The organism is Phenylobacterium sp., assembly GCF_022402485.1.
GTDB lineage: Bacteria > Pseudomonadota > Alphaproteobacteria > Caulobacterales > Caulobacteraceae > Phenylobacterium.
This window is the reverse complement of sequence record NZ_JAKRSA010000001.1, coordinates 1-54773: the sequence shown is the minus strand read 5'-3', so window position 1 is coordinate 54773 and position 54773 is coordinate 1. Positions and strand designations below refer to the sequence as shown.

Sequence of the window (54773 nt, the reverse complement as noted above, 5' to 3'; positions counted from 1 at the left end):
AGGTCGGCCTGGGTCATAGGCATGGGTAATCGCTCTCTACTGACGATCTTTATCGGTCCAAAATCATTAACGGTGTTCTAGCATCTCGGCCCGAGAGGATGCCATTTAACGGCCGATCATAGTGCTCCTGGGCTCGACGGTCTGATTCGGCGCAGGACCCCCCGAGCCTAAAGCCGTGGCAGATCTGGGTGTGAACGCTCGCCCTGTCATACGGCTGGTCGGCTCTCTGTTATGGCTTAGGGTCTGCAATGTGTGGACGCAGGTCATGTCCCTGTGACACAGCGCGATTAGGGCGATCCTCCCCTGACAACACAAGCCCGTCTGAACCAGAATAGGGACCAGAGATGAGCGACTTTGAGCGGGACTATCCCGACCACACTCAGGCCCCCGGCTACCAGCACGGCGACGAAGTCCCCTCCAACCGCTCGGCAAACCGCAACTTCTATCAGGTGATGGAGGCCCGGGTGGCGCGCCGGCAGTTCCTGATAGGCGGTCTGGCGACGCTGGCCACAGGCCTGATCGGCGGTTCGCTGGCGCCCAAGCCTGCCATGGCCAAGGCGGCAACCTCCTCGCTATTGGGCTTCAAGGCCGTTCCAGTCAGCTATCAGGACAAGGTGGTGGTGCCCGAGGGCTATAGCTTCCAGATTCTGGGCCCCACCGGCACACCGATCTCCGGTGACATGCCGGTGTCGCGTCCAGGTGCCAACACAGGTGCCGAACAGGAGCACCAGATCGGCCAGCATCACGACGGGATGCACTTCTTCCCGATCGAGGGGTCGTCCAACGACGGCCTGATCGTGGTCAATCACGAGTACATCGAGCCGCGCCTACTTCACGCCGAGAAGCCCGGCTACAAGGGCCAGCCCATCGGGACCCACAGCGTTGTCTATGATGCCGAGGGTCGGCGAGACGATGACGAGGTGCGCATGGAGATCGCCGCCCATGGGGTATCGATCTATCGCACCACCCGACAGGCCGACGGAACATGGGCCGTGGTTGCAGATCCCCGCAACAGACGCGTCACCTCGGGCACTTTGGTTGAGCTCAGCGGTCCGGTGCGCGGCACCCCCCATGTGCGCACCCGCTTCAGCCCCGACGGCACGCAGGTGCGTGGTACGCTGAACAACTGTTCCCATGGGGTGACCCCCTGGAACACCTATCTGGCTGCCGAGGAAAACTGGGCCAGCTATTTCTCCAACACCGACAAGATCGACCAGAAGCCTGACCTGCCGCGGGAGCATGCCCGCTATGGGGTTTCGACCAGTCCGCGCGGGGGTCGCTTTGGCTGGCATCTGGCCAAATCCGGTGCGGACGAGTTCGTGCGTTTCGATGCTTCGGCAAAGGGGGCCTCACCCCTGGAAGACTATCGCAATGAGCCCAATGCCATGGGCTGGATGACCGAGATTGACCCGTTCAACCCCGACGCCGCGCCGATCAAGCGCACTCACCTGGGCCGCTTTGCCCATGAGGGCGTTGTGTTCGCCCCTGCGACGGCGGGCGGGCCCGTGGTCTGCTATTCCGGCGACGACTCCCGGTTTGAGTACATCTACAAGTTCGTGTCGGCGGGCGACTTTTCGCCAGGCCAGACCGATGGCGCGATCCTCGACCAGGGGACGCTCTATGTGGCGAAGTTCAACGACGACGGGACGGGGCAGTGGCTGGCCCTGGCACCGGGGCAGAACGGTCTGACGCCGGACAAAGGCTTTGCGGACCTGGCCGATATTCTCGTGAACACCCGCCTCGCAGCAGACCACGTGGGCGCCACCAAGATGGACCGTCCGGAGTGGGGCGCGGTGGATCCCCGCACCGGCGCGGTTTACTTCACCCTGACCAACAACTCCCGCCGCCGACCCGATCAGGTGGACGCCGCCAATCCCCGGGCCGCCAACAATTTCGGCCAGATTGTCCGTTGGACCTATGAAGGTGGGGATCACACAGCCACCCGCTTTGCCTGGGACCTGTTCCTGCTGGCCGGAGACGCAGGCAATTCCAAACTCGCCGATGGCGGAGCGCTGAACGAAGACAACATCTTCGCCTGCCCCGACGGCCTGTGGTTCGACGCCCAGTCCAGGCTCTGGATCCAGTCCGACATGGGCGACGTCGGCCCCGACTACGACGGCCCGCTTAAGCCGTTTGGGATGAACATGCTGCTGGCCGCTGACCCCACCACGGGAGAGGTCCGACGCTTCATGACCGGCCCCTGGGGGCAGGAGTGCACCGGCGTGGTGACTACGCCGGATGGCAAGACCATGTTCGTGAACTTCCAGCATCCTGGGGCCCAGGGCACCGGTGCCCAGTTCGCTGCGGGCGAGTTCGGCTCGGGCTTCCCCGATTACAATGGATCTGTGCCCCGCTCAGCCACGGTGGTGATTACCAAGGATGACGGTGGCGTGATCGGGACCTAGGGCCACGCTCGGCCCCGGGCGCTGTCTTGCCCGGGGCCGAGATGGGCTCAATCGGTGATGGCCGAGTAGATCAGGGCCTTGAGCTGGCCACGGAAGTTGAACGTCCCCGACGGCATCAACTGGGTCATGAAGACCAGGGTCAGGTCCTCCTTGGGATCGACCCAGAAAATGGTCGAGGCCGCGCCACCCCAATAGTAGTCGCCGACGCCCAGGGAGCCGGTTTCCACCTGGCCCATGGTCGAGGCGAAGCCCAGGCCAAAGCCCACACCCTCATTGGCCGTCTCGGAGAAGGCACCGATGGCCAGTTGGGTCAGGTCCTTGCCGCCGGGCAGATGGTTCATGTGCATCATTTCCAGGGTGCGGGGACCCAGGATCCGGTGGCCGTCGATCTCGCCGCCACGGCGCAGCATTTCAGTGAAGCGTCCATAGTCGGCCACCGTGCCGGTCAGGCCCCCGCCACCGGATTTGAAGCCGGGTTCACGGACAAACTGGCTTTCGCCGCCGGGATCATCGATCAGCTTCAGCTTCTTGTCAGGGCCGCGCTGATAGTTGGCGGTAAAGCGACCCACCTTGTCCGGGGTGACGTGGAAGGCGGTATCCACCATGCCCAGGGGCTCGAAGATCTCTTCCTTCAGATATTGGTCGAAGGGCTTGCCGGAGATGATTTCCACCAGGGCACCGCAGATGTCGGTGGAGAGCGAGTACATCCAGCGCGTCCCCGGCTGATAGAGCAGGGGCACCTGGCCGAGCTTGTCCATGAACTCCTGCATGGAGTCGGCCCCGCCGACCGAACGGACCTTGAGGGCGCGGTAAATCTTGTCCACGGGATGCTGCAGGCCAACCCCGGGCAGGCCGCCGCCATAGGTGAAGCCGCCGGTGTGGGTGAGCACGTCGCGGAACGAGACCGGCCGGTGCGGCGCCTCGGTGACCAGATCATCGCCTTCGCCGGAAACCCAGACCTTGTGGTTGCGCCAGGAGGGCACGAACCGGCTGATAGGATCATTGAGCTGGAAATAGCCCTTTTCATAGAGGGTCATGAGCGCCACCGAGGTGATCGGCTTGGTCATGGAATAGATGCGGAAGATGGCGTCATCGACCATCGGCTTGGCGCGCTCCACATCCATGGAGCCGAAGGCCTTTTCGTAGGCAATGTGGCCGTGGCGGGCGACCTGGATCTGACAGCCGGCGATCTTCTGGGGGTCGATGTAATTGCGTTGCAGGTGGTCGGCGATGCGCTCCAGACGTCTGGCGTCCAGGCCCGTCCATTGTGATTGGGCGTCCATGTGAAAAATCCTCCCGAAAATCGCGGTGTTCTAATTGGCGCCATCATGGGCTGTAGATGCCCTGCGGCCAAGACGTTCATGCTCTAAGCTGTCGGTGAAAACAGGAGAGAGACACCCATGGGCAATCTGGCGGAACTGGCGGCGGTGGTGGGCGAGCAGCTCAAGGCCAGTGGGCAAAAGGTGGCTGTGGCGGAGAGCTCGTCTGGCGGGTTGATCTCGGCGGCCCTGCTCGCCGTGCCTGGGGCCTCGGCCTACTATCTCGGCGGCGCGGTGGTCTACACAGGCAAGGCCCGCATGAGCCTGCTGGAAATCCCTCGGGAGGCGGTGGCCGGCATGCGCTCAGCCTCTGAGCCCTATGCCTTGCTTTTGGCGCGGACCGTGCGCGAACGGTTCGGGGCCGACTGGGGTCTTTCGGAGACCGGCGCGGCAGGGCCTACCGGCAACGGCTATGGCGATCCGGCGGGCCACACCTGCATTGCGGTGTCTGGGCCTGTGGAGTTGGTGATCACCGTGAGGACCGGATCGGACGACCGGGCCGCCAACATGGACGCCTTCGCCGCTGCGGCGCTGGACCTGCTGCGCCGGGCGACCGAGGCCTGAGCGCCTCAGGCCTTGCGGGCGGCGATGTGTCGATCAACGACGCTCTCCAGCACGGTGAGCGGCATAGCGCCCGACAGAAGGGTGGCGTCGTGGAAGGCCGGCAGGGTGAACCGGTCGCCCAGGGCACCTTGCGCCTTTGCACGCAGGCGCAGCCAGGTGAGCTTGCCGACCATGTAGCTGCAGGCTTGGCCTGGCCAAACGCTGTAGCGCTCGATCTCGGTGGCCGCTGAACTTGTGGGGCTGCCGTCAATGCTGGTCATGGTCTCGATGGCCTGCTCACGGCTCCAGCGCTTGGCGTGGATCCCGGTGTCGACCACCAGACGGGCGGCCCGGAACAGGGAGGCCTGGATCTGGCCAAGCTCGCCCAGGGGGTCGTTCTCGTACATGCCCATCTCCAGGGCGAGCTGCTCGGAATAGAGCGCCCAGCCTTCGCTATAGGGCGAGAAGCCGGCGACCCGGCGCAGCATCGGAATGTCGGCCTCCTGCTGCAGGGAACGCTGCAGATGATGGCCGGGCATGGCCTCGTGATAGGTGAGGGTCTTAAGGGTCCAGCTGGGGTTTTCGGCGGAATCCCGCAGATTGATCCAGTAGATGCCCGGCCGTGAGCCATCCAGGGCAGGCCGATTATAGTAGCCCCCCGGCGCGCCGGCCTCGATGAACTTGGGCACCCGACGGACCTCGACAGCGGCCTTCGGCAGAGCTCCAAAGACCTCAGGCAATCGCGGTGCGATTTCCGCCATCTGGGCGTTGAGGTCAGCAATCAGTTGTTCTTTGGCTTCGTCGGTGTCGGCATAGAGGTAGCGAGGGTCCTTGAAGAGCGCCTGGATGCGGTCCCCCACCGAACCTTGAGTCAGACCCTGACCTTCAAGGATCACCTCAGCCCGGGCCGACAGGGCCTTGGCCTGTTCCCAGCCCAGCTCGTGGATCTCTTCGGGGGTAAGCGTCGTGGTGGTCGAGCTTTTCAGGGCGTCACGGTAATAGGCCTCGCCATCGGGCAGCCGCCAGCAGCCGGCGTCATGGACCGCCCGGGGCTGTAGGGACTGGATCCAGGCGATCTGGCGCTCCAGGGCAGGCAGGACCTTTTCCAGATAGATGGCGCTCGCCTGGGCGGCATAGTCGCCCTCTATCCCTCGGGCCGCAGCGCGGCTGGCCACCGACGTCACCAGGGGCGAGGTGGCGGGATCTCCCCTCAAACCCGCCATCTGGGTCAGGGCCCGCTCCAGGGCAAAGTCCGGGGGGATTACCCCAAGCTCGGCGTCCTGACGGCTGCGCTCGGTCTCCTGGTCCATGACGTCGGCGAACTGTGACAGGCGCGAGAGATAGGCCTCAGCGTCAGCCTTGGTCTCAATGCCATGCTGGGTCCCCAGGAAGTCAGGGATCGAGCGATATGCACCGTTCAGCTGCGAGATCACATAGGGATCGCCGGCACCCGTATCCCCATAGGCGTAGCGGCTGTTGGCCTCTGCGTCGGCACCGAGGGTGAACAGAACGGCCTCGTAGTGCGGGACTTCCGAGGGGCTCAGGGTCGAGGGGGCGAGGGCCTGAAGACGGGCCAGATTGGCGGCGTTTCGGGCCTTTCTGGCGGCAATATCGGCAATGGATGCACCATTTAGCTGCCCCTTTGCCGCCAGGCGCGCGCCCTGGTGCAGGCCAAGGCGGGTGACGCTCTCGGGCGAATGATCAAGCATCTCGCTGAACATCTGGTCGAACAGGGCGCGAAGGCCCTGGTCCTGGAGGCTCAGCCCCTGGGCGCGGGCCCCACTGGCCAGGGCGGCGGTGGCCACGGCGGAAAGCAGAAAGGATCGACGGTCCATGGCGACATGCCCCCAATTTCAGACGAGGCCCCTGTCTTTCCGCAGAACGCAGCCCATGACCAGCCCCGTCGGCATCTCGGTCGGCTCTGACGGAAAAAGGGGCGTGCTAGCGTCGCTTGCCCAGTTCAGCGGCGATGTCCTTGGTCATCCGGCCCACCTTTCGGTGAGCCGCCGTGATCTGGTCGCGGGTGACGCCCCAGCGCTTCATCCAGTATTCGACGGCCTTGCGCTCGGTGAGGTCGAGGCGATCTTTGTCGATGAAGCCGCGCTTGTCCTTCAGGCCTGCCATGCCGCCGACTCCCTGCTACGCACACGCTGCCATTGGTCTTAGCGGTTGAGCGAGGCCAGGGCTATCGGCGGCCGGACTTGGGGCCAGTCTCAGCGAAGGGGCTGTTCGTAACGGCGCACACGCACTGGTACGGGCTGAGGTTCAGCCATCCACAAAAGCGCCAGGGCCCGGACCGCGAGGTCCTGAGCCTCTTTCACAGCGCCTTCGCGCTTGAGCAGGCGGGCCTGCCGGGCGGCCATCTCGGCCAGGGAAACCAAGGTCGACGAACGCATCACGATCCAACCCTTCTCTGCTGTGTTCCCTTGTTGTACGGGCCAGCCGCGGGTCTGGACGCAGTCTCGCTTCAGATCATCGCCGCCAACAGGCTCGTGATCACGGCCAGAGTGAGCCCGACCCGAAGTCTGCCATACCAGCGGGGGGCCTCTTCCCGGCGAACGGTCCAAAGGTCGTAGAGCATCAGAGCCAGGAAGGCCGCCGCCAGGGCCAGCAAGGCCAGGTCGCTGGCCACCAGGAAGGTGGCCCAGGCAAACAGCGCCGGCAGAACGCTCACCGCCAGGGCTCGGGCTGAGGGGCCGTGGAGACGAGCCGAAGCCAGGCCCCACTGGGCCCCGCCCATGAAAGACAGGATCACGGCCCCATAGAGCTGCAGCACCCGGACGGCCTGCTCTGGCGCCAGGAGCCCCGCACCATTCAGGAGGATCAGTCCGGCAAGGCCAGCAAAGGGGATGACGCCTGCCACGCCCAAAGCCAGGGCCGGAAACGGGATTTTTGTATCTGGGATCATGGCTCAACCGAACGACGGCGGTCATCCCACCGCCGCACCAGCCCCTGCAGTCGTGGCCGCAGGCGAAGAAAGCCCCTGTAGAAAAGCTCCAGCGCCGCCAGCAGGGGCGGCCAGGCTGCGACCCGACCCAAGGGGCGCAGGGCTGGCAGGCTGCGCCATAGGGCTGCAAAGGCGGCTGCCCCTGATTGGGTGGCACCGTCGGGCGTGCTCACATGAAAGCGCTCAAGCATGACCTGACGGGGCAGGGGGGTGTCCTGGGCGGTCTCCAGATCCACAAAGCAGACCTGCTGGTCGGGATCGAGGCGGCGCATGAGCGCGATCTCCCGGGCGCAAAGGGGGCAGCCGCCGTCATACCAGACGGTTAGACCCGGCCCTTCCTCTGTCGGCGCGCTGGGCGCCGTCACGGTTGGGGCGCTTCGGGCGGGATCGTCGCGGGCTCAGCGGGCCGGGCGGCGCTGGCCTCGGGCACATAGAGGCCGGTGATGAACCGGGCACCGAAGCCCTCCGCCCGGAAACGTGCGCCAAACTCCCGGCAAGGATCAGTCTCTGCCGTGATCGTTCGGGCGGTGTGATCCTCCGGGGTCATGGCGGCGGCGGCGGCGTCGGCGAAGGGCTCGACAAACTGCAGGGCGTCACCGATCCGGCTGAGGGAAGGGTTGTCGGTTCCAATGGCGGTGGCGGTCCGGCGCCAGACCACCGCGGCCACCTGCTGGCCGGCTGAATCCAGCAACTCGGCTTCTGCGCCCAGTCCCCCCAGGGTGCCCGGCACCCGGACGCCGATCGGGCCTGGGATAAAGAATGCGGCCGCCGCAGAGGCCGCCGATCCGACCCGGCCGGTGGGAATGACCTCGGTGACAGCAGCGCGCACCCGGTGGGCACCGGCAGACGCCGGGGCGGCGGTGATCTCGAAACGCTCCGAGAGTTCAAAGCAAAGCTGGGCGTCGACCTCACGCAGGACCGCGGTCTGTTCAACGGGGGTCATCCAGGCGGTCGCCTCGGCCCGGGGGGAAAAGACCGTGGGTTCGATCTGCACGCTCTGCACCTTGGCCAAAGCGACGAGGTCTGTCCGATCGAGGGCACCGGCCCGCACCATATCGGTGCGGGGGACCAATCCTTCATAGGAGGTCAGGAATTGCCCCTGCTGAGGCGTTCCAGCGCAAGCGGCCAGGGCAAGCAGGACGAGCGGCGCGGCAAGGCGGGGGAGGCTATGGGGCATGACAACCTTTAACGGGGGAGCCCGGGTCTGGCTCCGCCTAACCCATGTACGCCGGCATCCACCCTTCGTATGCATCGCGAAGTTGCGAAAGCGGCAGCTGAAACAGATCTGTCGCCGCCAGCACGTCGCCGCCCGCTTCACCGATGAGTCGGGCGGAAATGCCCGCCGCACGCGCAGCGGCCAGGATCGGTTCTGGGTCGGTGACAGCCAGCAGATAGCGGGCTTGATCCTCGCCAAACAGCTCAGCGTGGGCGGGGAGTTCGCCAGCCAGGCTCAGAGTCACGCCGACGCCGGAGGCCAGCGCCATCTCCGCGGCCGCGGCGATAAGCCCGCCATCAGACAGGTCGTGGACAACGGCGATCTGCTCGCCCTTGATCAGGTCGCGGACAAAATCACCTACCTTGCGTTCCTGGGCGAGGTCCACGGGCGGCGGTGCCCCGTCTTCACGACCCAGGATTTCGCGCAGATACATGCTGGCCCCCAGGGCCCCATGGGTGTCGCCCAGGAGGACGAGGGCGTCGCCCGGCTTCAGGCTGGAGAAATCGGCCCGACGCTCATAATTGGCGATCAGCCCGACGGCACCCACCGTTGGGGTAGGCGGAATGGCCTGGCCATTGGTCTCGTTGTAGAGCGAGACATTGCCGCTCACGACGGGGAAGTCGAGCTCACGGCAGGCCAGCGCCATGCCCTCAATCGCTCGGACGATCTGACCCATGATCTCCGGGCGCTCAGGATTGCCGAAGTTCAGGTTGTCGGTGATGGCGATGGGGTCGGCCCCCACGGCGGTGAGATTGCGCCAGGCCTCGGCGACAGCCTGTTTTCCCCCTTCGAAGGGATCGTTCAGCACATAGCGGGGGGTGCAGTCGGAGGTGACCGCCAGGGCCTTCTTGGTCCCATGCACCCGCACGATGCCGGCGTCGGCGCCGGTGGCGGAGTCTTCCATGGTGTCGGCCATGACGTGACGGTCGTACTGTTCCCAGATCCAGCGCTTGGAGGCCATGTCCGGGCTGCCCATCAGCTGGTTGACGGCGGCGGCATAGTCCGACGGTTCGGCCACGTCGGCAGCGGTAAGGGTGGGCTGCAGGGCCGGCGCGACCCAGGGGCGATCATAGAGGGGCGCGTCGTCGGACAGGGGACCGAGCGGCAGGTCGCAGACCACCTGGCCCTGGTGTCTCAGCACAATGCGGCCCGTATCGGTGGTCTGGCCGATGGTGGCGGCGTCCAGGCCCCATTTTTCAAAGATGCGCTGGCCGTCGGCCTCGCGGCCGGGCTTGAGGATGGCCAGCATCCGCTCCTGGCTCTCCGAGAGCATCATTTCGTAGGCGCTCATGCCCTCCTCGCGCTGAGGGACCGCGTCCAGGTTGAGCTCGATGCCCACCCCGCCCTTGCCGGCCATCTCGACGGAGGACGAGGTGAGGCCCGCCGCGCCCATGTCCTGGATGGCGGCCACCGCGCCCGAGGCCATGAGCTCCAGGGTCGCCTCGATCAGCAACTTCTCGGCGAAGGGGTCGCCGACCTGGACGGTGGGGCGCTTTTCGTCCGAGGCATCGTCGAACTCTGCCGAGGCCATGGTCGCGCCATGGATGCCGTCACGGCCGGTCTTGGAGCCGAAATAGACCACCGGCAGGCCAGGGCCAGGGGCGGCGGAGTAGAAGATCTTGTCGGCGTCGGCCAGACCGACGCACATGGCGTTGACCAGGATGTTGCCGTCATAGCCCCGATGGAAATTGGTTTCGCCCGCCACGGTGGGGACGCCGACGCAATTGCCGTAGCCGCCGATGCCGGCGACCACGCCGGAGACCAGTCGCTTGGTCTTGGGGTGGCTGGGGTCTCCAAATCTCAGGGCGTTCAGCAGCGCGATCGGGCGTGCGCCCATGGTGAAGACATCGCGCATGATGCCGCCGACCCCGGTCGCAGCCCCTTGGTAAGGCTCGATGTAAGAGGGGTGGTTGTGGCTCTCCATCTTGAAGACGCAGGCCTGGCCATCGCCGATGTCCACCACCCCGGCATTCTCGCCCGGGCCCTGAATCACCCGGGGCCCCTTGGTTGGGAATTTGCCCAGATGTTTGCGGCTGGATTTGTAGGAGCAGTGCTCGCTCCACATGACCGAGAAGACGCCCAGTTCCACGAGGTTCGGCTCGCGGTTCAGACGCTTGAGGATCAGGTCATATTCCTCGGCCTTGAGGCCGAACTCAGCGGCCGTATCGGCCAGGGATTTCGCAGGCGCAGCGGTCATGGCCGCCTTCTAGCGAGGTTCGCTGCGCAGGGCGATAGGCTGATGCAGCCCTGGCCTCAAACTGAAAGCGCCGCAGAGGCCAAGCTCTGCGGCGCTCAATGGCAGGTACAAGCTTCAAAAGAGTCAGTTCAGTACGACGGCCGCGACCCTTCCTGGTGCCTTTGCCTCGTTGCGACGGCCCAGTTCAGCCACGATGACCAGGCCGGCCAGTATGCCGTTCAGCAGGGTCATGATGATCGGCACATCGTCTGGCCGTTGGGCGTCTAGGATCTGCTCGGCGCTGAGGCCCGTCTGGAGCCCTGAGACCAGCACATCATAGGTGGGGATGGCTGCGCCAAGCCACGGCGTCGCGTGCAGAACCAGGTAGAACAGCGATAGGCCCGCAGCAATGTAGGCGCCCACCAGGCGGGTTCTGCCGATCAGCAAGAGGGCAACGGCGACCAAGGCCACAGCACCGGCCCCCCAACGCACATAGGTTTCCATAAAGGCATGCCCCGTGAGGAGGGCGCTCCACCTGAAGACCTGGTGAACCTCCTGGCCCGAAAACAATTTGGGATAGGCCCAGACCCACGCGATCAGAACCGCCAGCATGAGGGCGCTGGTGACACTCCACATTTTGCTCAACATCTGCGTCTCCCTTCTCCGCCTCTCGTGGCGGCTATGGGTGAGACATGGGGCGGTCCGCGGGGCTTTCACCGAGGCGCGTGGCGATGGTTGCTATGAGCCTGCCTTATCGCATCCCGCCGCATTGGCCATCAGAAACTCATGAGCGCCATAACGGTTTGGAATGACGGTTTGGCTTGCATGGGGCCGACCCCTCCGGCCAGATCAGGACGCGGGCCGGGCCCCTCTGGCGACCATAGGGGTCGCGATGTCGGACCGCAGCGGGCGCGTCCGGCTGCGAGAAGGGTCTGAAGGTCACTCTCCCCCCCAATCGACGGACTGGAGTCTCAGGACCGGGCGCGCCCTCTACCAATGAGGAGCCCAGGAGTGGACCGGATACGTCTGTATCGATTGAGGAATGAGCACCGCAGGCTTGATAACGCCATCCGTCAGGAAGAATGCCTCGAGACACCTGACACGATGCGCCTCCAGGACCTCAAGCGTCGAAGATTGGCCCTGAAAGGTCAGATGTTCCTGGCGGAAGCCGGCCTGTCGCCTGTCAGGTTCTGAGGCATTCGGCAGAGAAGACGGACGCGTCTTTCCACTGCAATCTTGTGATCTGGCGGCCTGGGTAATGGTCCAACCGCCAGATTACAAAGAAAAAATTTTGAGTTAGGATGGGTGATCATGTCAGAGCGCGCGCGGTTCGAGACCTTGGACCTGGACCTCGTCCGCACCTTCGTCGCTATTGCTGAAACTCAGAACTTTACCCGGGCCGGTGAACGCTTGGGTCTGACCCAATCGGCCGTCAGTCTGCAATTGCGACGACTGGAAGGTCGATTAGGGGCGACTCTGTTTACCCGCGATCCCCGTCGGGTGGTCCTGACCGCGGACGGTGAGGGGCTGTTGCCGCAGGCGCGCCGACTGCTGCGGCTCAATGATGAGATCATCGCCGGCCTACGGGGTGATGATCTGGCTGGCGAGGTTCGTCTGGGGGCCCCGGAGGACTTCGCTACGCTCTACCTGCCAGAGATCCTTGGTGCGTTTGTCCGAGCCCATCCTCAGGTGGCGATGACCGTCACCTGCGACCTCACCCTTCGGCTCCTGGAGGGGCTGCGCGATGGGGCGTTCGACATGGTGCTGGTCAAGCGCGAGCCCCTGGGGCCTGATATGGGCGTGCGGGTCTGGCGTGAGCCCCTGGTCTGGGTTGCCGCAGATGCAGCGGTCATGACGTCGGGGGGACGTATTCCCCTGGTCCTGGCTCCGTCGCCCTGTGTCTACCGTAAGCGTGCAATCGCCGCTTTGGAGGCCACCGGTCTCGCCTGGCGTGCGGCCTATACCAGTCCCTCTCTGGCGGGTCAGCAGGCGGCCTTGCGTGCCGGCCTCGGCGCGACGGTGCTGCCCCGGGACATGGCACCGCCAGATCTTGTGATTCTGGGAGAGGAGAGCGGTCTGCCGCCTCTGGCGGACGCTGAGATTGCCTTGATGCGACCCCGCGGTGCCATACCTGCGGCCGCAGAGCAGCTGGCAGAGCATGTTCTACAGGCCATGGACCGGCGGACTCAGGCGCGGGTTTGACCCGCAACAGTTGAAACATGCCTCAACAGATCGCCTGTCAGGCGAACCTGTCTGCACCCCTTGAATGGGCCGGTTAACCTTCAGGATAACTATGGTTAACGAACCTTGTCAGGTGCGGCATTCCGTCCTAACAAGATTTCGTCAGCGTAGGGGCTGATGGCCGTTCGCCAGCCCTTAAATGATCAAATTGGGGGATGGTTCTTTTATGCTTAAAGCAGCGTCATTGGCGGTTTTCGCCGTTCTGGCTACAGCGGGCGCGGCCAGCGCCCAGTATCACCCGACTGCGGCTCAACCCAGCTACCAGAACTGCGGTCCGTCTCATCCGGGTCATCCGGGGCACGCCAACTGCTACTGCCCGCAGGAGCATGTGTTCTATACCCCGGGCGTGCCGTGGAATGTCCGCCATACAGGCGGTCCAGCCGTCCGTATCCACTCTCAGCCTGTCTATGTGCCTTCGGGCCGGATCGATATTCAGGGACCGCCGATCTATGTGGAGGCGCCGCCGATCCGTGTGGCCCCGGCTCAAATCTATCTGCACGCCCCCGATGTCCGGGTGAAGCCGTCCCAGGTGACGGTCGAGCCGCCGCAGGTGCACATTGCGCCTTGCCCCGATGGCCGGGTTTGCGGACCGGTTGCTCGTCCCTGATCTCACTGGTCCCTGACCTCAATCGCGCCTGAAGCGTTCAGGTTCGACCGGCAAATGGAAACCGCCACTCCTCAGGGGTGGCGGTTTTTTCATGGGCTGGTTTCAAGGGGTCCGCGTCGAGGGTGCTGACGCTATACCCCGCCGGGGGAGCCTCAGTTCTGAGGGGCGCAAAAGGCGCGGATCTCTTTGGCGAGATCGAGGTCTCCCCCTTCCAGGGCCGTCTTTATCGCCTCGGGACACTGATCCTTGGCCACCAGGCCGGCCACCTCCAAGCGCAGGGCCTCCCGCGCCAAGGCGCGCGCCTGCAGGGCCTTGGCCTGACGACGATCATCAGGGGTGCAGAGGGAGAGCCAGTGCGCGTCGGCGCAACGGCTGATCAGTCGGGCCTGACGCAGAGCCTCTTCATCTGGAGCTGCCTGGGGCAGGTCGGAGACGGGAGCAGGGGCAGGAGCGGAGACGGGAGGCAGCACCGGAGCCGGTAAAGGCACTGCGAGCTCTGGGCGATAGATGGCGTCAGGAACCCGGTAGCGGCAGACCCAGCCGTCCGCCTCGAACACACAGGACTGCAAAGTGGCCTGGCTCTCCTGCGCCAATAGCGCGAGGGCGAATGCGGAGGCGATCAGAACCAATTCCAGACCCCATGACTGCGGTCAGGTACGATTACACCAATGATCCCGCCACCCCAAGACAGGGTCCTGAGGCAGCGGGAGTCAGCCTACTCAAAAATCGGTCCAGGTGTCCGCCGCCGGCGCTGCGGCCACCTTGCGCAGGGTGGCACCCTCGCGGACCACCGTCATGCGCGCCGGGGTCCGGCTGGCGGTCGGCTGCGCCGCGGTTCGGTTGATCTGGAAGCCGGTGATCAGCTGAGCCAGCTCGGCCGATTGATCCGACAGCGTGCGGCTGGCTGCGGTGGATTCCTCCACCATGGCCGCGTTCTGCTGGGTCATCTGATCCATATGGCTGACGGCCGTATTGACCTGGGCCAGGCCTGCGGCCTGTTCCTGCGCACTGGCGGCGATCTCGGTCACCAGGTCGGTGATCTGGCTGACCTGACCGGCGATCCGACGCAGGGCCTCGCCAGTCTTGCCCACCAGGTCGACGCCAGCGCCCACTTGCTGCGCCGAGTTGGAGATCAGCGACTTGATCTCCTTGGCCGCGTCGGCTGAGCGTTGGGCCAGGGCGCGCACCTCTGAGGCGACCACGGCAAAGCCTCGACCGGCTTCGCCGGCGCGGGCGGCCTCGACACCGGCGTTGAGGGCCAGAAGGTTGGTCTGGAAGGCGATCTCGTCGATGACGCCGATAATCTGGCTGATCTGGCTGGCTGAAGCCTCGATCTGACCCATGGCGGCGACGGCGTCGGCCACGATCTCGCTGGAGGTATGGGCATCGGCACGGGCGGAATTGACCACCCCATGGGCCTGTCGGGCACCATCGGCGGTCTTGCTGACGGTGACGGTGATCTCTTCGAGAGCGGCTGCGGTCTCTTCCAGGCTTGCGGCCTGCTGCTCGGTGCGCCGGGACAGCTCGTCAGCCCCATGGCTGACCTCCTGGGCACTGCTCCGCAGGCTGCTGGTCGAGGTTGCGAAGGTGGCGATCGTGTCGTGAAGCCTGGACACCGCCGTGTTGAAGTTCGCCCGAAGGGCTTCGTAGGCAGGGGGGAAGGGGGCGTCGAGGGTGAAGTTGAGCTTGCCCGCGGACAGATTTTCCAATCCGTTGGCCAGGGTCTGAACCACCATGGCCTGGGCCTGGGCGGCCTCCAGACGCTCGGCCTCACTGGCCTCACGCTCAGCGGCGGCGGCCAGTTCACTGGCGGCCTCGGCCTCGGTCATCTCAGCCACTCTCAGCCCATTCTGCCGGAAGACTTCGACCGTACGGGCCATGGCGCCAATTTCGTCGCCCCGCTCGGTCTCAGACACCTCGGTGCGATAGTTGCCACCCGCCAGGACCGACATGACCCGGGCCAGACGGTTTACCGGGTGGGTGATGGAGCGGGTGGTCAGCCAGGAGGCCAAGATCGCCAGGAGTGTGGCCCCGAGCAGGGAGGACAGGGCCAGGGTCTGGAAGCCGCTGGCGGCCTTTTCCACTTGGCCGCCCACAGCCTGGTTGCGCGCTTCCTGCAGGTCGATGAACACGTTGATGGTCTTCAGCCACTCGCCGAACAGGGGGCCCACCTCGCTGTTGAGCAGGGCGCGAGCGGCATCGGTCTGTCCCTGGGCCTCGAGGTCGATCACCTGGGCCACCAGGGGGTTGGTCTGAGCCTGAATGGCGGCGATATCGGCGATGATCTTCTGCTCCTCAGCGGGGGCATTGGCGATCATCTTCGCCATCAGTTCCTCGTTGCGCGCATAGTCGGCCGCAAGCTTGTCGATCAGGTTCAGCTGGCCTTGAACTTGAGCGGGATCCTCCAGCATCACCACATCGCGAATGGCGATGGCTCGGTCATGTACGCTGCCGCGGAAATTGATCGCGTAGCGCTGCTTGACGCTGTTGACCTGATTGATCTCAGCCAGGTTGTCCTTGACCTGGTTGACCTGGGCGATTGAGCCCACGGTCAGACCGGTCATGAGCACAAGCAGAAATAGAAACCCGATGACAATTCGCGTTGAAATATTGAAGCGATGCAAGGACCCAACTCCAGACTGAAAGCCAATCTACTCTGGGGCTGGCTTTGGCAGGCGCGGGTAAATCAGGTGTTTATTTTTTGGGCATCACGCGCCTAAAATGAGGTCACCTCGGTTTGGGTTACTTGATTTGGGTGGGCCGGCCGTCAGTGAAGCCTCGATGGCTAAGCCGTGCGGTGTGGCGGGGCGTAGAGCGAAGCCGGGGGCCATTTCGCAGGCCTGAGGCTCAATCCGCCGTATCTCGAAAGTAGGGCTCGACCTCACCCTGCAGCTTTACGGTGACCGGGTTGCCCTTGCGATCAAGGGTCTTGCCGACAGCCAGTCGGACCCAGCCTTCGCTGACGCAATACTCGTCGACATTGGTCTTCTCGACGCCCTTGAACCGGATCCCTACGCCCCGCGCCAGAACCGCCTCATCATAGTGAGGGCTGTCCGGATTGGTGGCCAGGCGGTCTGGGGGTGTCTCAGCGGTCATGGTCGGCGGCTCCAGTGTGGCCTTGGTTCATAGGCCAGAATGCTCAGCTGAACCAAGCCCCGACCTATGCGTCGGTGTCGGGGCGGACGTTCAACCGTGAGTCCCGTTGCCGCGTCGCGCGCGGACAGGCGCTGAACCTGTGGGTTCCAGGGGTCCGGAAGGGGGGGTGCGACAATCTCTCCGGGGGCTGCGACAATCCGCCATCAATCCCAGAAGACAGCGTCTACCGTGAAAACTTTCGCGCTCAGACCGTCAGTAGGTTAATGGATAGGCCCCAAGTCAAGGTCTCCAATATTGATGTGTAGGGCGATTCAGGATAGGCCTATACCGGCATTAATTAAAACAACATTGTGTAGAAGGCCAAAATTCGTATGAATTGTTACGCTCATGTTACACAAATAGTGATGTTGAATACATAGCAGTATAGTATAAAACATCGCATACCGACGTTCTATTCGCGATATCCATGAGGTCGGTTAAGGTTCTGTTTGCATCTCTGAGACCGATATCCCGCCATTCAGCCCGCAAAAAGGCGGGTGAGGGGATCACTCATGTTCACACGATACGCCAAGTCAGCGTCTGCTGTTTTGTGCGCTACCGCCCTGGCCCTTCCGGCCGTGGCCCACGCCGATGCTGCCAAGAACCTCCAGGTTGCTGGACGGGCTCTGACCTTTCTGGAGGGCGGCCCAACCGGTGCTACCCGCATGGGCGTGGTCTTCGACCCGTCCAAGCCGGCCTCGGTAGCTGAAAAGAACGCCGTCATGGCCGCCATCGGGTCGGGCTATGATGCCGGCGCCATCAAACTGGTGGGCACAGCCGTGGAAGCCGGCGCAGTGGGCGGCTCCAACGCCCAGGTCTTCTTCGTCACCAGTGGTGTGAACTACGCCGCGGTCGGCGCAGCGGCCCGGGGCAAGAAGATCATCACCATTTCCTCTGACGCAGCCTGCGCCACCTCAGGTGCCTGCGTCATGGCTGTGGCGACCCAGCCCAAGGTCGAAATCATCGTCAATCGTGCGACGGCCTCGGCCGTGGGCGCTGCCTTCAAGGCCGCCTTTCGCATGATGATCAAAGAAGTCTGAGCCGGCGCGACGCCAGGAGCCATCACCCATGTTTAAGTCCTTCCTGTTTGCCGGCGCCGCTGCCGGCCTCGCCCTGACAGCCCTTCCCGCCAGCGCCCAGTCCATCGACTACGGCTCCCTGGAGCTGCTGTTCAATGAACCGGTGACCACCAGCGCCACCGGCTCTCCCCAGCGCTCAAGCCAGGCGCCCGTGGATATGGACATCATCTCGGCCGACGAAATCCGTCGTTCGGGCGCCACGGATCTGCCCACCATCCTGTCGCGGGTGGCCGGCGTCGATGTCCAGGCCTGGAGTGCTGGCCATACCGACGTGGGAGTCCGCGGCTACAACCAGGCCCGCTCAGCCCGCCTGCTGGTGCTGGTCAACGGCCGTCAGGCCTATCTCGACCACTATGGCTATACCGCCTGGACGACCCTGCCGGTGCGTCTGGAGGAAATCCGCCAGATCGAAGTGGTCAAGGGCCCCAATTCCGCGCTGTTCGGCTTCAACGCCGTGGCCGGGGTGGTGAACATCATCACCTACAATCCGAAGTTCGACGACGAGAGTTTCGCCACCGTCCGAGCCGGAACCGGAGACTACCAGGAGTTGGCCCTCGGCCAGACCCTGAAGCTCGGCGAGCGCCTGTCGGCCCGTTTGACGGCGGGCTCCTCGAAAGAAGATGAGTGGGACAATAACACCGGTTCCCTCGACCGCCTGTTCCTGGATCCCGAGCGTCTGACCGCCAATGTCGACGCTGTCGCGCAGCTGTCTGACAAGGTGGAGCTCCGGGTGGAGGGTGGCTATGCCAGCACCATCCAGACCGACATCATCTCTACCTACGCCTATGCGCCGGCCAAGTACCTGAACCACTCGGTGAAGGGTACGCTGAGCTGGGACTCGCAGTTTGGTCTGATCCAGGCCTCGGCCTATCAGAATGACCTGACGGTGAAGACCGAGATCGCGGCGGTGCCCACCCGCTACGAGAACACCATTCAGGTTTTCAGCCTGCAAAACCTGTTCAAGGTCGGTGCCCAGCACACCTTCCGGGTCGGTGTGGAACAGCGCAACAATGAGATGCCTACCGCGCCCATGCCTGGCGGCATCATCAGCTATGACGTGATGTCGGTGTCGGGGATGTGGAACTGGCAGGTGAGCGACACGCTTTCCCTCACGGCCGCCGCCCGACATGACGCCCTGGATCTTCAGCGCCAGGGTCGCTTCCCCGTCGGCCTGCCGCCGGTGACCAACGCCCTTTGGGATCGCAGCCTGAAGGAAACCACCTACAACCTCGGTGCCGTGTGGAGCGCCACACCCTCAGACACCTTCCGGGCCACCTATGCCCGGGGCGTGCAGCTGCCCACCCTTGTGGACCTCGGCGGTCTGCAGCTGGTGGCGGTTACCCCGACCTTCCGCGGCGCGTTTACGGGCAATCCGACCCTGGATCCCACCGTGGTGACCAACTTCGGTCTCGGTTATTCCCGCGATATGCCGCAGATCGGCGGCAAGGTCGGGATTAAGCTCTTCGCCCAGAAAAGCGAGGACGTGAAGGGTCAGCCCAATGGGGTTCAGGCCGACTCCCCGGCCACCCCGATCAGTCTGCCGGTCTACAGCTTCGTCAATATTGGTGAGTCTGAGATGCGGGGCTTTGAGCTGACCGCCGAAGGTCAGGTCGCTGACGGCTTCCATTGGAGCGCCAACTACGTCTTCACCGACATCGAGGACAGCGCTGATCGTGGCTACAATACCGCCATCCGCTATGCCGCCTTCTCCGAGACCACCCCGGAACACCGGGCCAATGTGAACATTGGCTGGGCCAATGAGCTGTGGTCGGTGGACACCTTCGCCCGCTTCGAAGGCGACAAGTCGCTTTACTACAACGCCGCTCTGCAGCCCGTGGAAGGTCACATGACCTTCGCCGGCCGGATCGCCCGCGAGCTGCCCAACGGCATGACGTTGGCGGTCAGCGGTCAGAACCTGCTGGACGACGCCCAACGTCAGACCAGCGGCCTGGCCGCCGAGCGCCGGGTCTTCATGACCCTCAGCAAGGACTGGTAGTCCCAACCGGCCCCACGCCACCCCTCCCCCCTGGGGTGGGGCCGCCCCAGGGGGTCGCGCCAGGAGTACGGCGCGGCCCCTTGATTTTTGTCGACGGCTGCGCCCCCGCCCCGGGCGGCGGGTTCATGGAGATCAGAAATGAGATCGCTTCGCTTTGCTGACCTGTCACTCGTGGTGAAGATGGCCCTGGCGCCATTGTTCGCCGTGCTGATGCTGGCCTTGGTCACGGGTGGTGCCTTCTTCAGCCAGCAGCAGCAGTCTCAGGCCCTGGACCGTATCGTCGAGGAGGATATGCAGACCGGGCTTGAGCTGGCGGCCGTGTCGCGCCGGGTCGCTGTGGCCCACTTGACGATCTACCAGCTACTGACCCGGCAGGCGGGCGCGGCCGACCCGTTTGCCGCCCCGGACTCTACGGCGGAGCTCACCGCCCTCATGGGCGAGGTGGACGCCATTAAGTCCGACCTGGAGGCCTTGAAACCTCGCCTTCCGGCCGCAGAACAGGCCCGTGTCACCGATCTGGCCCAGGACCTCACGGACTATCGGGGGGGCGTTGAGGTGGTGGTGTCGATGATGGCGGTGGACTTCGGCACAGCGGTCGCCTTCGTGCAGCCGTTCGAAGAGCACTATGCCCGCATGACAGAGACCCTGCAGAAGGCCACAGGCGCCGTCCAGGCCGATGCCGAACGCCGCGCAGCCGACAGTGCCGCCCAAGGGCAGCTTGCTGGGCGCGTCTTCATGATCGGCTCCCTGCTCACCCTGCTGGCGGTGGCCGGTCTTTCGGTGGTGGTCGTGCTGGGCGTGCGCCGGGCGATCGACAGCATTGCCGGCGCCACAGAGGCTCTGGCGGCGGGCGAGGCGGGGCAAGATCTCGACCGGCTGGAGCGCAATGATGAGCTGGGCGCCATCCTACGAGGCCTGAAGGTCTTCCAGGACAACCAGCGCCGACTGGCCAACCTGCATGAGGCCCAGCAGGCCAGCGACGCCCGCGAGGCATCTATGCGCGACCAAGTGGAACTGGAGCGCGCAGAGAGCCAGGCCGCCCAGGCCGCCGTGGTCCATGCCCTGGCCACGGGTCTGTCGCGCTTGTCCGATGGCGATCTGACCCATCGGCTCAATGACCCCTTCACCAGCGAGTACGAACAGCTGCGGGCGGACTTCAACGCCGCCGTGGCCAAGCTGCAGGACGCCATGCGGGTCATCAGTGCCAATGTCGGCCAGATCAGCTCTGGTGCCGACGAGATTTCCGGAGCCTCGGACGATCTCTCCCGGCGCACCGAGCAGCAGGCTGCCAGCCTGGAAGAAACCGCTGCGGCTCTGGATGAGATCACGGCCACAGTGCGCAAATCCGCCGAGGGGGCCAATGATGCCCGAGCCGCTGTACTCACCGCTCGAACGGGGGCCGGCGAGGGGGGCAAGGTCGTGGAGCAGGCTATCGCGGCGATGGGCGGCATTGAAAAATCGTCGGCTGAAATCACCCAGATCATCGGCGTCATCGACGAGATCGCCTTCCAGACCAACCTTCTGGCGTTGAACGCAGGCGTCGAGGCCGCCCGGGCCGGCGATGCGGGCCGCGGCTTTGCCGTGGTGGCCTCAGAGGTGCGGGCGCTGGCCCAGCGCTCAGCCGATGCGGCCAAGGAGATCAAGGCGCTGATCAGCACCTCGACCCAGCAGGTCGGTGCCGGGGTCGATCTGGTCGGACGAACCGGGGCGGCCCTGCGTCAGATCGTGGTCCAGGTCGAGCAGATCGACACCCTGGTCTCGGAGATCGCCGCCAGCGCTCAGGAACAGGCCATTGGCCTCAACGAGGTCAATGACGCGGTCAACCGGATGGACCAGGTGACGCAGCAGAACGCCGCCATGGTGGAGGAGGCCACGGCGGCCAGCCATGCCCTGCGAGCGGAAGCCACGGAACTGAGCCGCCTGGTGGGCGGGTTCAAGATCGGGGCGGCAGCCTTGAATTCGCAGCCGCGACGGGCCGGTGAGCGGCTGCAGGGGCGTCACGCCGCCTGAGGTCAGCGCCGTCCCTGCAGCCCGATGAGGATCGCGGCGGGCACCATCAGTATGCCGGCCAGGACAAAGGGGGCCCAGGTCCCGACCCCGGAGAACAGAAAGCCCGCCATGACGGGGCCCAGGACCCTTGCCGCGGCGCTGGAGGCATTGTTGGCCCCCAGGGTCTCGCCCTGGCGATCTGAGGGGGCGGCGCGGGAGATCAGCGCCGAGGTGGCGGGCTGACTGGTGGTGTGGCCGATCACCAGCACGATCATCAGGATTATGGCAATGATCACGGGGGGCCGAAGCGCCTCCAGGAACAGAAAGGCTGACGTCACGCTCAGACCGATCAGCACCGTGGGCCGCTCGCCAATGCGCCGCACGGCCCACCCTGACAGCAGGCCCTGGCTGGTGGCGGCGGCGACCCCGGTCAAGGCCATGACAAAGCCGATCATTTTCGGGCCCCAACCGTACTCGGCAGCGCCCCAGAGGCCGAAGATCGACCACATGGCGGAAAACCCGGCGAACGAGAGGAAGGTCCCGGCCATGAGCCGACGAAGGGTGGGATCGCCGATGGTCTGGGCCAGAGCCTGAAGTGGACCTGGGCGCCGGGCGGAAGCCGCTGCCCGCGACCGGCTCTCGCGGACGAACACCGCAGCACCCACCGCGCCAGCCACACAGAGCGCCGCCGCTGTCAGCAGGGGCGGCTGGAATCCCGCGGCACCAAGCTCTGGACGGGCCATGAGCCCCCCAAGCAGGGGCCCAACCACAAAGCCGATGCCGAAGGCCGAGCCGATCAGGCCAAGCCGTCCGGCCAGCTTTTCCTGCGGCGTGACATCAACGATATAGCCCTGGATCGTCGAGATATTGCCGCTGAACACCCCGGCGACCGCCCGGGCGGCGATGGCGAACCAGATGTTGGGGGCGAAGGCCAGGGCCACATAGCCCAGGGCGGCCATCAGAATGGTGCCGAGGATCACTGGCTTGCGACCAATCTTGTCCGACAGCCGGCCCCAGATCAGCTCGCCAAAGAACTGCCCTGCCGCGAACACCGCGAACATCAAGGTCACTTGCCAAGGGGTCGCGTCAAATACCGTCGCATAGAAGGGCAGCAGCGGGATCACCACCCCAAAGCCAATCAGGCTCAGGAACACCACGCCCATGAGGACCGGGACGGCCAGGGCGCTGGGCGGCGGCGGGGCGGACTCAGCAGAAGACATGACACAGCGCATAGCCCGCCTGGGGCTATCAGACCAATCTATTGCGTCGTTCGCTGGATATGGGCCGGCTAAGGCCGGTCCAGGTTCAGGCGCTGGCCAGAGCGCTCTGGAAGAGGAGGGCCCCATCGGCGGAGCCCAGCTCGGCCTCGAAGGCCCGGTCGGGATGCGGCATCATACCGAGCACATTACCCTTGGGGTTGATGATGCCAGCGATGTCGCGGGCCGAGCCATTAGGGTTGTCGCGGTAGCGGAACACCACCTGGCCCTCGCCCTCAAGCCGCTCGAGGGTGGCTTCATCGGCGAAATAGTTTCCTTCGCCGTTGCCCACGGTCATGACCACTTCGCGCCGGCCGCCATAGCCGGAGGTGAACCGGGTCTGGGCGTTGGTGACCTCGAGGGTCACAGGCTTGCAGACATATTTCAGCCGTTCGTTCTGCAGCAGGGCACCGGGCAGAAGACCTGCCTCGCACAGCACCTGAAACCCATTGCAGATGCCGACCGTGGCCACGCCCCGTTCAGCCGCGGCCTTGACCTCGGCCATCACCGGCGACAATGCCGCCATGGCCCCGCAGCGAAGGTAGTCTCCATAGGAGAACCCCCCAGGCAGGACGATGAGATCGAGGCCAGAGGGCAGGGCGGTATCGCCGTGCCAGACCATCTCCACTTGGGCCCCCGTGGAGCGCTCCACGGCGACCTTGCAGTCGCGGTCGCAGTTGGAGCCGGGGAAAACGATGACGGCGGCTTTCATGTCGCGTTCGAACCTGATCGTTCCAGAGTTGAGCCGGCGGCAGGGCCGGGTGGAGAGCGGTCACCGGGCGGCGGCCACTGACTCCCAGTAGGCGAGAAGTTGGTCATAGGCGGCGGGATCGCCCATGGCGCAGCCTTCGTGTTCCATCACCCTGGCCCCATCTCGCCGCGTGGCGGTCTGGATGAACACCGCCGGATGGGCCGGAGCTTCGGGCTTGGTGAAAATATAGGAGGCCCGGCCGCTCTCTTCATTGAAGGTCTCATAGGGCTCCCCCGGCGCATCGGGCGCTGGCTTCACGCTCGGGCGGGCGAGTATGTCGGCGCGAATGGCGTCAAAACCCTGGGTGCAATCGAGCGTGTAAGCGGTGACGGGGGCCGGACCCGAAGGCGCGCATGCTCCGAGGCCAAGCGCCAGAAGCGAAGGCACCAGGACGCCCCAAGACTTCACGTCAGCTCGACCCGGTAGCTTTCGATCACGGTGTTGGCCAACAGCTTGTCGCACATCGCCTTGACCTCGGCCTCAGCTGCGGCGCGGTCATGGGCGGCGAGATCGAACTCGATGGTCTTGCCGACGCGGACGCCTTCGACGCCGGTCCAGCCCAAACCATGCAGGGCCTGCTCGACAGCCTTGCCCTGGACATCCAGGACGCCGGGCTTGAGGAAGACGTGGACCTTGGCCTTCACTAGTGCAGTCCTCCTTGGATCACGGTCGGCATCTCTTTCATGATGCCCAGGCGGCGGGCCACCTCGGTATAGCTCTCGATCACGTCGCCCAAGTCCCGCCGAAAGCGGTCCTTGTCGAGCTTTTCATTGGTCGTGGAGTCCCAGAGGCGGCAGGAATCCGGGCTGATCTCATCGGCCAGGATCACGCGCCCAAAGTCATTCTCCCAGATGCGTCCGAACTCGATTTTGAAGTCCACCAGGGTGATGCCAACCGCGCCGAACATGCCCGTGAGGTAGTCGTTGACCCGAAGCGTCAGGGCCATGATGTCGTCGATCTCCTGGGTCGAGGCCCAGTTGAACGCCGTGATGTGCTCCTCCGTGACCATCGGGTCGTGGAGCTTATCGTCCTTCAGGAAGAACTCGATGATCGAGCGGGGCAGGGGCTGACCTTCGGGCAGACCCAGTCGGGTCGAAAGCGAGCCAGCGGCTATGTTGCGGCAAACCACTTCCAGCGGAATGATCTCCACTTCCCGGATCAGCTGCTCTCGGAGGTTCAGCCGCTTGATGAAGTGGTTCTGCACCCCGATGGAGTTCAACCGGGTCATCACGAACTCGCTGATGCGGTTGTTGATGACGCCCTTGCCCTCGAGCACAGCCTTTTTGGTCGCGTCAAAGGCGGTGGTGTCGTCCTTGAAGTACTGGATCAGGGTGCCGGGCTCGGGACCCTCGTAGAGGATCTTGGCCTTGCCCTCGTAGATCTTTTTGCGGCGGGTCATCTGCAACGCCTTCTCCCAGAACGAGGGCTTGCCGCCATCGGAAATGAAAAAACGCGCGCAGCGGGCTCCACGCGCGGTTCCGACTCGGCCTCTCGTTCGACATGAGGCGTTATGAAATTAGCGGATGGGCGGCTGGGGCGCAAACCCTGTGAACGCGGCACAGCAAGCCGCGCCGGAGCCCCGATGCGAACGACAGGCAACTCGTCTGTTTCGATTGCGGGGCGCGGCATCGGGAGGTATGCAGCCTGCAATGTGCCGCATATCGGGGACCGTATGACCACCTTTGACGAGCGTGAGAAGGGCTTCGAAAGGAAGTTCGCACTCGATCAGGAACAGGAATTCAAGGCCAGCGCGCGGCGCAACCGCATGCTTGGCGAATGGGCGGCTGGCCTGATGGGCCTGGCCGAGGACCGCGTGGCGACCTACGCCCAGGCGGTGGTTCGCTCCGATCTGGAGCAGCCTGGCGAAGAGGACGTGTTCCGTAAGGTTTTCGAAGACCTGAAGGGCTCCGGCGTTCAGGTCACCGAGGGTGAAGTCCGCATGAAAATGGATGAGTTCCTGGCCCAGGCCCGCGAACAGTACCGCACCGGCCAATAGGCTACGGCGCGCGTCTTTGTGAGGGTCTCAGTGACGGAGACCTCACCTGACCCTTCGGCCAGCATCCGTGGTTGCCCGAAAGGCCCATGGCAGGCGCCAGCGCTATCTCGGGCGAACAAGCTGAGTGGGGCGATGGCGCTGGTCGCGCCAATCGGTTACCCCTGATCCCACTGTTGAAATCACGGATGGTGAAGGGCTTGCGATTTCCGCGGCCCGATCAGCGACCGTACGCCGCAATGGGAGTGCCATGCCCCACGACCACTCCCTGATCTTGACCTTGGTGGGAGGGTTCGTCCTGGCCTTCGTGCTGGGCATGGTGGCCCACCGGCTCAGGCTGTCGCCTCTGGTCGGCTATCTGTTGGCAGGCGTTGCGGTGGGCCCCTTTACGCCGGGCTGGGTCGCCGATGTCTCCCTGGCGGGCCAGCTGGCCGAGATCGGGGTCATTCTGTTGATGTTCGGGGTGGGACTGCACTTCTCCCCGGCGGACCTGCTCAAGGTGCGCCGGATCGCTGTGCCCGGTGCCCTGGTTCAGATCGCAGTGGCGACGGCCCTTGGTTGGGGCACGGGCCGCTTGCTGGGATTCTCCAATGGGGAGGCTGCGCTATTTGGCCTGACCCTCTCGGTGGCTTCGACGGTGGTTCTCCTGCGCGCCATTGAGGAGCGTAAGGCGCTGAAGACCGAAGCCGGACAGACCGCCGTGGGCTGGCTGATCGTTGAGGACCTGGTGATGGTGGTCGCCCTGGTGCTGGTGCCATTAATGGCGTTGAGCCAGGCGGGCGGAACGGCTGGCGGGCTCGTCCTCAGCATTGGCGGGACCCTGCTGCAGATCACCGTTTTCATCGCTTTCATGATGATCGTGGGTGCCCGGGTTCTGCCCTGGCTGCTGGTTCGGATCGCTCACACCAAGTCCCGGGAGCTGTTCACCTTAGGTGTGTTGGCCATCGCCCTGGGGATCGCCTATCTGGCCTATGCCGTGTTCGGGGCCTCCTTTGCTCTGGGGGCCTTTGTCGCCGGGGTGGTGCTGAGCAGTTCACCCTTGGGTCAGAATGCCGCCGAACGGTCCTTGCCGCTGCGCGACGCTTTCGCCGTGCTGTTTTTCGTCTCTGTGGGCATGCTGTTTGACCCCAATGTGCTGGTGGAGCGCCCCCTGGCGGTCCTCGCCGTGGTGATGATCATCGTGGTGGGCAAGTCTGCCGCCGCCCTGGCGATCACCAGCCTGTTCAAGGTGGAGAAGCGATCGAGTCTGATGATCGCCGCCAGTCTGGCGCAGATCGGCGAGTTCTCCTTCATCCTGGCCGGCGTGGGGGTCTCCGTCGGGATCATGGCGCGGGACACCCATGACCTGGTCCTGGCCGGTGCCTTGATCTCGATCCTGGCCAACCCCTTCCTGTTCCGTCTGGCTGACCGCCTGTCACGGCCCAGGCAGGACCCACCGACGGATGCCCCGGCCGCCGCCTTTGCGCCGGCCCAGGGCTGAGGCTATCGCTTCAGGCCTGTTCGCCGAACACCCGGGCGAAGACCGTGTCCACATGCTTGAAGTGGTAGCCGAGGTCGAACAGGGCTTCGAGGTCCTCATCGGCCAGGGTGATCTCTGGATCAGCCTTCAGGAAGTCGAGGAAGTTACCCTCGCCGCGCCAGACCTTCATGGCGTTACGCTGGACGGCCGCATAGCCGCCCTCCCGTGAGGCGCCCATCTGGGTCAGGGCCAGAAGCACCCGCTGAGAGTGGACGAGACCACCCAGGCGGTCGAGGTTCTTGGCCATGTTCTCCGGATAGATCACCAGCCGCTGCATCACGCTGGCCAGCCGGCGCAGGGCGAAGTCCATGTGGATGGTGGCGTCCGGCGCGATGCCGCGCTCCACGGACGAATGGCTGATGTCCCGCTCGTGCCAGAGGGCGACGTTTTCCAGGGCCGGCACGGCGGCCGAGCGGATCAGGCGGGCCAGGCCCGTCAGGTTTTCGGTCAGGATCGGGTTGCGCTTGTGGGGCATGGCGCTGGACCCCTTCTGGCCGGGATCAAACGGCTCCTCAGCCTCCAGGACCTCCGTGCGCTGCAGGTGGCGGATCTCGACAGCCAGCCGCTCGATGGACGAGGCGACCACAGCCAGGGCACAGAAATAGGCAGCATGGCGATCGCGCGGGATCACCTGGGTGGAGACCGGTTCCACCGCCAGCCCCATCTTTTCGGCCACATGGGCTTCGACCTGAGGCGAGACGTTGGCGAAGGTGCCGACGGCCCCAGAGATCGCGCAGGTGGCGATCTCGAACTTGGCCATCGCCAGGCGCTCCTTGGCGCGCTGGAATTCGGCGTAATGGCCGGCGAGCTTGAGGCCAAAGGTGGTCGGCTCGGCGTGAATGGCGTGACTGCGTCCCACGCACGGCGTCATGCGGTGCTCGAAGGCGCGGGCCTTCAGGGCGGCCAGAACCAGATCCACATCCTCGATCAGCAGGTCGGTCGCCCGGCTGAGCTGGACGGCCAGGGCGGTGTCATTGACGTCCGATGAGGTCATGCCCTGGTGCAGGAACCGGGCTTCGGGGCCCACCACCTCGGTGACATGGGTCAGGAAGGCGATGACGTCGTGCTTCACTTCGCGTTCGATGGTGTCGATGCGCTCGGCGTCCCAGATCACATCCCGGCCCTTGGCCCAGATCGTCTCGGCAGCGGACTTCGGGATCACCCCCAGCTCGGCCATGGCGTCGGCGGCATGCGCCTCGATCTCGAACATGATCTTGAACCGCGTCTGGGGAGACCAGATGTCGGCGGCTTCGGCGCGGGCGTAGCGGGGGATCATAGGCGGGCTCCATAGAGCGCGTGGGCAAGGCGCCGGCGGTTTCGCCGGACAATCGCGTTCTAGCTTAAGAGTGGGAGCAAGTTGCAACGGCCAGGCGCTGGCCTGGCCGTTGAAGCATGCTCGGGCCCCGGCTGATGGAGGCCAAGGCGCCTGCCTGTCAAGACGAGGGGGCTATCGAGTCTTTTGCGGGAGACCGAGCCGTGCGTCCCCCCGGTGCCCAATGCGGGCACCGAGGAGCGCTAGATCAACCCACGTGGTCTTGGCGGATGGTCTGGGTGGCGCGCCAGAAGCAGTAGGTCGCCACTAGGCCAACGGCGGCTGAGACCATCAGCGCCCAGCGGACGCCTTCGGCAGAGCCCATGTTCATGCCGATCGCGAAATAATCGCTGAGCAGGCCAACCGCCAGCGGCCCCAGGCCAAGGCCGATCAGGTTGATGGTAAACAACAGGATGGCGGACGCTGTGGCTCGCATGTGCGGCGGCACGATGGACTGAGCCGTGCCATAGACGGGGCCAAACCACAGGCTGCCCAGCAAGGCATTCAGCGTCAGCAAGACAAGCGCCAGGGGCACATTGCCAATGGTCATGGCCCCGATGAAGATGGGGATGGTGACCACCGAGGCAATGGCCGGGGCCACCATCTGGGCGCGCAGGTCACGGGCGGCGAACTTGTCGGCGATGAATCCGCCTAACCACGAGCCCATGGCACCGGCGATCCCCGACACTAGGCCGAGTGCCAGTCCCAGAAAGCCGATGGACTGGAGATTATAGCCCACTGTGGCGCCGACGGTGGAAGCCAGGGACTGAACCTGGTCTGGATAGTTGCGCAGGAAGAAAGAGGCGGTGAACGGGGCGTGGCCATAGCCGATGAAGGCCTTAACCGCGGCGGCAAAAGAGATGTACCAGAAGGTCTTCTGGCCCCGCAGGAAGGCCATGGTTTCGCCAAAGGTCGCCGAATTGGCCTGGATCTTGGCGGTCCGGCGCGCAAGCTCCTTGCGGGGCTCCGGCAGGGTGAAGATCGCCAGGATGGCGAACAGGATGCCGGGAATGCCAGCCACCAGGAACGCGATCCGCCAACCATAGGCGTCAGCAACCAGGCCGCCGAGGATCAGCCCCATCAGGCCACCGATCGGGGTACCCATGGAATAAAAGGCCAAGGCGGTAGAGCGCTGTTCCTTGGGCACATAGTCGCTGATCAGGGAGTGGGCGGGCGGCGTGCAGCCAGCTTCGCCAACACCAACACCGATCCGGAAGAGGATCAGCTGAACGAAATTCTGCGCAAGCCCGCACAGGGCGGTAAACCCGCTCCATACCGCCACCGCAATGCCGATGATCAGGGGGCGATTGCCCCGCTCGGCGATGCGGGCGATCGGGATGCCAAGCACAGTGTAAAAGAGCGCGAAGGCCAGACCACTCATCAGGCCCAGCTGCCAGTCGGCGAGACCCAGGTCCTGCTTGATCGGCTCGGCCAGGATATTGACCACCTGCCGGTCCAGGAAATTGATGGTGTAGATGCCGAGCAGCAGGCTCATGGCATAGGTGCGGACCGGTGCGGTCAGGGGGCGGACGCCCTCCGGCTCGGCCACTGCGGCGTCGGCATTTGTCGCCCCGGGGGCGGTCGTGTCAGTCATTTACGATGTCTCCTGGGCGTCCGACTTCTTATGGTTGATCCACTCTAGACAGGCTCTGTCGGGGTTGGGCAAGAGTGATAACCAGATTTCAGGGAGGTTGGCATGGAGCTCATTATCGGCACGAAGCGCTGGTCGACCTGGTCGCTGCGACCATGGCTTGTGCTGCGGAAGACTGGGGCGAACTTCATCGAGACCGAAGTCGAGCTGCGCCGCGGCGACGCCACCCAGGCCGAGCTTGTGCCCCATTCCCCGTCCGGCCTGGCCCCGGTGCTGAAGGATGGCGACCTAACGGTATGGGATTCCCTGGCCATCTGTGAGTATCTCGCCGAGCGCTTTCCCGACGCCGTCCTATGGCCTGCGGACACAAGTGCCAGGGCTCAGGCCAGATCGGCTGCCGCCCAGATGCATTCCGGTTTCTTGTCCCTGCGCTCGGAATGTCCCATGGCGCTGGATCAGGTCCCTGAGGTCAAGGTGCTGTCTGAGGCGACCCAGGCCGACATTCGCAAGCTGGTGCGGCTCTGGACTGGGATGCTTGAGCGATTCGATGGCCCGTTTCTGGCAGGCCGCTGGTCGATCGCCGACGCCTTCTTCACGCCGGTTGCTACCCGCTTGCGCACCTATGGCCAGGTCCTGACGGACTATGGCGATAGCGGAATCTGTGCAGCCTATGTGGAGAGACTTCTGGACGATCCAGACTTTAAGGCCTGGGAGGCGGCCGCCAAGGGTTAGGCGCCCGCGGCCCGGCGGGGTTAGGGTAGGACCGGAGGCGCTGATGACCCCTAACCTCATGCTGAAGCTGAAAGCTTGGCCCATGCTGGTGGCCATGAGTCTCCTCGGTCTGGCCGCCTGTGAGCCTGCTGCGCAGCCCGGGGCGTTGCCCTCACCGCAAAAGGCCGTCACCACATCCCCTGCCGCCCGGCCCCTGGGCGAGGCCGCCGACTTCAAGCCCGATGCGGTGACCTATCGATGCCTGAACGGTGAGCGGCTGCGGGTTGCCTATCGCGCGCCAGAGGCGGCCTTGATCACCTATCGCGGCGAAACCCAGGTCCTGGCCCTGGCCCGATCAGCCAGTGGCACCCGCTATGTCGGGGAAGACTGGCAGTGGTGGATCAAGGGTGCAAACGAGGGTGTGTTCAGCCGCCTGCCGGCCGGTGCCGCCAGCGCCCCGGGGGAAGGTGTGATCTGCAAGCTCGAAGTGGCAGCGCGCCCGGCCACCGAGATCGGCTCGCCTGGGATTTAGCTGAGCCTGCGCCTCACCCTGGCGTTTGCCGCCTTGAGGTGTTAGGGTAATGTCATATTGCATGGGTTCGGTCGCTCTCCACGCTTGTTCTTCGGATCGAGCCCGAGCCTATTTCGATCCTTGCCAGCAATTCTGAATCTTGAGCGCCGCCGGGCCGGGGGCGCCGCGCCTTTGCATGACCGACCCGGCCCTGAGATTCGCACGGGGCCTCTGGTCCCGCCGAACTTGAGAGGATGCCCATGTCGACCCTTGAACGCGCCTATTTCCTCGCCCGCTCTGGCGAGGTTGCCGATCTCGCCGACCTGAAGCGTCGGCTCAAGGTCGAGGGCTGCCGCGCGGTTGATGCCCTGCTGGCCACCTATTCGGTCCGTCGTCACCTTGCGGCGATCTGTGCGGCGACCTTCCACCCCCCCGCTGTGGCCGAGCCCGCCGCTGAGCCTGTCACGTCCGAAGCCACCCCCTCCGCAGCCGTCAAGACGGCGCAACCTGATGAAAGCTCCACATGAACCAAGACGAACGCACGGGTTTCACTGAACGGCTGAAGACCGCAGCAGAGGCGAAAAAAGCCCTGCTGGCCAAGATGAAGCCCAAGGCGGCCGTGTCGGACCCTCAGTTCGCTGAACGTGCAGCCCTGCGCGAGGCTGAACTGGAGCGTGTCCGCCAAGAGCGTCTCGCCGCCAAGGAAGCCAAGAAGCAAGCCGCCGCCGAAGCCGAAGAGGCCGCCCGCCTGGCTGAGGAAGCCCTGGCCGCTGAGGCCCTCGACGCCAAGCGCGGTGAGCGCAAGGCCCGCAAGGCGCTGACCAAGGCTGAGCAGAAAGAAGCCCGCGACCGGCGCTACGCCGCCCGCAAGGCCCGCCAGTAGTCGGTCATCCTCCAGACGGCCCTGCCAGGGCGCGGCTGGTTCCGCGCCCATTGGGCCCCTAGGGACTTACATCAGCCCCAGGGCCTTGAAGCTCGCCACGCCGTCCCGGCCCACCACCAGGTGGTCATGGACGGTGATGCGCAGGGCCCGCCCGGCTTCGATCACCTGACGGGTCATATCCACATCGGCTGAGGACGGGGTCGGATCGCCCGAGGGATGATTGTGCACCAGGATGATGGCGCTGGCTGACAGCTCCAGGGCCCGGCGCATGACCTCCCGGGGATAGACCGGGGCATGGTCCACCGTGCCGTGGTTCTGCACCTCATCGGCGATCAGCTGGTTCTTTTTGTCCAGGAACAGCACCCGGAACTGCTCGCGGGCCTCATGGGCCAGGGCCACCTTCACATAGGCCAGAAGCTGAGCCCAGGAGGTGATGACCGTGCGCCGCGCCACCTGCTCGCGGCCGATGCGCAAGGCGGTGTGATGCAATAGCTTCAGATCCAGGGCGACGGCCTCGCCCACCCCTTTCACCGTCCGTAGCTCGGCGACACTTGCCCCCAGCACGCCGGCCAGGGACCCGAACCTCGCCAGCAGGGCCTTGGCCAGGGGCTTGACGTCGCCGCGGGGGATGGCGCGGAAGAGATGCATCTCCAGCAGTTCATAGTCGGGCAGCGCCTCGATCCCGCCCTTCAGCGCCCGGTCCCGCAGCCGCTCGCGATGGCCCAGGTGGTGCGGCTTCACGCTGGCCGCCGCCCACAGGTCGGCCTGACGGGAGAGGTCTTCAGAGAGGCCGGGAACAACAGTCATGACATGACTGTTCGTTATTTGTTCTGAATTGGCAAGGCCTCTTGTTTGCGGCTGAGCTAGCCTGCCGCTTACGCGCCTAGGCTGTCTCAATCGGGGGCTGGAAGAGGCCGGCCGGGGAGGCGGTGAAGATTTCTGCGCCGTCTTCGGTGACGCCGATGGAGTGCTCGCACTGGGCCGACAGAGACTTGTCGCGGGTCACCGCCGTCCAGCCGTCGGCCAGGACCTTCACTGAGGGTTTGCCCAGGTTCACCATGGGCTCGATGGTGAAGAACATGCCGGCCTTCAGCACCTCGCCCTGACCGGGCAGGCCAAAGTGCAGGATGTTGGGGGCGTCGTGGAACAGCTTGCCCAGGCCATGGCCGCAGAAATCGCGGACCACAGAGCAGCGCATGGATTCCACATAAGACTGGATGGCGTGGCCGATATCGCCGGTGGTGGCGCCGGGCTTAACCGCCGCGATCCCCCGGGCGATAGACTCGTAGGTCACCTCCACCAGCCGCTTGGAGCGGGCCGAGACAGGGCCAACGCCGTACATGCGGCTGTGGTCGCCGTGCCAGCCGTCGACGATGCAGGTGACATCGATATTGGCGATGTCGCCCTCGCGCAGGGCGCGCTCGCTGGGAATGCCGTGGCAGACCACGTGGTTGACCGAGATGCAGACGGTCTTGGAATAGCCGCGATAGAACAGGCAGGCGGGCAGGGCGCCATGGTCGAGGATGAACTCCCGGGCCATCCTGTCGAGATCATCGGTGACCGCACCCGGGACCACATGGGGGGTCAGCATGTCCAGGCACTCGGCCGCAAGACGGCCAGCCTTGCGCATGCCCTCAAAGCCTTCAGGCCCATGGATGCGGATCTGGCCGTCGCGGAACTCGGTCTCAAGGACGTCGGTGGTGCTCATGGCGTTGCGATACTCCCGGCCCGCCTTTGGCCGCTCAACCCCCTGGGAGGCTGGCAAAGGCGGAACGTCTGAAAGACGTCTATGTCGCAACCCTAGCACAAAACTTCAACGTCAGCCTGACCGGCGCCCGCGGTCGCTCTACCGCGCCCAGGTCATGGCCCGGGCGATGCGGACCTCGCTGGGGGTGATGTCGCAGGCATAGACCAGCACCTCCACGCCGACCTGAGCAGCGGCCTCAAGGCCCCGTGCGAAGGCCGGATCGAGGTCGTGGCAGGCCGAGAAGGTGTCGCAGTCGGTGCGCTGGACCACGAACAGGGCCACGGCGCGGTCACCCTCGGCCACCATGGCTTCCAGTTCCCGCAGGTGCTTGGTGGAGCGGGCCGCCACGCAGTCGGGGAACTCCGCCAGGGTTCCTGTGCGGCGCAGGTGGCAGTTCTTGATCTCCAGCCAGCAGCGGGGGCGGTCGGGCGCTTCCAAGAGGAAGTCGACCCGGCTGGCCACGCCGTAATTCACCTCCCGGCGGTGGCTGGCATAGCCGGTGAGCTCAGGGATGACGTCATGGGCCAGGGCCTCGGCCACCAGGCGGTTGGGGTGCATGGTGTTGATCCCCACCAGGCCGCCATCGACCTCGACGAGCTCAAGCGTATGGGCGAGTTTGCGCTTGGGGTCCGGTGAGCGGGAAACCCAGACCGGCAGGCCCGGCATGTTCAAGCCCAGCATGGCACCGGGGTTGGGGCAGTGGGCGGTGATCTCTGTGCCGTCCTCCAACACAATGTCAGCCAGGAAGCGCTTATAGCGTTGGATGAGCTGGCCGCGTGTGAGCGGTTGCGGGAAATCCATGGAGCGCGCTAGTCCGTAAGGTCTGAAGACGGCAGTGGGTTTAGGCGAGGAACGCGACGATGGACAGGACCGCAGACACATCTGCCGATGCGCTGGCGGGTGGGGCTCTTGATCCCTTCACTGCGGGCCGGGTGACGGCTGCGGTGCTGATCATCGGCGATGAGATCCTCTCAGGCCGCACCCGCGACACCAATCTCGGCGACATTGCCAAATATCTCGGCGCCCACGGGGTGGAACTGGCCGAGGCCCGCACGGTCTCTGATGTGCAGGACGAGATTGTCGCGGCGCTGAATGCCCTGCGCTACCGCTACAACTATGTGATCACCACAGGCGGTATTGGCCCGACCCATGACGACATTACCGCCGACGCCGTGGCCGCCGCCTTTGGAGTCGAGCTTTACGAGCACCCCGACATCCTGGCCATGATGACCGCCCGCTGGGGGGGCGAGATCAATGCCGCGCGCCGGCGCATGGCCCGGGTGCCCGTGGGGGGCGAGCTGGTCAACAATCCGGTTCAGGGGCCGCCCGGCTTTTCCATCGGCAATGTGTTTGTCCTGGCCGGCGTGCCACAGATCATGCGCGGCATGCTGCAGGACGTTGGACCCAAGCTGAAGGGGGGTGCCGTCGTGATCTCGCGCACCCTGCGGGTCGAGGGCTCAGGTGAAGGTGCCATCGCCTCACCCTTGGAGGGTCTGGCCAAGGCCCATCCGGCCCTGTCCCTGGGCAGCTATCCCTTCTACGGCGCCGACGGGTTTGGTTCGAACCTGGTGATCCGCGGCCGCGACCCCGATGAGGTGGAGACCACCTTGAGCGAATTGATCACCGTCCTGGCCGAGGTCGGTATCACCCAGGTGAGCGTCGTGGAGACGCCGGGCTAAAGTCCATTGCGGCAGGCAGGGCGCGGTCAGACACATTCCGACACATGTCTGAAACAGCGCTGCTGGAGGTTCCTCGCGCCGGAGGGGTGCCGGATTTCGGAGCTCCAGGCACCCAGAGACGGGGGAAAGGCGAGGTTCGCCTAGGCTCTCGCTGCTTCACGCTGTAGACCCCGAGGCCATGCTCGACACTCCCTTGGTTAAAGACACCGACCGTGCGGGTCCGTCTGGTCGGCGGCGCGCTGGCGGTCCCCTGCGGATCGCCTTCCTCTCCTATCGCTCAGATCCCCGGGTCGGGGGGCAGGGCGTCTACCTGTCCCAGGCGAGCCGCGCCTTGGCGGCGCGGGGCCATAAGGTCGATGTGCTGTCAGGTCCGCCCTATCCCGACCTGGCACCTGAGGTCGGTCTGGTGAAGATCCCGTCGCTGGACCTCTACGACCAGCCCCACAACGGCCATCTGGCCCTGCGCCTGCGTCACCTGCTGAGCTGGACAGACCTTGCGGAGTATTTCGGCCACCTGTCGGGCAAGTTCATGGAGCCCTACACCTTTGGCCGCCGGGCGGCGCGCTATCTGCGAGCCCATGCTGCCGACTATGACGTGGTCATCGACAATCAGTCCCTCTGCCATGGCCTGTTGGACATCAAGCGGTCGGGCCTGCCCGTGGTCGGCGTGATCCACCATCCGATCCGCCGGGACCTGGAACTGGCCCTGGAGGCCGAACCCGAGCCCAAGATCCGCTGGCTGATCCGCCGTTGGTACAGTTTCCTTTCCATGCAGGAGCATGTGGCCCCGCGTCTGGACCGGGTGATCGTGGTGTCCAAGAGTGCGGGCCGTGACGTGGCGTCCTATCTGAAGATTGCGCCTGAACGGATGACTGCCATTCTCTTGGGCATCGACCAGACGGTGTTCCGGCCCCAGCCCGACCTTCGGCGGCGCGACCGCCGGATCCTCACGACCGCCAGCGCCGATGTCCCGCTGAAAGGCCTGGGCATCCTCATCCAGGCCTATGCCGATCTCCTGGCCACCTATCCTGACCTGGAGCTGGTGGTCATCGGCAAGCTGAAGCCGGACGGCCCCACTGGCAAGCTGATCAAAACCCTAGGGATCGCTGACAAGGTCAGCTTCATCAGCGGCCTGAGCGACGCGGAGATGGCCGAGCAATATGGCCGGGCAACCATCTGCGTGACGCCGTCTCTCTACGAAGGCTTTGGTCTGCCAGCGGCAGAAGCCATGAGCTGCGCCGCTCCAGTGATCGTCACCGACGGAGGCGCCCTGCCCGAAGTGGTGGGCGAGGCTGGGGTCGTGGTTCGCCGGGGTGATCCTGAGGCCCTGGCCATCGCTATCAGCCAGTTGCTGGATGATCCGGCCAAGCGCCTCACCTTGAGCGAGGCCAGCCGCCGGCGTGCCCGGGAGGTGTTCTCCTGGGACCGGGCCGGGGCGGCCTATGAGGCGGTGCTGGAAGACGCGGTGATCGCAGCGTGCTGACCGTGAAGATGGACCGCCTGGGCCTTCGGCCAGGCGATTGGGTGCTGGATCTCGGATGTGGCGAAGGCCGCCACTGCCATGGGATTCACCTGGAGAACGGCGTCAACGTCGTGGGCCTGGACATGGACGAGGCGGCCTTGCGCAAGGCCATGGCCGGGGTGTTCCAACTGCCCCCGCCGGAAGACCCGGGCGCCTGCAGCTTCCTGAAAGGCGATGCCTACCGGCTGCCCTTTGCTGATGGAACCTTCGACGCGGTGATCTGCTCGGAGGTGCTGGAGCATCTGGACAACTATCCGGCGGCCCTCTCGGAAATCCGCCGGGTTCTGAAGCCCGGCGGCCTGTTTGCGCCCACCGTACCCAGGGCCTGGCCGGAAGTGATCTGCTGGAAACTGGCGCCTGGGACCGGCGGCTATGCTGACCAGCCCGGCGGGCATGTGCGCATCTTCCAGCAAGACAGCCTGCGCCGGGAGATCGAGCACCTGGGATACCGGTTCTTGAGCCTGCATTACGCTCATGGTCTGCACAGCCCCTATTGGTGGCTCAAATGCGCCTTTTGGAACCGACAGGACGATCATCCGCTCATCAAGGCCTACCACCGCTTCCTGGTGTGGGACCTGATGGAGAAGCCGGCCTTGACCAGGGGACTTGAGGCGATTGCTGCGCCGCTCATGGGCAAGAGCGTGGCCTTCTATTTCCGCAAGGCCGCCAGCGCACCGGCGGGATCGTCATGAGCCCCACGAGTGCAACCCGCAGGGCCCCGCCGCGCCGCCGCGACCCCCTCACGGGGGCTGTGCTGTGCATTCTGGAGGCCCAGCAGGCCGATGGGGCGATCCCGTGGTTTGACGCAGGCCCCTGGGATCCCTGGAACCACGGGGAATGCGTCATGGCGCTTGCCGTAGCCGGGGAGTGGGACGCTGCCCGCCGAGGTCTGGACCTGTTGGTCGCCCGCCAGGGTGACGACGGCGGCTGGCTGGGGGAATACGGCAATATGCTGCCCATGGCCGACCGGCTGCATATGGCCAGGTTGCGTCCGCCCGCCTTCCGCGACAGCAACTTTGCCGCCTATTGCGCCGTGGTGGTCTGGCACAGCTATGTGCTCACCGGCGATGTGGCCCATGTGCGGCCCTACTGGCCCATGGTGCGTGACGCCACAAACTTCGTCCTCGCCCTGCAGCATGAAGCCGGTGACATCTCCTGGTCGGCCGAAGCCCATGGGACCAGCGCCGACGATGCGGTGCGCGCCGGCTGCGCCTCAATCTATAAGAGCCTGGAATGCGCCTTGGCCCTGGCCGAGCTGATGGGTGAACCCCAACCCCGTTGGCGTAAGGCCCGCTGCCGGCTTGGCCAGGCCCTGCGCGAGCGCCCGGAGCGCTTTGACCGCACCGCCGATCGCTCAGGCTTTGCCATGGACTGGTACTATCCGATGCTGGGCGGCGCGCTCGGCGGCCCTGCGGCCCTGGCGCGCCTTGACGCGGGCTGGTCACGGTTCGTGGAGCCTGGTGTCGGTTGTCGCTGCGTGGCCGACCAGCCCTGGGCGACGGTGGCGGAGACCTGCGAGCTTGTGATGACCCTGGTGGCCCTGGGCCGGCCAGGCCAGGCGGCCGAGCTGCTCACCTGGCAGGATGCGCACCGGGGCGACGACGGGGTCTACTGGATGGGGTGGCAGTTCGCCGAGGCCATCATCTGGCCCGAAGAACGCCCCACCTGGACCCAGGCCGCCGCCATCCTCGCACACGACGCGGTCTATGATCTGACGCCGGCCTCTCGGGTGCTGGTGAGCCACGGCTGAGGTGTCTGACCCGCATTCCAGGCCCGATGCCTTGTGTGGCCGCCTATCAGAGACGCCTTAAGACCCGCAGGCTCTCAACCGCCTCCACCTCGACAAACAGGTCGGACGCCAGGGCGCGCTGATAGATCTCGAAGGGCGGGCGGCCGCCGTCGGCGGGGTCGGGGAAGACATCGTGGATGGCCAAGAGTCCCCCCCTCACCAGATGGGGTGTCCAGCCGCGATAGTCGGCCAGTGCGGCCTCCAGGGTGTGGCCGCCATCGATGAACAGAAAGCCCAGCTTGCCGCCCCAGTGGGCCGCCACCGCGCCAGAGCGACCCACAATGGGGATCACGGTCTCCTCAAGCCCTGCCGTCCGCAGGTTGCGGCGCAGGTGGGGCAGGGTGTCCATGGCGCCAGCGGCACCGTCCCAGAGCTCAGCATCGTGATACGCCCAGCCAGGCTGGTTTTCCTCTGATCCACGGTGATGGTCGACTGTGAACAGAACAGCGCCCAGGCTCTTTAGGGTCGCGCCAATATAGATCGCCGACTTGCCGCAATAGGCGCCGATTTCTAGGCAGCCCCCCAGCTTTGCCCCCGCTAGGGCGGCGGCCTGCAGGGCAGCACCCTCCCGTGGATCGAGAAATCCTTTGATTTCGTCGATGTTTACAGGCAGTGGCGTGAGGAGCGGGGTCATGATTAAGCTTTCAAAACAACGCATAAGTCGCAGGCTTCGCTCATAGACGGCTTTGCTTCAGGATGCGACGAAGTGGTCGGCTGTTTATCTGGGCCCGGAACAGTTTCCTTGGGGGAGGGAGCCTGACAAGACGATGAAGCCGTTGTTCTACGACAATCCGGTGACCATCAGCCTGCAGCGTCATGGGGCGCTTCAGCTTCGGGCACCGCTGGATTTCGACTTTGCCCGGGGCGCCAATGCGGTGCCCTTGACCCTGGCGGAGATTCCGCTCGCCGCCCAATGGTACCCCATTGGCTTTTCAGCGGGCGATGGCGCGCGGCCTGTGGCGATCCTGGGCCTGCGTGAAGGCGAGAACCTGTTTGTCGACGAGCAGGGGGCCTGGCGCGAAGGTGCCTATGTGCCGATCTATGTCCGTCGCTATCCCTTTATCCTGCGCCAGGAAGAAGAGGACCTTGTGGCCCTGTGCATCAATGAGGGGGCTGATGTGCTGATCCCGGCCGGCGGCGCGCCGCTGTTTGTCCGCGATCAGCCGACCGACCTCCTGGAGCAGGCCATGCAGTTCTGTCGCTCGGCTCAGGCGGCCGAGCTTGCCACTAAGCCCTTCGTGGCGGCCTTGCGCGATCTTGATCTACTGGATGGCCGCACCGCGGTGATCGACCTACCGGGGGGGCAGAAGGAAACCCTCTCAGGCTTTCTCACGATCGACGAGGCGCGACTTCGGGCGCTCAGCGATGAACACTTTCTCGAGCTTCGCCGCCGGGGCTGGCTCAGCGCGATATTCAGCCAGATCCAGTCCACACTGAACTGGAACCGACTGGCTGACCGGCTGATCACGTCGGCCGCCGCCTGACGGGGCGGCGGGCGGGCTCTTGAAGAGGCGCTGGTCTCGCACAGCCCTTAGGATATCGCCCATCGCCGGTCCGATCATGAACCAGGGTTCCACGCAGTAACGGTGCCACAGGCGCACGGGGTCATGGACTAGGCGATAGAGCCACTCGAACCCTGCGCGTCCGACCCAACGTGGCGCGGCTTTCTGCACGCCGGCCTCATAGTCGAAGGCTGCGCCCACTGAGAACACCGCGCAGGGGGGGAGGGCTGCCTTGTTCTGCATGATCCAGCGCTCCTGGCGCGGCATACCCATGCCGACAAACAGGATGTCTGGGGCGAACGCTGCGATCTCTGCCAGAACCTCAGCGTTCTCAGGGCCGCCAGCTGTCACGTCAAAATAGCCGTGCCGCACACCGATGTGGGTATTGGGATAGGCGAGGTTCAGGGCCTCTGCCGCCTCTGCGGCCACACCGGGGGCACCCCCCAGATAATAGATCCGCCAGCCCTTGCGATCGGCGACGCTCCAGAAATGGTCGCGCCAGTCCAGATAGGTGCAGCGGTGGAAGGGGCGGCTTTGCAGGCCCAGCGTTCGGGTAAACGCAATGACCGGTGTCGAGTCGACCTCGATCAGATCGGCGTCGTCGAAGAAGGCGGCGAGATCGGGCTCCCGGCGCAGTAGGTAGAGGCTATGGAGATTGTGGTTGGCCACCACATAGGGGGCACCGGCGTCGACGGCGGCCTCCACGTGATGCATGACCTCTTCGGGCCGGACGAGATCGACCTTGGCCCCGAGCACCTCGATCCGCTCCAGCGCGCGGCGCGCCTTGCGAAAGGGTCTGCGTTCTTCGCGTCGCCGTTCCAACATCCACCTGACCTTTGGGGCCTTGGCCCGTGGCCTGACCCTCGCGTTTCTGGGGTCCAGTATAGGGTCGGGGTGTTAAGCGGCCCTTTCCTTGGCAGATGTTCGCGCCCCAGGCCTCGCCACCTTGTCTGGCCTGTGGCAGGAAGGCCCCACCATGTGCGGACGTGGCGAAACGGTAGACGCAGCAGACTTTGACCATTGGAGTGCCCGCGGGGAAATCCGCGACGTAGAACCGCTCAAACTCGGGGAAGGCTAAGGGGGAGACCCGATGCTAATCCCGAGCCAAGCCCCCGGAGCCACGTGGCCCTCGGGGGAAGGTGTAGAGACTAGACGGGCGGCGCCTAAGGTCCCTTGCGGGCTAGGGCGAAGGGATAGTCCAGACCACGAACGCTCAAAGGCTTTTGGGCGGCGGCGAAAGCCGAAGTGGTATGAAAATCTGCTTTCCGAAAGGGAGTGCGGGTTCGAGCCCCGCCGTCCGCACCACCTTCACCGCCGGGGCGTTTCATGCGAACCCTGGCCGAGGTCCGGCGACATGGGGTCGACCGGGTATTTGCGTGAGTCTCCGACCCGGCCATGAGCCCCCCTGTGATCGTCACCGGCGCGGCCGGCTTTATCGGCATGCATGTGGCCGAGCGTCTGCTTCAGCGGGGGGAGCGCGTCATCGGGGTCGATGATTTCAACCCCTATTATGATCTGGCCTTGAAGGCGGCCCGCGCCGCGCGGCTGGAGGCCTACCCTGACTTTCGCATGGTGGAGCTGGATATCGCCGAGGCCGAGGCCTTTGCTGAGCTGGTGCGCGAGAGTGGCGCGGTGCGGGTGGTGCATCTGGCCGCCCAGGCCGGGGTCCGCTACTCGATCGAGAACCCGTTTGCCTATGAGCGTTCCAATCTGGCGGGGCATCTGTCGGTGATGGAGTCCTGCCGCCACCAGCCGGGGTTTGAGCATCTGGTCTATGCGTCCTCCAGCTCGGTCTATGGCGACCGGCCAGGGGACGGGGCGGGGTTTTCTGAAGACGATGCGGCGGCCGAGCCCGTCTCGCTCTATGCCGCCACCAAACGCGCCTGTGAGCTCATGAGCTTTGCCTATGCCAGGCTCTACGGCATTCCGCAGACCGGCCTGCGGTTCTTCACCGTCTATGGCCCCTGGGGCCGGCCCGACATGGCCTATTTCAGCTTCACTCAGAAGATCCTGGCGGGCGAGCCCATCGAGGTGTTTGGCCAGGGTCAGATGGCCCGGGACTTCACCTATATCGACGACATCGTCGACGGGGTGATCGGTGCCCTGGATCATCCGCCGCAGCGGGGTGCCAACCGGATCCTCAATATCGGCGACAGCGCCCCGGTGGGGCTGATGGAGATGATCGGCGTTCTGGAAACAGCCCTCGGCGTTGAGGCCCGCAAGGTGTTTCGTCCCATGCAGCCGGGGGATGTCACCCAGACCTATGCCGATATCACCAAGCTGCACGCGCTCACCGGCTATCAGCCGAAGGTCAGCCTCGCCCAGGGCCTGCCCCGGTTCGTGGCCTGGTATCGCCAGTTTTACGGCTGAAGGCCCCTTGAAGGGGCCAATCGAGCCCCCTGGCGTTATGTGACCGCAACAAAATTCGCCGATAAGAGGGCCTGGCGCAGATTTGGCCGCTTTTGGCTTGGCCGGCCTGGGAATTGCACGCTAACCGGGAGCGTGTCGGACCACCCAAGGTGACAAGGTCGCCCTGGACCGGACCGGCCACCGTGGGGGACGACGATCTTGGCGATCTATCCGGTGATCATGTGCGGGGGATCAGGCACGCGCCTGTGGCCGGCCTCGCGCGCCAGTCACCCCAAGCAGTTTCTGCCCCTGATCGGTCAGCGCTCCATGTTTCAGGAGACTGTGCTGCGGGTGGCGGGGCTGGAGGGCGCGGCAGAAGTTGTGGTGGTGGCGGGCCTCGCCCACCGAGACCTGATCGAAGCCCAACTGTCCGAAATTGGCATTGCGGCCGCCGTGCTGCTGGAGCCGGAAGCGCGGGACTCCGCCCCGGCCATGGCCGCGGCCTGCGCCTGGATCGATGCCCGTGACAAGGACGGCGTCGCCGTAGTGGTGGCGGCCGATCACCATGTGCCTGATGCCGGCGCCTTCCGCGCCGCTGTAGAGACCGCCGTGGCCGGCGCTAGGCAGGGCCTGATCGTCACCCTTGGCGTGCGGCCTGACAGCCCGTCCAGCGCCTATGGCTATATCCGCAAAGGCGTCCCGGCGGGCCCGGTGTTCACCGTCGAGGCCTTTGTGGAAAAGCCCGATGCGCAGACCGCCCAGGGCTACATCGCCGACGGTTATCTGTGGAACAGCGGCAATTTCGTGGTCCGCGCCGCTGGCCTACTGGCCGAGCTCGACGCCTTTGTCCCCGCGATCAGCGCGGCAGCCCGCAAGGCCGTGGCCGGTGCCGGCGAGGCGCAGGGCGGCGCCCTGGTGCTGGGCGAGGCCTTTGCCGCTGCGCCCAAGATCTCCATCGACTATGCGGTCATGGAAAAGACCGCCCGCGCCGCTGTCCTGCCGGTGGACTTTGCCTGGTCAGACCTCGGTGCCTGGGATGCGGTGTGGAGTGCCAGCGACCAGGACGCGGCCGGCAACGCCCTGCGCGGGCAGGCCCTGGCGGTGGACGCCCGCAACTGTCTGGTCCGCGCGCCGGCCGGAACGCAAGTTACCCTGATCGGGGTGGAGAACCTGGCCGTGGTGGTGGACGCTGGCCAGATCCTGGTCTGCGACCTCGCCGCCAGCCAGCAGGTCAAGACCGCCGTCGACCAGCTGAAGGCCGAGGGACGCGAGCACCTGCCGACGCCAGCGCCCTTCGACACCATCGCGCAGGCCAGCGTCTGGTTCGACCGCTGGCTGCGCACCAGCGCCCTGCCGCTGTGGTGGAGCCTGGGCGCCGACCATGTGCGCGGCGGGTTCCATGAGGCCCTGACCCCGGACGGCAATCCCGTCGAGGCGCCCCGGCGCTCCCGGGTGCAGACGCGACAGACCTTTGTCTACGCCACCGCCGGCCAGATGGGCTGGCAGGGCCCCTGGCGACAGGCCGCCTGGCACGGCATGGACTATTTCCTGGCCCGCTACCGCCGTCCCGACGGCCTGTTCCGCGCGCTGGTGTCCAGCGCTGGCGAGCCCCTGGACGAGACCGCCGCCCTCTATGATCAGGCCTTTGCCCTGCTGGCCATGGCCACCCTGAATGCCGCAGACCCCGGTCACGTGGACCTTGCGGGCGAAGGCCGTCGCCTTCTGGCCGCCCTCGAGACCCTGCGCGGCCCGGCCGGCGGCTTCCGCGAGGCCGGCGCCCATCCCTTCCAGGCCAATGCCCACATGCATCTGCTGGAGGCCGCCATGGCCTGGGTCGAGGCCGGCGGCGGGCGTGAGTGGCGTGACCTGGCCGCCGAGATCGTCGAGCTGGCGCTCACCCGCTTCATCGACGCCGAAGGCGGTTACTTGCGGGAATTCTTCGACGCTGCCTGGGCGTCCGCGCCGGGGCAAGACGGCCGCCTGGTCGAGCCCGGCCACCAGTTCGAATGGGCCTGGCTGCTGGCCCGCTGGGGCCAGATGACCGGCGAGCCCCGCGCCCTGCCGGCCGCCCACCGGCTCTATGCCGCAGGCCAAAGGGGCATAGACCCCGCCCGTGGCGTGGCGATCAACGCGCTGAACGACGACCTCACCATCCGCGACCCCGACGCCCGTCTCTGGCCCCAGACCGAGTGGCTTAAGGCGGCCCTGATCCTGGGTGAGGACGCCCTGGCGCCGGCGAAGGCGCTGGCCCGCTACCTCGACACCCCCGCGCCCGGCGCCTGGCGCGATGTGTGGGGGCTGAGCGGAGGGTTCAAACCAGAGCCCGCCCCAGCGAGCTCGTTCTATCATGCGGTGGTGGCGTGTCGGGGGTTTGAGAGATGAACTCGTCGAAGCCGATCGTTGTCCCCGGCGCTGCCAGCCCGCCACCGTGATACAGGCCGGAAAACTCCAGCCTCAGTTGGACCAAACTTTGGGAGCGTAGCATCTCTCGCTGTGGATGGATGAGAAACGGGTGCCTGGTCCAAGGACGGACCCTCACTCAAGGCCCGAGATCAGGAGGGGGCAGATCAAAACTATGCATTTGAGAGCGCCATTGCTGAGGCCACCGACGCAGCTCTACCGCAAAAGAATACTCACCGACACTAACCCGCTGCATCGTGGGCAGCCCTAGCCGCAACCCTCAATCCCTTCAGGACGTTGGCCGCACACGCGTCCCAGGTCAGCCGCTCTGTCCAAATCGCCTTGCAGCGCTGAACATCTGCTGCAACGGCATCCACCCGAGCTTGCAGAAGGCGGAGCTTTGCTCCGATCTCGGAAGGGTGAGATATCTTTATTAGAGCATCCTGAGGGGCAAGGCTAGGTTCAAAATCTTCAAACAAATCATGCAGACTAATCACAGCACAGTTTCTGGATATATAGTCTGGCACTTTCAACTTAAAGCCTGCTTGAAATTGATCTGGAACGATGCCCACCCTCAAGGTTCCGTCATCTGGAATTTCTCCATTTATCACAACCAGACCCGAATCTACTAATTTGTTGAACCTCTTGAGGTCCCGGCGCTTTAAGCCCCAATCCGAAGACCCAGATAGATAAACCCTTGATGTATCAATACGCGATTCAGCGGTGCTATAGATAGACCCCAAACCAGGCTGTATTAAAATGCTACGATCCCTAACATCCGCAGGTAAAATCATCTGCTCTCTGTAAGACAGTACTCCAACGGCAACATTCCGTTTCTCGAATGCAGATCTCTCAATTCTATCCCAGCGAGACCTAAGGAAGCTATGTATTCCGAGATTGCCTCGAGCGTGACTCATTAAATTATGCAAAATGAAAAACATTGGTGCCGCAAAAGAGTTCACTATTCCGATAGGCAGAAGTGATTCATGAGAGATGACGATCCCATCCCATGCCTCGCCTTGAGCCGCTTCGCAAAATTTCCGTATGGCTTGAGGCGTCGCAAAGCGCGCTGCATCTGGAGGAAGTCTTTGGGTGATCATGGTAGGAACTGCAAAGGCCCTCCCGCCAGGATGCATATCCATTACGGACACACTGTGGCCTGCCCGTTCAAGGGCGCATCCAAGTTTTCTGTCAAATATGGCGTCGCCGCCAAGGTAACTTTCGGCATATGCCTTTTTGACATATAGAAGTTTCAATATTTATCCCCTGTGCGCCGCTCGATATGCCCTAACTTGCTCACTTGGGCGGGACATGGACGAAATCATAACGATCAAAATTGCCTGCCAGGGACTGTATTGCATCCCAAGAGACAGCAGTAATATCATAACAAGTAAACAACTAAAGGCGCTTGCTCGCATTTTAACTAGAGTAGTCGCAATGAAAATACCATATACGGCGACGCCAAATAGTCCCGTGTCGAGCATGACATTCACTGGAAGAACTGCGAGCCCAGTCAAGCCAAGGAGACGCTCGGTCATGTAAGAAAGTCCCTGGCCGAAAAATGGTGTTCTGGCTAGAACGTCCTGTAAGTAAGGTATCGGCCTCAAGAAGCGGCTAACGCCGGAGCCATAATCAAACGGCATCAGTATTTTGCGTGCCTGGTCGGCATCGATAAATGGGAATACAGCTAAAGAAGCTAGAATAACGCCAAAAACAGATACGACCTTTACAAGTGCGCGGACTTCGCGGCGATGAACTGGAATTGGAGCGTTTACGACAATCCAGCTCGTGACTAATGCGGCCATGAGGAGTCCGATTGACGAGCCGCACCAAGCTGCACAAAATAGCGAAATTGCTATCGCAAATGGCTTGAAACGGCCGGGCTTCCCCAACATCGCTACGCTCAAGCCAATTAAGCTGAGCGCCATCCAAGAGGGTTCTGAGTATAAACCTGACGGCCTTGTGTCAAAATTGGCTGTATAGTTTCTTGTTTCGAACCAATCGACGAGTCCAATCTCCTTCATCGAAAAAACCTGAAATTTCTCTAGAATGAAGGCGAGGCAGATTAATATAGCCAAAATTTCTAATGTAGGAGCTGGATATGCGCGCAGATGGGCGATCTTCTGAGGCAAGAAAATGAGAGCGGTTAAAAATAATCCCATCCCCAAAGCGGCCTTGGCAACCTCAATCGTAGGCAACCCATTGTTCAGGGACGCCGTAAAGGACACAGCAGTGGAGAGCCAGGCTAGGCCCAAGGCAGCCTGAAGGCGTGTGTCCGAGCGCCAAATCAAGGAAGCCAACGCTGCGCTCATGCCTCCGATCAAGGGAACGGGGACCCCCATAATAAACGTGCTTGGCATCATGCAGAGTATGAGGACAACAACGGCAACCGCAGTGTAGCCAGATCGCTCCGTCGACATGCGACCTGAGGCTAGGGTCCGGTCATTCACGATTGATGCTCCACGTTAGGTGGGCCATCGACAGAGATAGCAAGACGCCAGTTACGACAGCCAGCGTCAGGAAATCGGCACCAACGGAATTCAGTGATACGGTAGCGGTCGCCACTAGCAGGAGCAATCCGAGTGCATTGGCCATAACGAGCGTGAACCGCCGTTGAGCCAAGAGGAGGTTCTGGAAGAGCGCCCGTCCACCCCAAAGCGCAAAGAGGGGCAGGAGTGCAAAAGCCGCAGCATCCAAAGGTTGGCGGAGGAAGTGAAACCAGAGCGCTGATGCGCCTGCCGCACCGCCAAAGGTAACCGTTGCGGTCAGTGGATACACGTAGTTTATCCCTACAAACATACCTCGTACACTCGTGGATCCTGAGGCTAATGCTCTATATATCAGAGTATTAGCGACGCCAATTAGCATTTGCATGCGATCTCCAATGGCCCACAGCAAATGTATCTGCCCCTTATCTGTGCTCGTATGAGCGTTAAGGATGCTGAATATTACACCTCGATAAGCGACCGCTGTGATAACGCTAATCCCCCACGATTTTGAACCAAAGCGCAAAATCAGTGGGACACTAGGCTTCCTTAGCGGTGCCTTTACAGCGGTGATCACAATTTCAGGCGCAGCTAGAATGTAGCTGGCGCATTTGCCAGCAGAAAGCCCAATGTACGACCAGATTACCAGATCTGGCGACGCCCAGTCGGCGGCAGCGCTGCACGCAATGAGGGCGGCGAAGGCAATACTCCAGCCAATTTCAACGAGCGCGTACGTCTTCTCTCGATTTAGCCCGATGAAGTAGCTCGGCATGACCATCGCCGTCATGAATAGCACTGTCCCAACGGCTAACAGCAGTGCGGTCTCGAGTGGCTCGTTTTGGATCATTGCCCAGCCCACTGCTAGGGCAAGGCAAGCAGTGCCTAGCCATGGGAGCCAAGCAACAAACTGGAGCAGAGCCCAGATAGCCTGCCGTCGTCCTCGCGAAGCGTAAAATAGAACTGTGTTTGAAAAACCAAGGGAGCAGATTGTTGCAAAGAGATTTGTGTTATTCTGAAACACTACTAATGCAGACAAGGATTCATGGTTATCACTCCACGAAAGAACACCTATTGCAAACAAAAAGGAGGCACTGACTATTACAAGTCGTAATGCGAGAATGAGGGTTGACTTTATCATCCTAGCCAGCTGATCGTTTTATTCTTATCGCATCACGATAGTGTTCCTCTAATGATTTAATGCGGCCGGTCCAGCTCACGTGATTACCAATATGCTCTTGCTTTCGCCAATCAAAAGAATTCAAAGAGCTAAGTATAAAATGAGAAATGTTCACATGAGCGTGGTATTGTTCCTCCGGAACAGAAAACATACTCTCATCGCCGAATGTATTAATTCCCGGCATATTCGCTGAAGCTTGGTCAGAAAAAGAGGTTCGTGGTACCAATATTGGAGTACCCGAAGAAAGCGCTTCCCAATAGGAGAGTGTGAAGGTAGTAAATATTGCGAGATCGGCAGCGTTGTAGATTGCGTTCAAATCGATCTGTGTCGCTGGGCCAATTACAATGACGTTGGGATAATTTTTTAGAGCTGCTTGAACGTCGCTCGACATAGGCCCGCAGAAAATAGCCCGGTTGCCAGCGTCGGCGACTGCAACTGCAACATCCAGGGGCCTTTTCTCGTTAGAAAATCTCCCCGTAATAGCTACGACGCGCTCGTGGGGTGCAATGCCCAACTCAGAACGTCGCCGCATCCTCAAATCGTCGTCTTTGTAGAATATTGCCTCGTCAGCACCTAAGGGCGAAAGGCGATATCTATCCACTGGAATGCTGGGGGCTACCTCTTGAAGAAAGTTCGCATTGGTATGAACCGTGTGGCGAACTAATGTGACGCTAGTTGCACCAAGGCGGATTAGGGACCGGCGAATAAAATTATCAGCGCCATGAAGCAGATGACCGCGACGATTTCCTCGCTGTTCATGATCATATACTACTGGGATATTAAGTGCTTGGGCGAGCCTAGCGGCCAGCGCGGTCACGCCTTGCCTGAAATCTAATACGTGAACAACATCCACGCCTTCAAAATCGCTCCGATGCAAATTGAAGAAAACCAAATCCCCAACACGGATGTATGGCTTTCGCCGCGAGATCGTTAGGCCTTTGACGTTTGCGTAACGCTCCTCTTCACCATTGGGGACCGTTAGGGCGTGACGTGCACGCCCGTAGCGCCAGACATGGCTCTCCGTGCTTGTGAGGACGTGCACTTGGTGCCCGTTCGCGGCAAGCCGCAGTGCGAACTGATTCTCTCGAAAACTATTAAGCGTTGTCTCGAAGAAGCCGCAGACAAGAAGAATTCTCATCGATCCTGTCCGTTCAGCACTGCAGAAATCGCTTTTGCGGCGGCATCTTTGTGGGCTTGCGCGCCGTGTGCCGTGCGAACTCTATCGTAGACCTCTTTCCAGACAGGTTGATTTTCCAATGCCGTTGCGTGTGCAAAAGAGTCAATTAGCGAGTGAGCATCTATAAAGTCGCACAGTGCAAAGCGTGGGAGATACTCGTGGAAGACGTCGATATTTGAGCCTAATACAGGAATGTTAGCGCTGAGTGCTTCCAACATGACAAGAGGTACCCCCTCGAATCTCGATGGAATAATCACTGCGGCGCAGTCAGCGTAAATTTCGTGGCGAGGCAGAAACCCGAAAACGCGGCACCTATCATTTAGGTCAAGGCGAGCTATGAGTTTTCGAAGCCGATCTTCGTCCGGGCCAGTACCTATGAAGTCGATTTTGAGTCGAGGCGCGTGTGCTCTTGCTTCAGCCATTAGCCTAACGAGTAAATCCTGGCGCTTTTGCCAAAAATCTATGCGACCTATGCATCGAATTGTATTTGAAGTTGATGATTTTGAATTTGGGGTAGCGGCTAAATTCGGTACCTTATAGATTGGGACATCGACACCCCTGGCACGAAGCTGATGTTCTGCGGTTGAACCTGGCACGATGTATGTTTCCGGAAGCCGGTACCATCGTTTTCTGATTTTCTCTTCCAGGTTGCGATAAAAGCCTGGTCCCTTTAAATCCTCTATTGAGTGAGCAAACGGTATTAAACTGTGGAAGGGACGTCGTTGAGAGGCAAGTTCTGACATCACTGGCGTCGCGGCTTCTATGCGCCCTTGAGCAACTATAATCGTATGGTCTGGATGAGTAGCAAATACATTGCGCCATTTAGTGCGTTGATCAAAATAGAATTGACCAAACGCGACACCTAATCGTCGATAATTAACATTGACAAGAGTGGGTTTTACGCCAATCTGTTCTATAATAGCCTTGGCAAAATATTGATTGTTCCGTGATACGGCAAATTCACAATCCGCAAACGCTAGAGCCTGATTTGCCAGATCGAGGCAGACCTGTTCGTGGCCCCCGAAATCAACTGAGTCCGATACAAACAGAATGCGTCCTTTTTTTAAAAAAGATTTAGCATGATCGACAGTTTGAGCGGGGTTATTTGGCGCGTCTTGCGTCATTTGATTCATTTGGCCGCTGGCGATCCACATAGTGGCGTCGGTCTTTTTAGGGGTGCATTGCAGACGGGAATCTTTGGTCTTCGTAGACCCTGGCCACGCCGTCCCTAAATCTTGTCTGAGGCTCCCAGCCCATTGTCTTTAGCGTGTACTCACTCATCAACTTCCGCATCGTCCCATCCGGCTTGGTTGGATCCGTTTGGATCTCGCCTTCGAAGCCAACCACCTCACAGACCAACTGAGCCAACTCCAGGATGGTGATGTCCTCGCCTGAGCCCACATTGACGTGCTCATCGCCGGAATAGCGCTGCAGCAGGAAGACCAGGGCATCGGCGCAATCGTCGGCATGCAGGAATTCCCGGCGCGGGGCACCGGTGCCCCAGATGGTGATGTGGTCGGCGCCGGCCATCTTGGCCTCATGGGCCTTGCGGATCAGGGCCGGCAGCACGTGGCTGGTGTTCAGGTCGTAATTGTCGCCGGGGCCATAGAGGTTGGTGGGCATGGCGCTGATGAAATCGCGGCCGTGCTGGCGGCGATAGGCCTGGGCCAGCTTGATGCCGGCGATCTTGGCGATGGCGTACCACTCATTGGTCGGCTCAAGGGGGCCGGTGAGCAGGGCGCTCTCGACGATCGGCTGGGGCGCTTCCTTGGGGTAGATGCAGGATGAGCCCAGGAACAACAGCTTCTCCACATCGGTCCGGTGGGCGGCGTGGATAATGTTGGCCTCGATCATCAGGTTTTCATACAGGAAGTCTGCGGGATAGGTGTCGTTGGCCAGGATGCCGCCCACCTTGGCCGCGGCCAGGATCACGGCGTCGGGGCGTGTCTGGTCCATCCACGCCTCCACCTCGGCCTGCCGGCGCAGGTCCAGCTCGTCGCGGCCCACGGTCAGGACTTCACAGTCCTCGGTGGCCAGGCGCCGCACGACGGCAGAGCCCACCATGCCCCGATGGCCGGCGACCCATATGCGCTTGCCCTTGAGGGGGTAGATCACGTTCATGACTTGACCTTGCGAAACAGTACATCGGCCTGGATGGGGCCAAGTGCGGGGTCGAAATGGGTGTTGAAGGCACCGACCAGCTCGAACCCGGCGGCGGCCATCTGGTCCAGGATGTGGGTGAACAGGGCCTGGGTCTCGTACAGGCTGATATAGGAGCATTCCACATAGACAAAGGCGATGGCGGCTAGAGACTGCGGTGCGCCGGCCAGCACCAGATGCTCGGCCCCCTGCACATCGATTTTTAGCAGGATCGGGCCTGGGCAATCGGCCAGGTTTAGCGCCTCGTCCATCCGCGCCGTGGTGACCTCAATCTCATGGTCAGCCGAGACGCCAAAGACGGCGGTCTGGTTCTGGCCTAGCGCCAGCAGGGAGGAGGAGTCCGCCCGGCCGGCCACGTGGAACCTGGCCTGGCCTGCGCTATCGCTCAGCGCCAGGCGGTGGAGTTCGACGTTCTGGTCGCCGGCGAAATTGGCCTCAAACACCTCTGCGGCCTGGGCCAGGGGTTCAAAGGCAATGATCCTGGCCTCAGGCAGGACATGGCGCGCGGCCAGGGCGAACTGGCCCTTGTTGGCGCCCACATCGATCACCGTCTTGGCCTGGCAGTAGCTCAGGACCGGCGCGTGCTCCATCCCGGCGGCAGTGCGGGTTTTAACCAGAGCACGCCGGGGTCCGGCGGCTGCGACCACGCGCGCCAGCTTCAGGGCCCGTTGCGAAAGACGCTCCGCCGAATCTATGAGCGACATGGGGCAACCTCATTTGGCATTGCGACGCTGCTCCTTGGCCACGGTGCTTATGGCAGCTTCGCCCCCCATGAATGCCCGTCTCAGCATAAAATCAATCTGCCTGCTCTATTCTCAGAAATGTTGCATTGGCGATGCCATCGAAGTGCACCAAGTCGTATCCCAGGCCTTCCAGGGCGCGTACGTTACGTTTTACATCCTGATCGCGACGAAGGGAGGGAAATATGCACTCTTCAAACTCTACAAGAATTTGCCTTGGCAAGAAATTACTCTGTATCATCCAAGATAATATTAAAGAACCAATGCCTTCTACATCAAGTTTGACGATTTCTACATCGTTTGCAGGTACGGGCGATAGAGCTTCTAGAGTTTTTCCTGGAACAAGGACATAATCATTCGTATTTTGAATATTTGCCGCAGAGAATGAAACATGCTTAGGATTTCTGGGCGACCAAAATTTCAGATCTTCGTTTCTGATCCATACAGCGTAGGGAGCATAATGAATTTTTGAAAAATCTACGCCGATTAGATCATAGAAATCTGTAGGGGAACTGTTTATTGCTAACGGTTCATCTGAATTAATGCTCTCTAATAGAGATTGCCAATGATCAATTGCTCTTGGTGTCGGGTCAATAATTACACAATTGATATCAATTGACTGCTGAAGGGAAATGTCAAATGACACATCTTCCCCGGCTCCGCACAGCAAGGCATAGCGTTTATCTGCACCAGGCAAGGGTTCTGCTATCACCCACCCGCCATAACCCGTTCCTAGTTTAATGAGGGCCGATTGGGAGGGTTTTACTCTAGCCGACAACCATCTAGCTGTTGGAATGAAGACGCGCAAAGCGTGGTTCCTAATCCTTTCGGATATAGTCGATATTTTATTAAATATAAGTTGGTAACTCACCTCACTCGGCATTGCGACGTTGCTCCTTGGCGACGGTGATCAGGTCGGCGGCGACCATTTCGGCGCACAGTTGCTGCCACTTGGTCTCGTGGGTCCAGCCGAGCCTGGCCTTCGCCTTGGCCGGGTTGCCGATCAGCAAATCAACCTCCGTGGGGCGGAAATAGCGGGGGTCGATCTCCACATAGACCCGGCCGGTGGCCGCGCAGAGGCCGCGCTCGTTCACGCCTTCCCCCTCCCAACGCAGGGTGACGCCGGTCTGGGCAAAGGCCTCGGTGACGAAGTCGCGGACCACCGTGGTCTCGCCGGTGGCCAGGACATAGTCGTCGGGTTCGTCCTGCTGCAGCATCATCCACATGCCGCGGACATATTCCCGGGCGTGGCCCCAGTCGCGCTTGGCGTCGATATTGCCCAGATAGAGCTTGTCTTCGAAGCCCAGCTTGATGGCGGCCACCGCGCGGGTGATCTTGCGGGTGACGAAGGTTTCCCCGCGAAGGGGGCTCTCATGGTTGAACAGGATGCCGTTGGAGGCATGGATCCCATAGGCCTCGCGGTAGTTCACCACGATCCAGTAGCTGTAGAGCTTGGCCACCCCATAGGGGCTGCGGGGATAGAAGGGCGTGGTCTCGCTTTGCGGCACTTCCTGCACCAGGCCGTACAGCTCGGAGGTGGAGGCCTGATAGAAGCGGGTGGTCTTTTCGAGGCCTAAGATCCGGATGGCCTCGAGCAGGCGCAGGGTGCCGACGGCGTCGGCATTGGCGGTGTATTCCGGGGTCTCGAAACTGACCGCCACGTGGCTCTGGGCCGCAAGGTTATAGATCTCGTCGGGACGCACCTGCTGGACGATACGGATCAGGTTGGTGGAGTCGGTCAGGTCGCCATAGTGCAGAACCAGGCGGCGGTCCTCCTCATGGGGGTCCTGATAGAACTGCTCGATCCGGCCGGTGTTGAACGACGATGAGCGCCGCTTCAAGCCATGGACCACATAGCCCTTGGA

At 63.2% G+C, this 54773-nt stretch carries 53 protein-coding genes and 1 pseudogene; 21 read left to right on the top strand and 33 right to left on the bottom strand.

Annotation, left to right across the window (positions count from 1 at the left end; all coding sequences use genetic code 11):
- Nucleotides 1-344 precede the first annotated feature (344 nt).
- Nucleotides 345-2405 (top strand): PhoX family phosphatase, encoded by a 2061-nt coding sequence (locus MH112_RS00265; RefSeq protein ID WP_296562532.1) that lies wholly within the window; start codon nucleotides 345-347, stop codon nucleotides 2403-2405.
- Between the two features lie 47 nt (nucleotides 2406-2452).
- On the opposite strand, the gene MH112_RS00260 is transcribed toward MH112_RS00265, so the two are convergent.
- On the bottom strand, nucleotides 2453-3688 hold the full coding sequence (locus MH112_RS00260) for a serine hydrolase domain-containing protein (RefSeq protein ID WP_296562531.1): 1236 nt from the start codon (nucleotides 3686-3688) through the stop codon (nucleotides 2453-2455).
- 117 nt (nucleotides 3689-3805) lie between these two features.
- Here MH112_RS00260 and MH112_RS00255 point away from each other — a divergent pair, with 117 nt between their 5' ends.
- The gene (locus tag MH112_RS00255) at nucleotides 3806-4288 is read left to right on the top strand and encodes a CinA family protein (protein WP_296562529.1); all 483 of its coding nucleotides are present in this window, start codon (nucleotides 3806-3808) and stop codon (nucleotides 4286-4288) included.
- 5 nt (nucleotides 4289-4293) lie between these two features.
- Here MH112_RS00255 and MH112_RS00250 read toward each other — a convergent pair whose 3' ends face one another.
- The 8 genes from MH112_RS00250 to MH112_RS00215 form a co-directional block, all read right to left on the bottom strand.
- Nucleotides 4294-6102, bottom strand: coding sequence for a DUF885 family protein (locus tag MH112_RS00250; RefSeq protein ID WP_296562527.1), 1809 nt, complete (start codon nucleotides 6100-6102; stop codon nucleotides 4294-4296).
- 106 nt (nucleotides 6103-6208) lie between these two features.
- On the bottom strand, nucleotides 6209-6391 hold the full coding sequence (locus MH112_RS00245) for a DUF3606 domain-containing protein (protein ID WP_296562525.1): 183 nt from the start codon (nucleotides 6389-6391) through the stop codon (nucleotides 6209-6211).
- Nucleotides 6392-6480: 89 nt separating this feature from the next.
- Nucleotides 6481-6663 carry a hypothetical protein gene (locus MH112_RS00240; RefSeq protein ID WP_296562523.1) on the bottom strand — a complete coding sequence of 61 codons (183 nt, stop codon included), beginning with the start codon at nucleotides 6661-6663 and terminating at the stop codon, nucleotides 6481-6483.
- 71 nt (nucleotides 6664-6734) lie between these two features.
- Nucleotides 6735-7175 (bottom strand): DUF3429 domain-containing protein, encoded by a 441-nt coding sequence (locus tag MH112_RS00235; protein WP_296562522.1) that lies wholly within the window; start codon nucleotides 7173-7175, stop codon nucleotides 6735-6737.
- On the bottom strand, nucleotides 7172-7579 hold the full coding sequence (locus MH112_RS00230) for a DUF393 domain-containing protein (RefSeq protein WP_296562520.1): 408 nt from the start codon (nucleotides 7577-7579) through the stop codon (nucleotides 7172-7174). Before MH112_RS00230 ends, MH112_RS00235 begins: the two co-directional genes overlap by 4 nt.
- A complete protein-coding gene (locus MH112_RS00225; protein ID WP_296562518.1) occupies nucleotides 7576-8391 on the bottom strand; it encodes a DUF3313 domain-containing protein in 816 nt (271 codons plus the stop codon). The genes MH112_RS00230 and MH112_RS00225 overlap by 4 nt, the downstream gene beginning before the upstream one ends.
- Before the next feature lie 37 nt (nucleotides 8392-8428).
- Nucleotides 8429-10627 (bottom strand): phosphoribosylformylglycinamidine synthase subunit PurL, encoded by a 2199-nt coding sequence (gene purL / locus MH112_RS00220; RefSeq protein ID WP_296562516.1) that lies wholly within the window; start codon nucleotides 10625-10627, stop codon nucleotides 8429-8431.
- Between the two features lie 123 nt (nucleotides 10628-10750).
- The gene (locus MH112_RS00215) at nucleotides 10751-11254 is read right to left on the bottom strand and encodes a hypothetical protein (RefSeq protein WP_296562514.1); all 504 of its coding nucleotides are present in this window, start codon (nucleotides 11252-11254) and stop codon (nucleotides 10751-10753) included.
- A gap of 348 nt (nucleotides 11255-11602) precedes the next feature.
- Between MH112_RS00215 and MH112_RS14930 the strand changes: the two genes are divergently transcribed.
- The 3 genes from MH112_RS14930 to MH112_RS00205 all read left to right on the top strand — a co-directional run bounded on the left by MH112_RS14930 (nucleotide 11603) and on the right by MH112_RS00205 (nucleotide 13454).
- Nucleotides 11603-11800, top strand: coding sequence for a YdcH family protein (locus MH112_RS14930; protein WP_365785689.1), 198 nt, complete (start codon nucleotides 11603-11605; stop codon nucleotides 11798-11800).
- 117 nt (nucleotides 11801-11917) lie between these two features.
- Nucleotides 11918-12808 carry a LysR substrate-binding domain-containing protein gene (locus tag MH112_RS00210; protein WP_296562512.1) on the top strand — a complete coding sequence of 297 codons (891 nt, stop codon included), beginning with the start codon at nucleotides 11918-11920 and terminating at the stop codon, nucleotides 12806-12808.
- Nucleotides 12809-13013: 205 nt separating this feature from the next.
- Nucleotides 13014-13454, top strand: a complete 441-nt coding sequence (locus tag MH112_RS00205) for a hypothetical protein (protein ID WP_296562510.1) — start codon at nucleotides 13014-13016, stop codon at nucleotides 13452-13454.
- Between the two features lie 152 nt (nucleotides 13455-13606).
- Here the strand turns inward: MH112_RS00205 and MH112_RS00200 are convergent, their stop codons facing one another.
- From MH112_RS00200 to MH112_RS00190, 3 genes are all read right to left on the bottom strand, one after another.
- Nucleotides 13607-14083, bottom strand: a complete 477-nt coding sequence (locus MH112_RS00200) for a hypothetical protein (RefSeq protein ID WP_296562509.1) — start codon at nucleotides 14081-14083, stop codon at nucleotides 13607-13609.
- A 90-nt stretch (nucleotides 14084-14173) separates the two neighbouring features.
- A complete protein-coding gene (locus MH112_RS00195; RefSeq protein ID WP_296562507.1) occupies nucleotides 14174-16078 on the bottom strand; it encodes a methyl-accepting chemotaxis protein in 1905 nt (634 codons plus the stop codon).
- 223 nt (nucleotides 16079-16301) lie between these two features.
- On the bottom strand, nucleotides 16302-16550 hold the full coding sequence (locus MH112_RS00190) for a DUF3297 family protein (RefSeq protein ID WP_296562506.1): 249 nt from the start codon (nucleotides 16548-16550) through the stop codon (nucleotides 16302-16304).
- A gap of 551 nt (nucleotides 16551-17101) precedes the next feature.
- On the opposite strand from MH112_RS00190, the gene MH112_RS00185 reads away from it, so the two are divergent.
- The 3 genes from MH112_RS00185 (at nucleotide 17102) to MH112_RS00175 (ending at nucleotide 21674) form a co-directional block, all read left to right on the top strand.
- Nucleotides 17102-17629 (top strand): hypothetical protein, encoded by a 528-nt coding sequence (locus MH112_RS00185; protein WP_296562504.1) that lies wholly within the window; start codon nucleotides 17102-17104, stop codon nucleotides 17627-17629.
- Between the two features lie 28 nt (nucleotides 17630-17657).
- A complete protein-coding gene (locus MH112_RS00180; protein WP_296562502.1) occupies nucleotides 17658-19664 on the top strand; it encodes a TonB-dependent receptor in 2007 nt (668 codons plus the stop codon).
- 138 nt (nucleotides 19665-19802) lie between these two features.
- Entirely contained in the window at nucleotides 19803-21674 is a 1872-nt protein-coding gene (locus MH112_RS00175; protein ID WP_296562501.1) for a methyl-accepting chemotaxis protein, read from the top strand.
- A gap of 2 nt (nucleotides 21675-21676) precedes the next feature.
- Here MH112_RS00175 and MH112_RS00170 read toward each other — a convergent pair whose 3' ends face one another.
- The 5 genes from MH112_RS00170 to purC all read right to left on the bottom strand — a co-directional run bounded on the left by MH112_RS00170 (nucleotide 21677) and on the right by purC (nucleotide 25059).
- Nucleotides 21677-22873 carry an MFS transporter gene (locus MH112_RS00170; protein ID WP_296562499.1) on the bottom strand — a complete coding sequence of 399 codons (1197 nt, stop codon included), beginning with the start codon at nucleotides 22871-22873 and terminating at the stop codon, nucleotides 21677-21679.
- Nucleotides 22874-22958: 85 nt separating this feature from the next.
- Complete coding sequence (gene purQ / locus MH112_RS00165) at nucleotides 22959-23621, bottom strand: phosphoribosylformylglycinamidine synthase subunit PurQ (RefSeq protein WP_296562497.1); 663 nt, start codon at nucleotides 23619-23621, stop codon at nucleotides 22959-22961.
- Nucleotides 23622-23681: 60 nt separating this feature from the next.
- The gene (locus tag MH112_RS00160) at nucleotides 23682-24047 is read right to left on the bottom strand and encodes a hypothetical protein (protein WP_296562495.1); all 366 of its coding nucleotides are present in this window, start codon (nucleotides 24045-24047) and stop codon (nucleotides 23682-23684) included.
- A 17-nt stretch (nucleotides 24048-24064) separates the two neighbouring features.
- Nucleotides 24065-24304 carry a phosphoribosylformylglycinamidine synthase subunit PurS gene (gene purS, locus MH112_RS00155; protein WP_296562494.1) on the bottom strand — a complete coding sequence of 80 codons (240 nt, stop codon included), beginning with the start codon at nucleotides 24302-24304 and terminating at the stop codon, nucleotides 24065-24067.
- Nucleotides 24304-25059, bottom strand: a complete 756-nt coding sequence (gene purC, locus MH112_RS00150) for a phosphoribosylaminoimidazolesuccinocarboxamide synthase (protein ID WP_296562492.1) — start codon at nucleotides 25057-25059, stop codon at nucleotides 24304-24306. The genes purS and purC overlap by 1 nt, the downstream gene beginning before the upstream one ends.
- A gap of 273 nt (nucleotides 25060-25332) precedes the next feature.
- Here purC and MH112_RS00145 point away from each other — a divergent pair, with 273 nt between their 5' ends.
- Nucleotides 25333-25656 (top strand): DUF1476 domain-containing protein, encoded by a 324-nt coding sequence (locus tag MH112_RS00145; RefSeq protein WP_296562490.1) that lies wholly within the window; start codon nucleotides 25333-25335, stop codon nucleotides 25654-25656.
- Nucleotides 25657-25903: 247 nt separating this feature from the next.
- Nucleotides 25904-27133, top strand: coding sequence for a cation:proton antiporter (locus tag MH112_RS00140; protein WP_296562489.1), 1230 nt, complete (start codon nucleotides 25904-25906; stop codon nucleotides 27131-27133).
- 10 nt (nucleotides 27134-27143) lie between these two features.
- Here MH112_RS00140 and purB read toward each other — a convergent pair whose 3' ends face one another.
- Nucleotides 27144-28448: an adenylosuccinate lyase gene (purB, locus tag MH112_RS00135; RefSeq protein ID WP_296562487.1), complete on the bottom strand. Its 1305-nt coding sequence runs from the start codon at nucleotides 28446-28448 to the stop codon at nucleotides 27144-27146.
- Nucleotides 28449-28692: 244 nt separating this feature from the next.
- Nucleotides 28693-30078 (bottom strand): MFS transporter, encoded by a 1386-nt coding sequence (locus MH112_RS00130; RefSeq protein ID WP_296562486.1) that lies wholly within the window; start codon nucleotides 30076-30078, stop codon nucleotides 28693-28695.
- 102 nt (nucleotides 30079-30180) lie between these two features.
- Here MH112_RS00130 and MH112_RS00125 point away from each other — a divergent pair, with 102 nt between their 5' ends.
- The 4 genes from MH112_RS00125 (at nucleotide 30181) to MH112_RS00110 (ending at nucleotide 32180) form a co-directional block, all read left to right on the top strand.
- Entirely contained in the window at nucleotides 30181-30807 is a 627-nt protein-coding gene (locus tag MH112_RS00125; protein WP_296562484.1) for a glutathione S-transferase family protein, read from the top strand.
- Between the two features lie 43 nt (nucleotides 30808-30850).
- Nucleotides 30851-31318 carry an MliC family protein gene (locus tag MH112_RS00120; RefSeq protein WP_296562482.1) on the top strand — a complete coding sequence of 156 codons (468 nt, stop codon included), beginning with the start codon at nucleotides 30851-30853 and terminating at the stop codon, nucleotides 31316-31318.
- 239 nt (nucleotides 31319-31557) lie between these two features.
- Nucleotides 31558-31824, top strand: a complete 267-nt coding sequence (locus MH112_RS00115) for a hypothetical protein (RefSeq protein ID WP_296562481.1) — start codon at nucleotides 31558-31560, stop codon at nucleotides 31822-31824.
- Nucleotides 31821-32180, top strand: a complete 360-nt coding sequence (locus MH112_RS00110) for a DUF6481 family protein (RefSeq protein ID WP_296562479.1) — start codon at nucleotides 31821-31823, stop codon at nucleotides 32178-32180. Before MH112_RS00115 ends, MH112_RS00110 begins: the two co-directional genes overlap by 4 nt.
- A gap of 66 nt (nucleotides 32181-32246) precedes the next feature.
- On the opposite strand, the gene radC is transcribed toward MH112_RS00110, so the two are convergent.
- The 3 genes from radC to sfsA all read right to left on the bottom strand — a co-directional run bounded on the left by radC (nucleotide 32247) and on the right by sfsA (nucleotide 34728).
- Nucleotides 32247-32987, bottom strand: coding sequence for a DNA repair protein RadC (gene radC, locus MH112_RS00105; protein ID WP_296562477.1), 741 nt, complete (start codon nucleotides 32985-32987; stop codon nucleotides 32247-32249).
- 76 nt (nucleotides 32988-33063) lie between these two features.
- The gene (map, locus tag MH112_RS00100) at nucleotides 33064-33888 is read right to left on the bottom strand and encodes a type I methionyl aminopeptidase (protein ID WP_296562476.1); all 825 of its coding nucleotides are present in this window, start codon (nucleotides 33886-33888) and stop codon (nucleotides 33064-33066) included.
- Nucleotides 33889-34026: 138 nt separating this feature from the next.
- Nucleotides 34027-34728 carry a DNA/RNA nuclease SfsA gene (sfsA, locus tag MH112_RS00095; protein ID WP_296562474.1) on the bottom strand — a complete coding sequence of 234 codons (702 nt, stop codon included), beginning with the start codon at nucleotides 34726-34728 and terminating at the stop codon, nucleotides 34027-34029.
- Nucleotides 34729-34787: 59 nt separating this feature from the next.
- On the opposite strand from sfsA, the gene MH112_RS00090 reads away from it, so the two are divergent.
- From MH112_RS00090 to MH112_RS00075, 4 genes are all read left to right on the top strand, one after another.
- The gene (locus tag MH112_RS00090; protein WP_296562473.1) at nucleotides 34788-35606 is read left to right on the top strand and encodes a molybdopterin-binding protein; all 819 of its coding nucleotides are present in this window, start codon (nucleotides 34788-34790) and stop codon (nucleotides 35604-35606) included.
- A 178-nt stretch (nucleotides 35607-35784) separates the two neighbouring features.
- Nucleotides 35785-37089, top strand: a complete 1305-nt coding sequence (locus MH112_RS00085; RefSeq protein WP_296562471.1) for a glycosyltransferase family 4 protein — start codon at nucleotides 35785-35787, stop codon at nucleotides 37087-37089.
- Entirely contained in the window at nucleotides 37083-37820 is a 738-nt protein-coding gene (locus MH112_RS00080; RefSeq protein WP_296562469.1) for a class I SAM-dependent methyltransferase, read from the top strand. The genes MH112_RS00085 and MH112_RS00080 overlap by 7 nt, the downstream gene beginning before the upstream one ends.
- Entirely contained in the window at nucleotides 37817-38878 is a 1062-nt protein-coding gene (locus tag MH112_RS00075) for a hypothetical protein (protein ID WP_296562467.1), read from the top strand. Before MH112_RS00080 ends, MH112_RS00075 begins: the two co-directional genes overlap by 4 nt.
- Before the next feature lie 46 nt (nucleotides 38879-38924).
- Here MH112_RS00075 and MH112_RS00070 read toward each other — a convergent pair whose 3' ends face one another.
- A complete protein-coding gene (locus tag MH112_RS00070) occupies nucleotides 38925-39551 on the bottom strand; it encodes a class I SAM-dependent methyltransferase (RefSeq protein WP_296562465.1) in 627 nt (208 codons plus the stop codon).
- A gap of 133 nt (nucleotides 39552-39684) precedes the next feature.
- On the opposite strand from MH112_RS00070, the pseudogene MH112_RS00065 reads away from it, so the two are divergent.
- Nucleotides 39685-40308: pseudogene (locus MH112_RS00065) on the top strand (SapC family protein); the annotation flags it as partial.
- Here MH112_RS00065 and MH112_RS00060 read toward each other — a convergent pair.
- Nucleotides 40237-41244, bottom strand: a complete 1008-nt coding sequence (locus tag MH112_RS00060) for a WecB/TagA/CpsF family glycosyltransferase (RefSeq protein WP_296562463.1) — start codon at nucleotides 41242-41244, stop codon at nucleotides 40237-40239. The pseudogene MH112_RS00065 and the gene MH112_RS00060 sit on opposite strands and share 72 nt — an antisense overlap.
- 570 nt (nucleotides 41245-41814) lie before the next feature.
- On the opposite strand from MH112_RS00060, the gene MH112_RS00055 reads away from it, so the two are divergent.
- Together MH112_RS00055 and MH112_RS00050 are read left to right on the top strand one after the other, a co-directional pair.
- Nucleotides 41815-42789, top strand: a complete 975-nt coding sequence (locus tag MH112_RS00055; protein WP_296562461.1) for an NAD-dependent epimerase/dehydratase family protein — start codon at nucleotides 41815-41817, stop codon at nucleotides 42787-42789.
- A 198-nt stretch (nucleotides 42790-42987) separates the two neighbouring features.
- On the top strand, nucleotides 42988-45150 hold the full coding sequence (locus tag MH112_RS00050; protein ID WP_296562460.1) for an AGE family epimerase/isomerase: 2163 nt from the start codon (nucleotides 42988-42990) through the stop codon (nucleotides 45148-45150).
- A 260-nt stretch (nucleotides 45151-45410) separates the two neighbouring features.
- On the opposite strand, the gene MH112_RS00045 is transcribed toward MH112_RS00050, so the two are convergent.
- The 9 genes from MH112_RS00045 to gmd form a co-directional block, all read right to left on the bottom strand.
- Nucleotides 45411-46424 (bottom strand): hypothetical protein, encoded by a 1014-nt coding sequence (locus MH112_RS00045; RefSeq protein WP_296562458.1) that lies wholly within the window; start codon nucleotides 46422-46424, stop codon nucleotides 45411-45413.
- Nucleotides 46425-46427: 3 nt separating this feature from the next.
- Complete coding sequence (locus tag MH112_RS00040; RefSeq protein WP_296562457.1) at nucleotides 46428-47480, bottom strand: hypothetical protein; 1053 nt, start codon at nucleotides 47478-47480, stop codon at nucleotides 46428-46430.
- 130 nt (nucleotides 47481-47610) lie between these two features.
- Nucleotides 47611-48441 carry a hypothetical protein gene (locus tag MH112_RS00035; protein ID WP_296562456.1) on the bottom strand — a complete coding sequence of 277 codons (831 nt, stop codon included), beginning with the start codon at nucleotides 48439-48441 and terminating at the stop codon, nucleotides 47611-47613.
- A gap of 352 nt (nucleotides 48442-48793) precedes the next feature.
- Nucleotides 48794-49969, bottom strand: a complete 1176-nt coding sequence (locus MH112_RS00030; RefSeq protein WP_296562455.1) for a hypothetical protein — start codon at nucleotides 49967-49969, stop codon at nucleotides 48794-48796.
- Nucleotides 49966-51162, bottom strand: coding sequence for a glycosyltransferase (locus tag MH112_RS00025; protein ID WP_296562453.1), 1197 nt, complete (start codon nucleotides 51160-51162; stop codon nucleotides 49966-49968). Before MH112_RS00025 ends, MH112_RS00030 begins: the two co-directional genes overlap by 4 nt.
- Before the next feature lie 16 nt (nucleotides 51163-51178).
- Entirely contained in the window at nucleotides 51179-52129 is a 951-nt protein-coding gene (locus tag MH112_RS00020) for a GDP-L-fucose synthase (protein WP_296562451.1), read from the bottom strand.
- Nucleotides 52126-52872, bottom strand: coding sequence for an FkbM family methyltransferase (locus MH112_RS00015; protein WP_296562449.1), 747 nt, complete (start codon nucleotides 52870-52872; stop codon nucleotides 52126-52128). Before MH112_RS00015 ends, MH112_RS00020 begins: the two co-directional genes overlap by 4 nt.
- 91 nt (nucleotides 52873-52963) lie before the next feature.
- Nucleotides 52964-53716 carry a hypothetical protein gene (locus MH112_RS00010; protein ID WP_296562447.1) on the bottom strand — a complete coding sequence of 251 codons (753 nt, stop codon included), beginning with the start codon at nucleotides 53714-53716 and terminating at the stop codon, nucleotides 52964-52966.
- Between the two features lie 64 nt (nucleotides 53717-53780).
- A partial coding sequence (gene gmd, locus MH112_RS00005; RefSeq protein ID WP_296562446.1) for a GDP-mannose 4,6-dehydratase occupies nucleotides 53781-54773 on the bottom strand: 993 nt, incomplete at its 5' end.

Coding starts and splice junctions, on each gene's coding strand:
- MH112_RS00265 (WP_296562532.1), top strand. CDS start 345: ATGAGCGACTTTGAGCGGGACTATCCCGACCACACTCAGGCCCCCGGC.
- MH112_RS00260 (WP_296562531.1), bottom strand. CDS start 3,688: ATGGACGCCCAATCACAATGGACGGGCCTGGACGCCAGACGTCTGGAG.
- MH112_RS00255 (WP_296562529.1), top strand. CDS start 3,806: ATGGGCAATCTGGCGGAACTGGCGGCGGTGGTGGGCGAGCAGCTCAAG.
- MH112_RS00250 (WP_296562527.1), bottom strand. CDS start 6,102: ATGGACCGTCGATCCTTTCTGCTTTCCGCCGTGGCCACCGCCGCCCTG.
- MH112_RS00245 (WP_296562525.1), bottom strand. CDS start 6,391: ATGGCAGGCCTGAAGGACAAGCGCGGCTTCATCGACAAAGATCGCCTC.
- MH112_RS00240 (WP_296562523.1), bottom strand. CDS start 6,663: ATGCGTTCGTCGACCTTGGTTTCCCTGGCCGAGATGGCCGCCCGGCAG.
- MH112_RS00235 (WP_296562522.1), bottom strand. CDS start 7,175: ATGATCCCAGATACAAAAATCCCGTTTCCGGCCCTGGCTTTGGGCGTG.
- MH112_RS00225 (WP_296562518.1), bottom strand. CDS start 8,391: ATGCCCCATAGCCTCCCCCGCCTTGCCGCGCCGCTCGTCCTGCTTGCC.
- purL (WP_296562516.1), bottom strand. CDS start 10,627: ATGACCGCTGCGCCTGCGAAATCCCTGGCCGATACGGCCGCTGAGTTC.
- MH112_RS00215 (WP_296562514.1), bottom strand. CDS start 11,254: ATGTTGAGCAAAATGTGGAGTGTCACCAGCGCCCTCATGCTGGCGGTT.
- MH112_RS14930 (WP_365785689.1), top strand. CDS start 11,603: ATGAGGAGCCCAGGAGTGGACCGGATACGTCTGTATCGATTGAGGAAT.
- MH112_RS00210 (WP_296562512.1), top strand. CDS start 11,918: ATGTCAGAGCGCGCGCGGTTCGAGACCTTGGACCTGGACCTCGTCCGC.
- MH112_RS00205 (WP_296562510.1), top strand. CDS start 13,014: ATGCTTAAAGCAGCGTCATTGGCGGTTTTCGCCGTTCTGGCTACAGCG.
- MH112_RS00190 (WP_296562506.1), bottom strand. CDS start 16,550: ATGACCGCTGAGACACCCCCAGACCGCCTGGCCACCAATCCGGACAGC.
- MH112_RS00185 (WP_296562504.1), top strand. CDS start 17,102: ATGTTCACACGATACGCCAAGTCAGCGTCTGCTGTTTTGTGCGCTACC.
- MH112_RS00180 (WP_296562502.1), top strand. CDS start 17,658: ATGTTTAAGTCCTTCCTGTTTGCCGGCGCCGCTGCCGGCCTCGCCCTG.
- MH112_RS00175 (WP_296562501.1), top strand. CDS start 19,803: ATGAGATCGCTTCGCTTTGCTGACCTGTCACTCGTGGTGAAGATGGCC.
- MH112_RS00170 (WP_296562499.1), bottom strand. CDS start 22,873: ATGTCTTCTGCTGAGTCCGCCCCGCCGCCGCCCAGCGCCCTGGCCGTC.
- purQ (WP_296562497.1), bottom strand. CDS start 23,621: ATGAAAGCCGCCGTCATCGTTTTCCCCGGCTCCAACTGCGACCGCGAC.
- purC (WP_296562492.1), bottom strand. CDS start 25,059: ATGACCCGCCGCAAAAAGATCTACGAGGGCAAGGCCAAGATCCTCTAC.
- MH112_RS00145 (WP_296562490.1), top strand. CDS start 25,333: ATGACCACCTTTGACGAGCGTGAGAAGGGCTTCGAAAGGAAGTTCGCA.
- MH112_RS00140 (WP_296562489.1), top strand. CDS start 25,904: ATGCCCCACGACCACTCCCTGATCTTGACCTTGGTGGGAGGGTTCGTC.
- purB (WP_296562487.1), bottom strand. CDS start 28,448: ATGATCCCCCGCTACGCCCGCGCCGAAGCCGCCGACATCTGGTCTCCC.
- MH112_RS00130 (WP_296562486.1), bottom strand. CDS start 30,078: ATGACTGACACGACCGCCCCCGGGGCGACAAATGCCGACGCCGCAGTG.
- MH112_RS00125 (WP_296562484.1), top strand. CDS start 30,181: ATGGAGCTCATTATCGGCACGAAGCGCTGGTCGACCTGGTCGCTGCGA.
- MH112_RS00120 (WP_296562482.1), top strand. CDS start 30,851: ATGACCCCTAACCTCATGCTGAAGCTGAAAGCTTGGCCCATGCTGGTG.
- MH112_RS00115 (WP_296562481.1), top strand. CDS start 31,558: ATGTCGACCCTTGAACGCGCCTATTTCCTCGCCCGCTCTGGCGAGGTT.
- MH112_RS00110 (WP_296562479.1), top strand. CDS start 31,821: ATGAACCAAGACGAACGCACGGGTTTCACTGAACGGCTGAAGACCGCA.
- radC (WP_296562477.1), bottom strand. CDS start 32,987: ATGACTGTTGTTCCCGGCCTCTCTGAAGACCTCTCCCGTCAGGCCGAC.
- map (WP_296562476.1), bottom strand. CDS start 33,888: ATGAGCACCACCGACGTCCTTGAGACCGAGTTCCGCGACGGCCAGATC.
- sfsA (WP_296562474.1), bottom strand. CDS start 34,728: ATGGATTTCCCGCAACCGCTCACACGCGGCCAGCTCATCCAACGCTAT.
- MH112_RS00090 (WP_296562473.1), top strand. CDS start 34,788: ATGGACAGGACCGCAGACACATCTGCCGATGCGCTGGCGGGTGGGGCT.
- MH112_RS00085 (WP_296562471.1), top strand. CDS start 35,785: ATGCTCGACACTCCCTTGGTTAAAGACACCGACCGTGCGGGTCCGTCT.
- MH112_RS00075 (WP_296562467.1), top strand. CDS start 37,817: ATGAGCCCCACGAGTGCAACCCGCAGGGCCCCGCCGCGCCGCCGCGAC.
- MH112_RS00070 (WP_296562465.1), bottom strand. CDS start 39,551: ATGACCCCGCTCCTCACGCCACTGCCTGTAAACATCGACGAAATCAAA.
- MH112_RS00060 (WP_296562463.1), bottom strand. CDS start 41,244: ATGTTGGAACGGCGACGCGAAGAACGCAGACCCTTTCGCAAGGCGCGC.
- MH112_RS00055 (WP_296562461.1), top strand. CDS start 41,815: ATGAGCCCCCCTGTGATCGTCACCGGCGCGGCCGGCTTTATCGGCATG.
- MH112_RS00040 (WP_296562457.1), bottom strand. CDS start 47,480: ATGAGCGCAGCGTTGGCTTCCTTGATTTGGCGCTCGGACACACGCCTT.
- MH112_RS00035 (WP_296562456.1), bottom strand. CDS start 48,441: ATGACGGCGATGGTCATGCCGAGCTACTTCATCGGGCTAAATCGAGAG.
- MH112_RS00030 (WP_296562455.1), bottom strand. CDS start 49,969: ATGAGAATTCTTCTTGTCTGCGGCTTCTTCGAGACAACGCTTAATAGT.
- MH112_RS00025 (WP_296562453.1), bottom strand. CDS start 51,162: ATGTGGATCGCCAGCGGCCAAATGAATCAAATGACGCAAGACGCGCCA.
- MH112_RS00020 (WP_296562451.1), bottom strand. CDS start 52,129: ATGAACGTGATCTACCCCCTCAAGGGCAAGCGCATATGGGTCGCCGGC.
- MH112_RS00015 (WP_296562449.1), bottom strand. CDS start 52,872: ATGTCGCTCATAGATTCGGCGGAGCGTCTTTCGCAACGGGCCCTGAAG.